This window comes from Sulfuricurvum sp. IAE1 (assembly GCF_004347735.1).
Classification (GTDB): Bacteria; Campylobacterota; Campylobacteria; order Campylobacterales; family Sulfurimonadaceae; genus Sulfuricurvum.
Genome location: NZ_SLTI01000060.1, coordinates 336,451 through 391,284, shown reverse-complemented (window position 1 = coordinate 391,284; position 54,834 = coordinate 336,451). Strand labels below are relative to the sequence as shown.

Here is a 54,834-nt window from a genome sequence, read left to right as displayed (position 1 = left end):
TCCGATGCTTCTCGTATTCGTCATGATGGGATCGCTCCTCTCCGCCGCGACATGGCTGCTGTTCGCATCGATGAAAGGGTATCCCGTATCAACCACCCATTCAATCGTCGGCGGGGTGCTTGGCGGTTCGATAGCGCTGGGATACGCGACGATGAGCCAGGGAGAGAGCGTCTTCGACCTGGTCCACTGGGACCAGATCACCAAGATTGCCATCAGCTGGGTCGTTTCTCCGATTCTGGGGGGGATGGCGTCATACGCCATTTACTGGTACCTGAAAAAATATATTCTCGATTATAACGATACGGTCCAGGCCCATATCGACTCTATCAAAGATCAGCTCAGTTCTCTTAAAGCCGCCCATAACGAAGCGACCGCTTCGACCGAAGAAAAAGCGCGCTACGAAGAACAGGTTCACGAGCTTAACCGTCTCAAAAAGAAATCGAACGCCTTTTACGCCCTGCGTACCCACGCACCGCTCGTTGCGGCTTTCGGGGTAGCCATGATTGCAAGCATGCTGCTGTTCAAAGGGCTCAAACACGCTAATCTCGGCTTTAACGACGCCCAGATTTTCCTGTTAATCGCGACATTCTCAACGCTGACCTACGGTATCGTCTTTGCGATTATCAAAGTGATGCACAAAGACACGCCGCACAAAGCGACGATGCGCCTTTTCAGCATGCTGCAGGTTCTGACCGCTTCGGCATTCGCGTTCAGCCACGGTGCAAACGATATCGCCAACGCCATCGGACCGTTTGCCGCGATCATCGACATTCTTGCCACAGGGCAGATCAATGCCGAATCCGCGGTTCCGGTTGCGGCGATGGCAACGTTCGGCATCGCCCTTGTCGCGGGGCTCTGGTTTATCGGTAAAGAGGTCATCGACACGGTGGGAAGCCGGATTACCGAGATTTTCCCCGTCACCGGCTTCGCAGCTGAACTCGGGGCGACGTTTATCATCATGCTCGCCACCGTTTTGGGGATCCCCGTTTCCTCGACCCACATCCTCGTGGGGGCCATCATCGGGATCGGCATGCTCAACCGCAACGCCAACTGGGCCTTGATGAAACCGATAGCACTCGCGTGGGTCATCACCCTTCCCGCTGCGGCTTCCATGGCTGCACTGTTCTTTTTCCTCCTCAAACTCGTGTTCGGCTACTAAGCCGGACGAACCCTTTTTTCTTTTTCAATCCTACCTAGTCTTATCCTTGTATGACTCGAATCGTATCTGGCATTGCGGCCGCGAAAACAACTCATTGTGAATAACGGTAGAGAGCATCAAGCAAGACAACGGCTGAATACACGGAGGAAAAAGAACGGAAGCAATTGCCTCCGTTCTCCGAAGGGAACGGAATTATTTCTGGAGTTTGCCCAAGGCGTCGAGAATACTTTGCTGCTTGGCCGTATCGACCGGAGTTTCGTTCGAAATGAACATGTAAAGTTCCACCCGGCGGTTTTTCGCCCGGTTGGCTTCGCTGGTGTTGGGAGCGATGGGATGGGCAGAGCCGAATCCGGCAGCCGAAAGACGTTCGGCGGCGACGCCGTTTTCGATCAGAACACGAACGACCGACTCGGCCCGCCGGCTGGAAAGTTCGAGATTATCCCGATGATTCGTCCCTCTGGGAACCGGAAGATCATCGGTATAGCCCCGCACCGAAATATGAACGGTTGGAGGGAACATGTTCAGCAAATCCGCGATCCGTTTGATAAAGAGTCTCATCTCTTCATTGTCGATCGTTGTGCTCGATCCCCGGAAGGGAACGGTAGCGGGAAGCTTCAGAAGGACGCCGTCCATTGCCTGATCCAGGGCTCCTTCCCCCATCGACGCCTTTTGCAGTTCCTGTTGCAGGTTGGCGATCGCTTCCATCGTCTCCTGATCGATCGGCGGGGTCCCCTCCAGTACCGCTCCACCGTCGGATACGGGCATATCGCCGCTCGACTGCCCCGAAGACTCGGTTTTGGTATCGGCCTCGCTTACCATGTTGACGACCGGGTTGATCGCCTCGGGAACCGGTGCGTAGTCGTAAATTTTGACAAACTCTTCTTTAACGGCCTGTACTTTTTCCTTATTGACGGACGAAAGGGCATAAAGTGCGATAAAGAGCGCCAGCAGAAGGCTGAAAAAGTCGGCCGTCGGAACGGCCCATTTTTCCCCTGCGGGACACTCGGGACATTTTTTACATTTCTTTTTGCCCATGCTCCCGTCCGTTAGTTAAATTGGCTGTGTTTTTCTTCTGCGGGCGAGAGGAAATTGAGCAGCTTGGCTTCAAGGGTACGGGGATTGTCGCCGTGGACGATACCGATGATCCCTTCGAGCATCATCTTCTGTTCTTTGACGATATGGTGCGATTTGGCCTTCATTTTTTGGCCGAACGGCCCCAAAAGGACGTATGCCGAGAAAATACCCGTAACGGTCGCGGTAAACGCCCCCGCGATACCCGCAGCCATTGCGGCGGGATCGTCGAGTTTCTGCAGCGCGAGAATAAGCCCCATAACGGCCCCGACAAGCCCCATAACCGGAGAGGTTTCCCCCGCGAGAATCCAGTAATGGGCACACCCGTGGTAATATTCCTCGGTCTCCTCGATCACCAGTTCAAGTGCTTCGGCGATCGTGTCGACTTCGTTGCCGTCAACCGCCATTCCCAGCCCCTGCTTTAAAAACTCGTTGTCGAGGTTGGCGACTTTCTGCTCCAGCGACAGCAGCCCGTCACGCCGTGCCATGACTGCCAGACCGATGATCTCTTTGATCCGTTCTTCGAGATTGACGGTCGATTTTTTAAAAACAATAGGACCGAGATTTTTGAACGCCCCCTTGACGTAAGGGCCATCAGTCGCAACCATCGCGGCAAACATCGCCGTCGGGAAGATAATCAGCAACGACGAAATGTGAATGAGATGGGCGGGATTTCCCCCCTCCAGTATGTCTCCTACCGAAAGAGACGTAATCGCCAGCAATATTCCCAAGACAACCGTTAAATCCATTCAACACCCTCGCTTTTATCTAATCGCACGCATCAAGATCATTATTCTTCCGATAATTGTACCCATAAAAACTTTTAAATAGTTATGGTCTATATCGGCGAAAAAATGAATAAATGATTTTAATAGCGATCATTAAGAAAATTCCGCTCCCCATACTCGCCACGATAAACGCATAATATTCATCGTGGGTGATGGCCCCCGCGCCGTATCCCAGGGTTGCGATCGCCACCGTAAACGTCAGCGGCATCGAGTCGCTGAGGGAAAAAAGGACCGTATTGCGAAACCCGAGATAGCCGCCGTAGGCGACAAACGAACTGAGTAGCCGCACCCCGATGATCGCCCCGGCGATCGCAAGGGCTAACTGCAGGATTTTCGGATCGGTAAACGCATCCAGCGCGAGCGTCGAACCGACGTGAATGAAAAAGATCGGCACCAAGAACCCGAATCCGAAAGAAGAGAGTTTTTCAGGCAGTTCGGTTTTGTGCTTGAAATAGGTGGCAATGAAAACGCCCGCCAAAAATGCGCCCAGTACGACGTCGATTTTAAGGTAGAGCATCACCGCGACCATGATGAACATCAGCGCCATCGAAAAGCGGACGTCCTGGTCTTTACCGTCTTCGTGGGGCATGATAAGGGTCTTGAGCCCCGGATACCACCAGAACAGGATACGGATCCCCTTGAACAGCAGCACGAACGCAATGAGGAAAAGGAAAAGCCCTCCCAGTGTAAAGGCGAATTCACGGTTGTATCCGTATTCCAACCCTCCGCTAAGAATCGTCAGCGCCATGATGCTGACGAGTTCGCCGATGATCCCGATGTTAAGCGCCAGTGCCAGCCACGGTTCGTTTTTGCCGTATTCTTTCACCAGTGCCATCAGCATCCCCAGGGAAAAGATGGGGAACGCGACCAGATAAACAGAGCTGAGATCGAAATACAAAAAAAGCGCCAGAGAACAGGCGTAAAGCATCACGAAATAAACAACCGTGCGGCGAAGAAGCGATTTTTTCTCGAAGCCGAACGCTTTGAGGTTAACCTCCATCCCCGCCAGAAACATCAGGTACAAAAACCCGACTTTGGCGATGATTTTGAAGAGTTCATTTTCGACGAGAAAGCCGAAATAAGCGGCCATACTCCCCAACAGTATCTCGACGACGACGACGGGGATACGGGTGACGCGCGACAGAAACGGCGAGAGAAGCACCAGTAGCGAAAGGGTGATGATGACCGCACTGTTACTCATGATCTATCCTCTCAACGCTTCCCAGACTGCAATCGCCTGAACGTGTTCCTTCACATCATGGACCCGAAGAACCGTAGCTCCCTCTTCGATAGCCTTGAGATGGACGGCGAGCGTCCCCGGAAGACGCTCGGACACTCCCGAAGGGGCAATGGCGTTGATCAGCGATTTGCGGCTGGCCCCGACAAGCAACGGTTTTCCCAGCCGCAAAAAATGTTTTTGATGGGTAATGAGGGCAAGATTGTCTTCAAGCCGTTTGCCAAATCCGATCCCCGTATCGAGAATAACGTCGGCGATGCCGAAACGTTCGGCTTTTTCGATCCGTTCGCGGAAAAAAAGTTCGACCTCGTGAACGACCGATTCGTACGTCGGGTTCTCCTGCATCGTTTTGGGGTCTCCTTGCATGTGCATAACGACCGCGGTGGCACCGTATATGCCGCACAGCCGTGCTACTTCGTCATTGGAGAGCCCCGTGATGTCATTGACGATCGAAAAACCGCGCTCGAGTGCGTAGGCGATCACCGAGGGCTCGTAACTGTCCAGGCTCAGCCGCACTTTGTCGTAGATTTTTTCACGGTACAACAGATCGATCACGGGCGAAAGGCGGGAAAGTTCCTCCTCGGGGCTGACACTTTCGCTGCCCGGACGGCTCGAAACGCCTCCCAGATCGATAATGGCGGCGCCCTCTTCGATCATCGTCTCGATCCTCTGCAGTGCGGCTTCACCCTGAAACCGGCTCTCCCGGTGGAAGCTGTCGTCGTTCGCGTTGACAATTCCCATGACCTGAACTTCGGGGCGAAACGGGAGTTTCAAAAAGCCCGAAAGTTCCGTCGAAAGCTGTTTGAGCCCGAATGGTTGGGCTTTTTCTTTTTGGATCAATGCGGCGAGCTGCCGTTCGGTCGCTATCAGCAGGGCGTCGACACGGGGGACGGACGCGGTGACCGTTCCCCTGGGGACGGCCAGATCGGCACCGACGCTAAGGGCGTCTTGTTTGAGGATATTGGCGGCACCGACGTGCAGGCCCGAAATTTTGATCACATGAGAGGTACCTTTATCGGCAAGGATGCCGATCCCTCCACCATCAACCCCCAAACGGACCAGTTCCCGGCGAAGGTCGACCGTGTCCGAAAGTCTCTCAACGTACACGTTTCACCTCTTTGAGAAAATTCATCAGTACCATCACCAGTACGCTCTGGAAACGGGCATTGAGCTCGATGAGGCGAATCGCTTTTTCGAATCCCTCGAGCTGCGATGCCGAAAGGTTCAGTTTTTCGACGTGTACCGCCTGATGCGCCAACCGCTCGATCAACCCTTTGGCTTCGTGTTTTTTAAGCCGGTCGTTCTCTTTGACAAACGCGAACATCGCCGCAAGGTCGAGATTCGCGAGTTCGACGTCCAACGGCTCGTATACGCGCCCTTCCCGCTCGACGCTCAGACTCAACCGTGAACGAACCGTAGGTAAAAAGGTACTTTTATTGGGTGCGAGAAGGATGAAAACGATGTTTCTCGGGGGTTCTTCGAGAATTTTGAGCAGGGCGTTCTGCGCCGGAACCGTAAAACTTTTGGCTCCGAGAATCAGGGTTTTGGTTTGCGATTCGCTTTTATAGGCTTCGGCGATCGCTTCCTTGGCGTCTTCGATTTTAAAATCGTCGCGCAAAAACGTGACGCACCGCAAGGGGCGCAGCGACTCTTCGATCTGCGTGCACCTCTCCTCGAGGCGTTCGGTGATGATAATACCTCCCCGATCACTCGCGAACATCAATCTCCCCGAACAGCATCGCGCCGAGCGTTTTATCGAACAGACGATAGAGCTGCAGCAGTTTGATGTCGATCAGCGGATCGAACGACCTCAGCCGCACCGCGTTTTGAAAACTCTCGTCCATGATCCACAGCAGACTGCTGGCATTACGCTTGGCGATATCGGCCCGTCGCTCGTCTCCCCTTCCGACGTACCAGAAGAAATATTCCCCTTTGAAGGTAATGTCGAGCATATCGGTGAGCGTATCGATCGCTTCGCCGCCGCTGATGTGATCGTAATGGGGGAATAGCGCGTCGATGCAGACGATCGGGATCATCGGACGGTCCTGAAGACGTTTGTTGAGCGACGACGTGATGTAGTGGGCGAACCATTTTCGATCGTGATCGGTGATGAGGACGATGCTTTTCCCCTCCATCACCTGCTCCAGGGCATTGGCAACCGCCGGGGTCCACTCAAACCGCTGTTCTTCGAACCAGCTCATCGCCGCCCCTTCGGAGCGGATCGAATCCAATGTCCATTGATCGAAACGGCGCACTTACTGATCCAGTGAATAAGCGCTGTGCAGCGAGCGCACGGCAAGCTCCGCGTATTTCTCGTCGATCACCATCGAAACCTTGATTTCAGAAGTCGAGATCATCATGATGTTGATGTTCTCCGAAGCCATCGTCTGGAACGCTTTGGCCGCGACACCGGTGTGCGATTTCATACCGACGCCGACGATCGAGACCTTGCAGATCCGCTCATCGTAGCTCGCTTCCGTAATTTCACCCTCCGCGATAAACGTTTCGACCACTTTTTTCGCATCCAGCAGTTCCGTTTTGGGAACGGTGAAATCGAGGTTGGTTTTACCATCATGGCCGAGGGTTTGGATAATCATGTCGATGTTGACGCTGTTGTCGGCGAGGCGGGTGAAGATATCCGATGCGATGCCGGGACGGTCGATGACACCGCCGAGTGAAACGCGCGCCTGGTTTTTATCGAGTGCGATACCGCTGACAAGTGGTTTTTCCATAATGTTCTCTTCCTTTGTGATTAATGTCCCTTCCGCATTGCTGAAGCTGGAACGGGTAACAAGATTGACGTTGAGTTTTTTGGCCAGCTCTACGGAGCGGTTCTGGAGCACCTTGGCCCCAAGGGATGCCAGTTCGAGCATCTCGTCGTAGCTGATTTTATCCATTTTGCGCGCTTTGGGCTCGATCCGCGGGTCGGTGGTGTAGATGCCGTCGACATCAGTATAGATTTCGCACAGATCCGCTTCGAGCGCACCGGCAATCGCGACGGCCGAGAGATCCGATCCCCCGCGTCCGAGCGTTGTGACGTTGCCCTCTTCGGTAACCCCCTGGAAACCGGCAACGACGACGACTTTGCCGTCTGCGAGCTCCGCATGCATGGAGGAAGGATCGATCATTTCGATCCGCGCTTTCGTATGGACGGCATCGGTCACAATCCCCGCTTTACGGCCGCTCATCGATACCGCTTTATGCCCCATCGCATTCAGGGCAATCGAAAGGAGCGCTGCGGTGACCCGCTCGCCGGAGCTAAGGAGCATGTCGACTTCGCGGCGTTCGGGAGAGTCGGTATAGTGTTCGGCATACGCGATCAGTTTATTGGTTTCGCCGCTCATCGCCGAAACGACGACAACGACTTTGTGCCCTTCCTTGAGGGTTTCAGAAACCCGGTTCGCGACGTTTTGGATCCGTTCCAGATCCCCGACGCTGGTTCCGCCGAATTTTTGTACGATTAGCATTACAGGTACCCCTTGGCTCTAAAATGGGAAATCACTTGTTCATAGACCGCTTTTTTGAAATGGGCGATGTGGTCGAACAGTTCATCCACCCCGACGAAACGGTAGCGTTTGAACTCGGGATGCTTGGTATCCAGATCGATCTTGGCACCCGGTTTCAGCCTCACCAGGTAATAGCGCTGTTTCTGCCCCGCGTACGGCGCCATTTTGGCGGCGATGTGCGGCGGGAAGTCATACGCGATCCAATCGGGGTACTCGGCTATAATCTCAACTTTTTTCGTCCCGATTTCCTCTTTGAGCTCGCGGAAAAGGGCTTCTTCGCTCGATTCACCCTCGTCGATCCCCCCTTGCGGAAACTGCCATACCCCTTCCAAATCGGTGCGCTCGGCGATAAAAATCTGTTTCGTTTCGGGATACTCACTCGAAACGATAATCGCCGCCACGTTCGGCCGGTAGAACAAATTGTGTGTCATTCACCATCTTTACATTTTTTTGAGGGGATATTGTAAACTATTCGCCATTAAATAAGTATAATTCCCCATGCTTTTGTATATACATATCCCTTTTTGCGACAGCAAATGTTCCTATTGCGCCTTTAATTCCTACGTCGACAAATTTTCTCTCCGCAAAAAGTATATGGATGCCCTCCTCGTGCAACTCGAACATGAACTCGAACGGTTCGGCACTACGCCGCAAAACCCGATTGAAACCGTCTTTATCGGAGGGGGAACCCCTTCCACGGTCGATGCCGCGCTGTATGTCCCTTTGTTCGAAAAAATCGCACCGTTTCTGGGCGAGGGATGCGAAATCACCTCCGAAGCCAACCCCAACAGCGCCACCCCCGAATGGCTGGAGGGGATGAAAAGAGTGGGGGTCAACCGCGTAAGCTTCGGCGTCCAAAGCTTCGACGACGCCAAACTCACAGCCCTCGGCCGCGCCCACAACAGTGCCCAGGCGCTTAACGCGGTCCGCAATGCCGCGCAAATCGGGTTCGAGCGTCTCTCGCTCGACCTGATCTACGGCGTTGCGGGAGATACGCGCCCCCTTTTGGAGCGGGACGTCTCGACCGCTTTTTCGCTTCCGATCGACCACATCAGCCTCTATGCCTTGACTATCGAAGAAGCGACCGCTTTCGAAAAAACCCCCGAAAAAGCGCACGAAGAGCTCGACCTTACCCGGTGGCTTTTCAAAGAGATCGCCGATCGTGGATTCGAACAGTACGAAATCTCCAATTTCGGACGCACGCCTTCGCGCCACAATCTGGGATACTGGGAGCACAAGCCCTATATCGGCCTGGGCAGCGGGGCGGTCGGTTTTCTCCGAAACCGTCGTTTTTACCCCCCCAACGACATCCAAACCTATATCGCCGACCCTCTCGCCGCACATGTCGAGGAACTCACCCCCGGCGACCTTTTGAGCGAAAAGCTCTTTTTGGGGCTGCGCAGCAAAATCGGCGTCGATGCGGGAATACTCAACGCCGCGCAGAGAAAAGAGGCCGATATTCTGCTCCGCGCAGGGCTTCTCGAAGAACGCGGCGGGCGTCTGTACAATACCGATTTCCTGCTCGCCGACGAAATCGCACTGCGGATCGAGGGATTTTAAATACTGCGTTCAGGGGTTTTAAACTTTGTTTCGATAAAATCTCCCGATTATTACCTTAGTTATTAGGATTGAGCGCATGTTTGGAATGGGGCTTGGTGAGATTTTCCTTATCATTATTATCGCGATCCTTTTTTTGGGACCGGACAAACTTCCGACGACGATGGTCGAAATCGCAAAATTTTTCCGCCAGGTGAAAGGGACCGTTTCCTCCGCGCGCGCTACGCTTGAAGAAGAGATGAAGCTCTCCGAGATCAAAGAAAAAGCCCTCGATTATAAACGCGAACTCACCGACGCCAGCGCCGAACTCGAACGCCTCACCAACGTGACCGAAATCGGCAGCGAGCTCGCGTCGGTCAAAAACGACCTGAATCTTGACACTCCCGCCCCCGCGCCCTCGGCTCCTAAAGAACCCGAAGTGATCACCTTTGCCCCGAAATCAAAAGATACGAAACCTTCCGAAACCAAAACCGAAGAGAATGCCTGATGTTTGATGATTTGAAACCCCACCTCGCCGAGCTGCGCAAGCGGCTTGGCATCAGCGTCGCGACCGTTATCGTGATGTTTTTCGTGATGTTCAATTTCCACGAGCCGATTCTCTCATGGCTCACCGCACCGCTCAACGAAGCACTCGCATCGGTCGGTAAAATTTCCAAGAACGCCGCCGAGGGGATGGTAACGACGACGCAGGTCGGAGGAACCTTCTTCGTCGCGATGAAAGTCGCTTTTTTCGGCGGCCTCCTGGCTTCATTGCCGGTGATTCTGGCGCAAATGTGGCTTTTTATTTCGCCCGGCCTCTACGAGAACGAGAAAAGGATGCTCTACCCTTTTATTTTCGGTGGGACCATCATGTTCGTGGCAGGGGCGTTGTTTGCCTACTACGTCGTCACTCCGCTGGGATTTGAATTCCTCATCGCCTTCGGGGCGTTCGAATTCGTCCCGCTCATCAATATCGAAGACTACATCGATTTCTTCACCAAAATCATGTTCGGATTCGGACTCGCCTTCGAACTCCCCGTAATCTGCTATTTCCTGGCACTGCTGGGACTCATCGACGACCGGATGATGACGGCTTTTTTCCGCTACGCGATCGTCCTGATCTTTATCATTTCGGCTATTCTGACCCCTCCGGACGTTATGACGCAGATCCTGATGGCCATCCCGCTCACCTTTTTGTACGGAATTTCGATTCTGATCGTCCGTGCGGTCAACCCGGCCCCCAAAGAAGAACCCTACATCGCCGAAGATGAAGAAGAGACGATTGACTGAACGCGATCCGCTTCTGACCTCAAGCTACGACTATGAGCTCCCCGAAGAGCTCATCGCAACGTATCCCATCTCCCCGAGAGATCATGCCAGACTGCTCGTATACGACCGCCGCAACCGTTCCATCACCCACTCACGGTTTGATCAAATCGACAGCTTCCTCCCCCCCGAGTGCGCCATCGTCTTCAACGATACCAAGGTAATCAAAGCGCGCCTGTACGGTTCCAAAGAGAGCGGCGGGGCGATCGAACTGTTGATCAACCGTCCGCTGGATGCCTACCGGATCAACGTTTACGTACGGGGACGGGTCAAAGAGGGGACAAAACTTTTGTTTGACCGCCGTCTTGTCGCAACCGTCATAAAACTGCACGACGACGGTTCCCGCGACGTCGAATTCTCCCTCGCGGGTGAGCGCCTGCGATTCGAAGAGCTTCTCCCCTTGCTTGATGAGATCGGACACATCCCCCTTCCCCCATATCTTGGCCGCGAAGACGACAGCAGCGACGAGCGGGAATACCAAAGCGTATTCGCCCGCCGCGAAGGGGCAGTCGCCGCACCGACAGCGTCGCTTCATTTCACCGACGAGCTTTTCGCTGCCGTCTCGGCACGCCATCCGCATGCATTCGTCACGCTGCACGTCGGTTCGGGAACTTTTAAACCGGTCGAGGCCGAAGTGATTACCGAGCATCCGATGCACTCGGAGTATTTCGCGATCGCTGACGAGGCCTACGCTCTCATCCACGGCGATGTGCCCCTTCTGTGCGTCGGCACCACCTCGACCCGAACGGTCGAGTACCATGTCCGAAGCGGCGAACGTGAGGGGGAAGCGAACCTCTTTTTACACCCGAATAATCCCCCGCAAAGGGTCAATTATCTGCTGACGAATTTCCACCTTCCGCAATCGACGCTGCTTATGCTCGTCGCCTCGTTCGTCGGACTCGAAGAGACCCACCGTATCTACGCCGAAGCGATTGCTCAAAAATACCGCTTTTTTTCATACGGGGATGCGATGCTTATACTCTAAATTAGTACGGATTATGATAAAATAGTGATATTCCTTTACCAAGGCTTATCATGTTTAACCGCAGACATTTTCTCGGCGCCGGCCTTATCCTGAGCGCATCGTCACTGTTCGGGAAAGAACCCGCCAAAAAGATCATTACCGATACCAAGGAGTTCATTCCTCCCCATATCGCATTTCCCCAAAAGAAACCGCTGAAGACGATTTCGGACCGTCCGCCGCTGCTCGAATCGCCCCGCGATATTTTCACGCAGGCGATCACTCCGAACGACCAGTTCTTCGTCCGCTGGCACATGCCCGACATTCCAACCTACATCGATCTGACCGAGTTCCGCCTCGAAGTCAAAGGTTCGGTGGAGACCCCCCTCTCCCTGAGTGTTGACGATCTCAAAAGCAAATTCGAACCCGTACAGATCACTTCGGTCCTCCAATGCGGCGGTAACAGCCGTAAATACTACGCCGCTAGCGGCCAGGCAACGCACGGCGTCCAATGGGGCCACGGAGCCATGGGCTGTGCCGTCTGGAAAGGGGTCCGCCTCAAAGATATCCTCCACCGCGCTGGGGTCAAGGGTAGCGCGAAATGGGTCGGTGTCAACGGTCTGGAAAAACCGGCGATGGACGCCACTCCCAAATTTTTCCGTGAAATGGCCATCGACGAAGCGCTCAGCGGCGAGCTGATCGTTGCGTACGAAATGAACGGCGAAGACCTCCCCTACCTCAACGGTTTTCCTCTTCGCCTTGTCATTCCCGGCCACTTCTCGGACAGCTGGGTCAAAATGCTGAGTGAAATCACGGTATTCGACGAATATCAAAACAGCTTTTTCATGGACGTCGCCTACACGGTCCCCGACAACGACTGCGAATGCGTCATTTCGGGCAGCGACTTCGAATACAAACGCAAACCGATCGCGGAGATGAAAGTCAAATCGGTCATCGGATATCCGACGCCCGGCACCGTCATCAAAAAAGGTTCCCGTGTGAAAGTAACCGGAGTCGCTTTCGACCAGGGAAAAGGGATCAAAGAGGTCATGATCTCGGTCGACGGCGGAAAGAGCTGGAGTGCGACGGCATTGCAAAAAGACTACGGGAAATACGCCTACCGCCAGTGGGTATACGAGTGGGAGCCCAAAACCAAAGGGGCCCACACCCTGATGGTCCGTGCCATCAACCGTATCGGAAACATTCAGCCCCAGGCGCATGAAATCGGCTGGAATGCCGGCGGATACCAATATAACGCTGTCGATGCCGTCAGCGTACAAATCGTCTAAGGACCGGTCATGAAAAAACTCTTATTAATCACCCTGTTTGCAGCTTCGCTAGCGGCACAGGTCGCCAAGCCGATCGAAATGCCTTACGTCGATTATCCGATGGTAAAAGGGGATCATGACGAAGTGGCGCAACAATACTGCCTCATCTGCCATTCCTGGGGATACATTCTCAACCAGGGGAAAAAAAGCCGCCCCTACTGGACCGGAACGGTGCAGAAAATGGTCAACGAGTTCAAAGCCCCCATCGGCAAAGAAGACCAGCAGATCATCGTCAACTACCTCGTCAAACACTACGGGTACGAAAGCACGGCTCAGCACTGAGCCGTCTTCCTCTTAAATCGGGTATACTCTCCCGTTTCTAACCTCGATCACTCCCCCCAGTTCCGCCTCGAAAATTTCCGATGGAAACGCCGCTACCGCTTCTTCGTACGTCGGTCCGCTCCGGCAATAGGCAATGAACGGAGTGTCTTCCCTGCTCTGGCGCGATACCCGGCTGAGTGATTCGACGAAACGGTCGATATCCTCGATCATCGTCGCTTTGTTCTCCGATAAAAGCCGCCGCGTACCGCCGCTTTCTCCCAGACGATGCGGCAGGACGTAAATCGGCTTGCCCATCGCCAGAGCGTATTGGGCGCTGCGCATGCTGCCGCTTCCGGGTTCGGCTTCGGCAATCACCAGTGCCGATCCCAGCGCCACGACAATTTCGTTGCGCTCAACGAAACTCCACTCCCTTGCTTCGAATCCCGGCTCAAAGTGGCTCAGCAAAAGCCCCTGATCGCCGATTGACTCGATAAGATCTCGGTTTGATGCGGGGTAATGGCGGTCGATTCCGCAAGGCAGAACGGCGACGGTGCGCTGTACCCCCGCCCCTTCATGCGCGATCCGATCAATCCCCGTCGCGGCCCCGCTAACGACGGTTATTCCCGACAGTGCGAGTTTTTTGGCAAGTTCGTACACGGCGTTCCGGGCATACTGACCGGCACGGCGACTTCCGACGATTGAAATTTTTGGGGTGTCGAGCAGTCCGAGCGAACCGCGGTAGTAAAGTGTCCGGGGATAGCGTTTCATCGATTCGAGTTCGGCAACGACGCCGGGGACGATATTCACGGTCCGCTCCTGGATGATTTGGCAATACTATAGCCAAAATGCTCCGCAAAAGGAAAATAATGTCAGGATGTCAGATTTGGTCGATCCCCACCAGCCGCACTTCACTTAATACCTCTTTGGACTCCCGCAGAGCCCGGATCGTGTCGGGACGCGGATGCCCGATGGCGACGGCGGTACCGTGGCGTTTGGCTTTCTCGACCGCCTCGCGGATCTGGCGTTTGACGTTCGAAACCCCGCTTTGGTGATCCAAAAAGACATCACGCCCGATATAGCGCATACCGTGTTTGGCCGTCGCCTGCGGCACTTTGCTCTTGGGGGTCGTTCGGCTGTCGACGAAGACGATCCCCTCTTTCTTGAGCACCCCGACGAGCTTTTCCATCGCTTCGGCATCGGCGGTAAACTTCGACCCCGTATGGTTGTTCATGTACCGGACGTTGGGGTATTGCTGCTTGAGCTGTGAAATCCTCTCCGCCATCTGAGCTTCCGAATCCCCCTGACGCAATGTGGAGGGTTCCTCGTCGTCGAAATGTTCCGCTTCAAGCGGAAGATGCACCATGTAGCCGCTCTCACCCCGTGCCAGCTCAGCCGATTTGGGATGACGGGCGCTGGGAGGAAGAAACGACATCACCAGCGGCAATCCGGTCGAACGGATCGCCCTGACATCCCGTTCGTACGAGACGTCGTCGATGATAATCACCAGCTTTGCCTCGGTGCCCGAAGGGGCTTGCGGGCGTTTATACGCCGGGGGAGGAGGGGCTTTGGGCTCTTTGGGGGCGTATTCGTGCTGTGGCTGGAGGGGACGGAGAGGACGTTCCTCTTCAAGCACCGTCTGCAACTCACGCTTCAGACGACGAATCTCCTCTTCTTGTTTTCCCGCTTCAATCCCGGTCGCTTCATCGATGGAGGTGATCATTCGGATCTCTTCGATAAGCTGACGGGTCTGTTCCCTCTCGCGGGTAAGTTCCCCTTCCATCTGTCCGTATCCGACGTAATACCCCACAAACAACGAAAGTATGCACAGTAATACGACAGCGAGAGCCAGGGCGATACGTTTGAGCCAGATGCGGGGAAAAGGAGAAGGAGTTTTGTGCATTGAAGGGAAAACCCCTGTGATGGTGTACGGGGCAGATGCCCCGGAGAATCAGTTTTTAGACTGGTCGACGATTTTGTTCGCTTTGATCCACGGCATCATTGCGCGGAGGCGTTCACCCGTTACTTCGACCGGATGGGCCGCAAGGTTTTTACGCTCGGCGTTCATGCGGGGATAACCTGCTTGACCTTCAAGGACGAAGTCTTTGGCAAACTGGCCGTTCTGGATCTCTTTGAGAACCTGGCGCATCGCTTTTTTGGATTCTTCGTTGATAACGCGCGGTCCGGAAACCATGTCGCCGTATTCAGCGGTGTTGGAGATCGAATAACGCATATCTTTGATACCGCCTTCGAAAATCAGGTCAACGATCAGTTTCATCTCGTGCAGACATTCGAAATAGGCCATTTCTTCAGGGTATCCCGCTTCCACGAGGGTTTCGAATCCCGCCTGGATCAGTGCGGAAACGCCGCCGCAAAGAACCGCCTGCTCACCGAACAGGTCGGTTTCGGTTTCGTCTTTGAACGTTGTCTCGATGATACCGGTGCGGCCGCCGCCGATAGCAGAGGCATACGAAAGGGCAAGCTCTTTGGTGTTTCCGCTCGGATCGGCGTAAACCGCGATCAGATCGGGGATACCGCCGCCTTTTACGAACTCGGAACGAACCGTATGGCCCGGAGCTTTGGGAGCAACCATCATAACGTTAATATCTTTTGCCGGGATAATGCGTCCGTAGTGGATACTGAACCCGTGACCGAATGCGATTGTCGCACCGCTTTTGAGGTTCGGAGCGATTTCGTTTTTATAAATTTCCGCCTGGTTTTCATCCGGCAGAAGGATCATAACGACATCGGCATACGCAGACGCTTCGGCGACCGTCATAACTTTGAACCCTTTTGCTTCCGCTTTGGTCCATGAACTTCCGTCCTTGCGAAGACCGATAACGACTTCGACGCCGCTGTCACGGAGGTTTTCCGCATGTGCGTGGCCCTGTGATCCGAAACCGATCATCGCCACTTTTTTGCTTTTGATGAGTGCCGTATTGCAATCTTTGTCGTAGTAAACGTTCAATGCCATAAAGGTATCCTTGAGTAAGCATACAAAGCTTAAAATTTCGCGGATTATACCCCACTTTTGCATAAATAAAAATTAGTGGAGCCTTATACCCTGATGCTAAATCGGCATGTAAGTGTGTATGAACACAGGCATGCTACAATTCACCCCAAAAACGGGATATCACGCCATGAAAAAGTTCAACCTCTTCAAAGAGATCATCATCGTCGAGCGCGCCGAACTGCTCCGTGCCGCCTCGTCCCAGAAAAAATTCGCGATCTCCCACACGGGTGAAATCGTCTACGAACCGTTCCCTCCGACCCTGATTTCCGTTTTTGAAGGTTCAATTCCCCCTCTTCCCGCACTGAGCAGCACGACAAGCCGCCCGATCGCATCGATGCTGGGCGATCTCTACCGCATCGTCGAAGACGACGACCGCATCCTGATAAAAGCCGCCGGAGCATGGCAACAGATCATCGGATGGAACCGCCCGCGTTCGCTGTATGACGACACCAGCGGAGACGGGATCGACCGCTTTGCCGATAAGGAACTCGAAACGATCGGATGGCATGCAACCGAATTTTCGATCACGTACCGCGACATCGTCGAACATCTCGAGGCCGCTACCGAGGGGATCGTGCTGTGCATCGAGCAAGAAGATCCCTACCGTTTCAGCGGCCTCGGATTCCCCGCCGACATCGCCCAGACCCGACAGGCGGGGTTTGCGTATTGTGCGGGAACAATCGAGAAGAAACTGCTCGAAGACCCCGATTACGCGTCCCTCAGCGACGATGAAGAAGAGGCGCTTGCCTATTTCAAAGAGCGCGCAGGTAACGCTCCAGAATGATTTTCGCCGAAAGAGAGTCGATCCGTCCGTCGCGCTTGTAGCGTATTTCCCCGCGCATCAGCGCTTCGGCCTCCTGCGAACTGCCCGCTTCGTCCTGATACGCGATTTCCCCTTTGAAATCGACGAGATTCATAAAATGCGCGACCCTTCGGCGCATCTCCTCTTCGGTCGTGCTTCCCATCGGAATCCCGACCACGACCGTCTGCGCATCGTATTCGTCGAGCACTTTTTTGACGTCATTCGCCGCCTGGTTACGGTTTTTCCGCTCAATCGCTCCAAGCGGAGTAACGATGCCGTTCCCGGAACTGAGCGCCAGCCCTATCCGCTTCAGCCCCAGATCGATCGCGATAACGGAGCCCATCATTTCCCCAGACAAAACTGTCCGAACATCTTGTCGAACATTTCGTCAAGTTCGTAGGGACGGCTGAGCGAAGCGACGGAGCGGATGGAACGGTTGATGTGAAACGAGAAAAACTCCAGTTCGCCGTCTCTGAGCGGTTCGTGCGCGTCATCGATGGCCTCGAGCGCCTCGGTGACGGCACCGATCTGCCGCTGTGAAATCAGCATCATCTCTTCGCTGTCGTTGTCTCGGTCCATGTGCGCCGCAAGTGCTTCTACAAGCGGTTGCGTCTGCTCTTTGCAGCTGAGCGAGAGGGGAGAATACGGAGCGAGGAGTTCGGCATCGAAACGGGGGCTCAAATCGGCTTTGTTCAGGACGCAGACAAACGGTTTTTCGCTCCGGTAACGCTCGATCAGATCGATTATGGCACGGTCTTCGTCGTCGATAGGACGGCTCGAATCGAACAGCGCGACGACGATGTCGGCGTTTTCGACGGCGGCGATGGAGCGCTCGATACCGATCTTTTCAATCTCGTCGCCGGTTGCCCGAATCCCCGCCGTATCGACCAGACGGATCAGATGGGTACCGATCCGCACCTGTTCTTCGATCGTATCGCGGGTCGTCCCCGCAATATCGCTCACGATCGCCCGCTCGTAATCGAGCAGCGCATTGAGGAGCGAACTTTTCCCGACGTTGGGTTTACCGATGATGGCGACGCGATACCCCTGCATCAATCCGCTGCGGCGGCGGCTTGCCTCGAGCGTACGGGAAAGTTCCGTTTTGATCCGTTCAAGCTTGAGCACGATCTGATCGACGACGTCGGGGGGGAGGTCCTCTTCGGCATAATCGATCACGACTTCGGAGTAGGCAAGGATTTCGAGGAGCGAATCGCGGATATTTTCGACGTATCCCCGCAATTCCCCCTTCATCTGTCGTGCGAGGACCCGCGCGGCATCGTCGCTTTTGGCTTCGATAAGCGATGCGATCGCTTCGGCCTGCGTAAGGTCCATCCGGCCGTTTAGAAACGCCCGTTTGCTGAATTCCCCCGGATCGGCGGGACGCGCGCCCGACGCAAGCGCCGCACGGAGAATTTTGTCGGCGACGACGAGACCGCCGTGACACTGAAATTCAACTACGTCTTCGCCGGTAAAGCTCTTAGGTCCCTGAAAATAAAGGATGATCGCTTCATCGATGAGGCTTCCGTCCGCCTCATAAAGAGACGCCAAGGTAGCATAGCGGGGAGCGAGAGTTTGTCTGCGGGAGAGCGACAGGGCGATGCGAAGCGCCTCTTTGCCGCTAAGACGGATAATGGCGATCGAGCCGACCCCGTGGGCGGTGGCGATCGCGGCTATCGTAGTGTCCATCAATACTCGTGGTAACTGTTGATGACGATGAATTTTCCGCCGTCGCGCGTCGAACGGATCGCCACGTACCGATCCGGATACCGCTCGCGGAGCTGTTTGAGCGCGATTTGCACGAGAACGCCGTCAAGTACCTTGGTCTGCGCGCGACCGTCGCGTTCAATCGTTTCGCATACCCCCACGAGATAGCGGGAAATAGACTCTTCCTGATTTTTCAGAAATTCGGCGATTTCAAGACGCAGCTGCATACCGTACACCGCGTTGATCCAGTTAAACAGCATGTACGAAAGGGCTTTGTAACGATACCCTTCCTTGCCGATCATAAGTGCCGCGTCGGGGCCCGTGAATTCGATAAGCAGCGTATTCTCGTCGTATACGCTCACCTGCACTTCGTCGATATCGAAACAGACCCCGGCAAACAGTTCGTTAATCTGGGCTTTGACTTCGTCCGCACACTCCTGCGCGCTCATGTCGGGATAATATTCATCCCCTTCGTCGTCGTACTCATCTTCGGCTACATCGTACTCGCAGAGGTGCGATTCGTCGGTTTCGGGTGATACGGGTTCATCTGGGAAAAGGGAAACGGGGGAAGCGGAAGAAGAGGATGACTGGGGAAGATTGGCGACGATAAGGGCCGATTTTTTGAACATCCCCAGTATCCCCTTCGAGGGGAAACGGATGATCTCGACCTGCAAGGCGGTCACGGAGCATCCGAACTCCGAAGCCGCCTTGGCGTAGGCTTCTTCAAGGGTCGGCGCTTCAATCTTTTTCATGGTGCTTTTCCGCAAGATGGGCTTCGTGACGAGCCGCGCGGGCCGCTTCGAACTGTTTGTTCACCATGTACTGCTGCGCTATCGAGAAGATATTGTTGACGAACCAGTACAGTACGAGCCCGGCTGGGAACGTGAAGAAAAAGAACGTAAAAATGACCGGCAGGAATTTGAAAATTTTCTCCTGGAGCGGATCGGTAAAGTTGCTCGGCGTAATTTTTTGCTGATAATACATCGTGGCACCCATCAGGATCGGAAGGATGAAGTAAGGGTCCATTCTTGAGAGATCGGTTACCCACAGCATCCACGGCGCACCCTGCAATTCGACGGCGTTAAGCAACACGCGGTAAATCGCGAAAAATACCGGGATCTGGAGCAGCAGCGGCAGACATCCGCCCAACGGGTTGGCCCCGTGCTTTTTGTACATCTCCATTACCGCCGCGTTCATACGGGCCGGATCGCCTTTGTATTTTTCCTGAACCTCTTTGATCTTCGGAGCGATCTCCTTGATCTTTTGCATCGAGACCATCCCTTTGTGGGTCAACGGATAGAGGAAAATGCGGATGATGATGGTGAGCGCGATGATCGCCCATCCCCAGTTGCCGAAAATACCGTGCAGCCACATCAGCACTTTGAAAATCGGGGTGGCAACGAACGTGAACCATCCGAATTCGATCGCATTGACGAGCACCGGATCGATCGACTGGAGCGTTTTGTACTCTTTGGGACCGATGTAACCGTTAAACGTAAAACTCGGCGTCCCCTCAAGGTAAGTGACGGGGTTGTTGCTCGCGTCGCGCTCTACCGTGACCTGGGTCGATTTGTCGAATCCGTACATGATCGACGCGTAATACTGGTCAAATGACGATGCGAGGTGGACGTCGCTGAAAATCGAACGTCCTTCAACATCGCCGTCTTCGAAAATCGTCGTCAGACTGTCACCCGAGTAGACCATGCTTCCCACGACGGTCATGATCTGTTCGATGATCTGCGGGTGCTGCCCCAGATAGACGAAGTAGCGTTTTTCGTTGGAGAGGGCGATTTTCGCATCGTAGTGGCCGTCGCTGTAGAAAGTCAGCGTTTTGGTGAGGGTAACCCCCGGAAGCGCCTGCGTGAGGACTACGGTGGATTTGCCGTTTTCGCCGAGGGTCATGCTGTTGACGCTGGCGGTATAGGGGGTTTTGGACGCGGCGGCGTTAAGCGCTTCATCGGCGAAACGGACATACAGGGGCTTGGCGCCGCTTGCAGAGACGAGCTCGGCAAGCTTGCCGTCTTTGCCGTTGTGCTTCGCGTTGCTCAGGACAACCGACGAAATACGCCCGAGCGTGTCGATTTTCAGGGTGAACTCTTTGGCCGAAACGGTGGTAAGGGTATCGGTCGTCGTCATTGAGACCGGTGCGGAGGACGAAGCGTTGACGTCTGTCGCCGTTACCGCACTGCCTTGATTTTTGGCTTCGGCGGCGCGAACGGCCGGTTTCTCGGTCGCATTATGTTCGCTGTTGGGAGTTTCGGGAGGGAATACGGTCGTGTATCCGATAAAAAACAAAAACGATAGTGCAACGGCAACGAGGAGCCGCTGGTTCGGGGTAAACTTTTCTAGCACTGGGACCCTTTAAACTTAAAATTTTTGATCAGAAAATAATTCTGTTGGTATGGAACAAACCAGTATTTTATCGTATTTACGGAAAGTTCTGCAGGCTTCAACGCCGGTTTGCCGATCATCGGGTAGTCGATACCGCCGCGGAAAAGCTGGTTGCATTTCAAAATGCGGACAAACGTGGAACCGAAAGCACGGGGGAGAGTGTTGCACTCGAATTGCCACAGGGCGTATTCCGAGCATGAAGGATAATGGCGACACGAACCTCGCGTCACCAGGGAGAAAGAGTGCCGGTAGAGCCAAAGAAGTTTAAGAAAGAACCTTCTTATTATCATCTGTCCCACACAAAGCACCTGTCCGTTTCAAAACATATTTGCAGTCGCGCCGCACGTTTTCAAAAGGGCTTTCAAACAAAGGCCCTTTGGCGACGAAGACGTACCATCCGTCCTGTACATCGGCTGAGAACTCCGCGAAAAGAGCGCGAAGGCGTCTTTTGCACCGGTTTCTCACCACGGCGTTTCCGACTTTTTTACTTGCGGTATATCCGACTTTTTTCTCTCCCGATAGAGGGAGATAAAACAGCGCGATAGAAGTGCTATGGGCACTTTTCCCGCGCTGATAGACTCGCTGAAACTCGCTGTGGAGTTTAAGCATCGAAAAGCCGTTTACACAGCCAATCGTTTTCTACCTTTGGCACGACGAGCGTTCAGTACGCGGCGGCCGTTTTTTGTCGCCATACGGGCACGGAAACCGTGTGTGCGTTTACGTGGCGTATTATGCGGTTGGTATGTTCTTTTCATAACCATTCCCTTTAGAAATTTTTAGCACGCAATAATAGGGCAATCTTACTTAAAGATCGATTAAGTTTCATAAAAGCTTCTTTAAACCGGGATTCTCACGGTTTCAAAAATTCCCGCAAGGTGGGCATTACCGTATGCCCCTGAGGCGCCGTATCGAGCTGAATCGCCGTTTTGAGCTTCCTCTTGTTCCTACTCTCCTGAGTGGGGACAAAATGATTTACGCTTAATTAAAATACCGCATCGCTTGATGAAGTACCCGAACAATAGAGACTTTGGTATCCGTTACTCGATAAATCACTATGTAAGGGAAGCGGCGCATGACATATTCACGTGTCCCTGATTTTTTGCCTTCTCGATAGTTAAGGGGATTTTTGAGGATTCTGATTGCGGCGTTTCTGATGGAGAGAAGTGCTTGTTCAGCGATAAAAGGGGATGCTTCGGCAGCGTAAAATTCAGCAATCTTTTGTCGGTCGGCTTGAGAACGCCGTGACCATTCAAGCTGCCGTTGTTCCATGCTTTTTGTGCAGTTGTTCCATAAACGTTTTCATCTGAGTTTCGGCTTCTTCGTCACTGAGAACATTCCCGTTCTCGACATCGGCCAAACCTTTTTCTATTTCGGCAATGTACCACGCATCGTAAGCTACTTGTTGATCCATCGGTTCATTTTTTTCACGCATGGTGCTCTCCTTTTCGAAGATTAATGATGATATTTTAACACGGATTCAATAAAACGCCTAAGGCTTTAAAAAATCCCGCAAGGTAGGCATGACCGTCTGCCCCTGAGGTGCCGTGTCGAGTTGAATCGTCGTTTTGAGCTTCATGTGGCAGTCGCGGCATTCTCGGATCACGGCGTGTTCGGCGACCCGCACCCCTTCGATTTTGGCGATCGGATGGCACGCGAAGCAGTCGCTGCCGCATTCGGCCATTTTGGAGGGGTTGGCGCTGTGGCATTTGATACAGGTCGTCATCGGTTTGTGGCGATGGTCGCTGTCGATGTTTTTTAGAAGGGCGGGATGGCAGGTCATGCAATCCCCCGTACATCCCCACAACGGCAACAATAATACAATGAACAGTGCGATCGTCTTCATGAATGACATGGTAGCTCTTTTTTACCGCCCCCGCAAGGGGTGGCAAATCACGCTACGCTCACCTTTATCTCATCGCCTTGGGCATCGAACGTTACCGACGATCCCTCGTCAACCTCCCCGCCGAGGATCAGGTCGGCCAGTCGGTCTTCGACGATCTCGTACAACGCCCGTTTCAGCGGACGCGCCCCGTAAACCGGGTCGAATCCCGCTTCGGCGATGTGGCGCTTGGCCTCGTCGGTGAGGCTCAGGTTGATCTGGCGCTCCTCAACCTTCGCCGCGATCTCGCCGAAGAAGAGGTCGACGATCGAGAGGATCTGCGCTTCGCCCAGCGGGTTGAAGACGACGACGTCATCAAGACGGTTCAGAAATTCAGGCTTGAAATGGCGCTTGAGCTCATCGAGCACCATCCCTTCGAGTTTTTCGTCCCCCTGATGCGCCATGATCTTATCGCTGGCGATGTTGGAGGTGAGGATAATGATCGTGTTGGTGAAATCGACGACGACCCCTTTGTTATCCGTCAAACGCCCGTCGTCGAGCACCTGCAGCAGGACGTTAAAGACGTCAGGATGCGCTTTTTCGACCTCATCGAACAGGATAACGCTGTAGGGTTTGCGCCGTACCGCTTCGGTCAGCTGTCCCCCCTCCTCGTACCCGACGTACCCCGGAGGCGCACCGACGAGACGCGACACCGCGTGCTTTTCCATGTATTCGGACATGTCGATCCGGATCATCGACTCGGAACTGTCGAACAAAAACTTCGCCAGCGTTTTGGCCGTCTGTGTTTTACCGACTCCCGTAGGCCCGAGGAACAAAAACGATCCGATCGGGCGGCTTTTGTCGGAGAGCCCCGCTTTGTTACGCTTGATAGCGCGGGCGACGGCGTGGGTGGCACGCTCCTGCCCGACCACCTCGCGGTTGAGCTCGTCTTCGATATGAAGGATCTTCTCTTTTTCGCTCTGAAGCATTTTGGTGACCGGGATCTTCGTCCAGCGGCTCACGACTCCCGCGATCGAGGCTTCGTCGACGCTGTTTTTAAGGAGCGTTCCGGCACGCTGCATCTCATTCCAACGCTCCTGGAGCGCTTTTTCCTCTTCGAAGAGTTTGGGAATCTGGCCGTATTCGATCTCGGCGGCCTTGTTGAAATCGGCCGATTGCTTGGCGTTCTCCGCTTCGCGGCGTTTGGCTTCGATCTGAGCTTTGATCCCCGAAATCTTTTCGAACACCTCTTTTTCATGGGCGAACTGCGCTTCGAGGGCACGGCGCTCCTCGCTTACGTCCGCGAGTTCCTTTTCGATCTCTTCAAGCCGCTTGGTATTCGCGACCGATTCTTCCATTTTGAGCGCCTCTTTTTCGACCTGCAACCGGGTCTGCTGACGCTTGACCGATGCGAGGGCGTTGGGCTCCGATTCGATCTGCATCTTCAGCTCGGCTGAGGCTTCATCGATCAGGTCGATCGCCTTGTCCGGGAGAAAGCGGTCGTTGATGTAACGATCCGAGAGTTTGGCTGCCGCCACGAGGGCCGAATCGGTGATCGTCACGCTGTGGTGGGCTTCAAGCCGCTCTTTAAGCCCCCGCAGGATCTGAAGCGACTGGTTGACGCTGGGTTCCTCGACGTGAACCGGCTGGAAGCGTCGCTGCAACGCGGCGTCTTTTTCAAAATACTTGCGGTACTCCTTGAGCGTCGTCGCCCCGATGGTGTGCAATTCCCCCCGTGCAAGCGCCGGTTTAAGAATATTCGCCGCATCCATCGATCCCTCGCTGGCCCCCGCGCCTACGATCGTGTGGATTTCATCGATGAAAAGGATGACGTTGGCGCTCTTTTTCACCTCGTCGACGACCGCTTTGAGCCGGTCTTCAAACTCGCCGCGGTATTTCGCCCCTGCGATGAGGGCGCTCATATCAAGAGCGATGACTTTTTTGTTCTGGAGACTGAGAGGAACCTCTTTGTTGACGATCCGTTGCGCCAGCCCTTCAACGAGCGCCGTTTTACCTACCCCCGGTTCACCCAGCAAAATAGGATTGTTCTTCGTTTTACGGATAAGGATCTGCATCATCCGTGAAATCTCCTCGTCGCGCCCGATGACGGGAGAGAGTTTCCCTTCTACCGCTTCTTTGGTGAGGTCGATCCCGTATTTGGAGAGCGATTCGAGGGTTTCATCCGCCGTTTGGGATTCGATTTTCTGTCCGGCGCGGGACGCTTCAAACGTTTTGGCGAGTTCGCGCAAATCGACGTATTTGCCCAGGATCTCTTTGAACGGGTCGTTTTGAAGGTTCGCGACGACGTAGGTATCGATGGCGAGGAAGCTGTCTCCGTTTTTGGCCATCTCTCCCGCGCTCACTTCGAGCGAATGGGCGAAATTGCGCGAAAGGCGGATGTTCTCCTTGCTGACATGCGACGCGGCGGGAAGTTTGGCCGCCGCGCTTTTGACGTCGAGTTCGATCGCCGTCTTGTCGATACTCATTTTGTTCAGCATCTGGTTGAGGGGAGAGTTGCTGTTGGCCAGCAGCGCCCAGAGAAAATGGATCGGTTCAACTTCGCTGTTTTTATTGTGTAACGCCAGGGAGATCGACGATTCGATCATCTCGGTCATTTGGTGGGTCAGTTTCTCAAAAATATTCTGCATGGTAAAATCCTTTAGTTGAGTTATAGGAATTATAATACTTTGAGTCTGTTTGTGTCAAGTATCTTTCGTGAAAGATTTTAGACGATCAACGCGGAGAGTACTCCGATCACCCCTCCGAAAACACCGCCCCAGACGACGAGCCATCCCAGATGCTCTTTCATCAGGGTGTGGAGCATCTCTTTGACCATCGCGGGGGTCAGCTCGGCCAGGCGCGCTTCGACGATCTGTTCGATCGATTTCGCCAAATCGGGACTCCCCTGGTGCAAATGGGTATTAAGTGCCCTCAAAAACGATTCGCTTTGCGAAATCTCGATCGTCGAAGCCTTGATCCGTTTGACGAAAGGTTCTTTGAGCTTTTCGATAACTACGTCTCCGCCGAACATTCCCAGCATCGCCCCTAGCGGGGAATCCATGACGCTGCGCACCAGTGCATGGTACGCCGGGGTAAAATCGGTCGCTTCGATGATCGGGGTCAGATCCACGCTGCGTTCGTTCGAACGAACGAACGATTCGATCTTTTCGGGGGTAAAAAACTGTTCCATGACCAGATTTTTGATCGCTCCGCGGATCGACTCGAAACGATCCAGTATGATTCCCGATCCGTAGAGATAGGGAACTTTTTCGAACAGCATGTGAATCGCCAGCTGGTTTGTCAGCGCACCCGAAAGGGCGAACAGGCCCGCCATCCGCATCGCTTCGGCCGCCGTCCCCTCCAGAGCGTAGGAAGCCCCGGTCACACCCAGGGCTACGACGTTTGTCAACCATCCTTTATCCATGAACGCAACTCCTCGTATTAATCCGATAATTATACAAAAATAGCTAAAGTTCGCTAAAAAGAGAGTATTACGAATGTATCAGACGATCCGCTCCCTGCTCCAATCGCATGATCTCGAAGCCATTTCGGGCGCAGTTGCCAGCGCGCTCGAACGCAGCGACGAGGCCCCTTTGTGGAAACAAAAGACCCTTCCTTACGTCCGCGCGATCCTCAGTGTCCTGCTGCCGCTTCGGGAACAGGGGCTTTTGTTCGATCCAGAGGGGAAACCTCACGGCGACCTCACCCCCGAGCTCTTTTTGAGGTGGTGCGATCTGCTCAGCCTCAAAACACTCGCGTTCACCCTCGCCAAAAGCAACGCCGAGGGGATGTTGGTACGAACCCGACATTCTTCGGACCAAACGGCAGGATACCGTCCGGTTGATCTCGAAGAACTCGGAAAATACCTCGCCTCTTACAGCGTCAACCTCGAAGACGAATGGCTCGACTTTCCGATCACCAACTACAATCTCCACATCGGGATCACCTCTCTGATCGCCAAAATTCTCGAAGGAAAACACTGATGCGCGAAATCAAACCTCTCCAAATAAACGGCTATCTCGGGCGCGAAGAGATCACTTCGCACCTTCAAAACGTCGAATACATCGTCATGGCCGCCCCTTCGATGCTCGATGCCCCGCGCCTGCCGATCCATTTTACGATTTTCCTGAACACAAGCGATCCGATCCCCGAACCGATCAAGGCGGCCGTCTTTGAAAAATTCTGCACCGAACACGCCATCACCGCCACCAGCGATCTGCTATTCGAACCCGGGCGCGTGGCATTTGCACGGACGTCGCAGGAGACTCCGATGCCCCGGCACCTTCTCGATCCGGCCGAAGCGAACATGATCCCCTGGGTAGCATTGCAGGTGATCGATTTCCTGGGCGATTCTTCCGAATTCAAAGAGGTGAAAGAGGGATTCAGCGGATGGAGTTACAGCTACTGCTGATTGCACGCCGCTTCGATATCCGCGACCGTTTTGGCGATCATCCCCGATAAATTCTCGTGCCCGCTTTGGGTGACGAGAATATCGTCTTCGATCCGGATACCGATCCCCCGGTAACGTTCGGGGACGCTCTCATCGTCGGCTCTGAAATAAAGCCCGGGCTCTATCGTCATCACCATCCCCGCTTCAAACGCCAGACTCTCTCCCGCAACGTCAACGTACGGGCACGGATCGTGTACATCCAGCCCCATCCAGTGTCCTATTCCGTGAGGCGCGTATTTTTTGTGCGCTTTGGCTTCGATCAGCGCGTCCCGATTTCCGTTCACAATACCCAGATCGATCAGCGCATCACAAAGCAGCTCTTCGCTGAATTTTTGGAGCCAGTCGCGTTTGACCCCCGGCCTGATCGCCTCGATGACCCGCATCTGCACGTCGAGGACTTTTTCGTACACTTCCCGCTGGGGAGCGGTGAATTTTCCGTTGATCGGAAACGTCCGGGTTATGTCGCTGGCGTAAAGTTCCCATTCGCACGCGGCGTCGATCAGCACGAGTTCACCCTCGCGCAATTCGTCACGGTTGTCGACGTAGTGGAGGGTGTTGGCGTTGTTTCCTCCCGCAACGATGGCACCGTAGGCTTCGCTGGCGGCGCCCGAATTTAAAAAGACGTAGTGCATCGCCGCCTGAAGCTGATATTCCCTCATTCCGGCACGGCATTGTCGCATCGCCTCATGATGGGCCCGGGCGGTTATCGCCACCGCCTTGCGGATCGTCTCGATCTCTTCGGGCTGTTTTATCAAACGGAGGGTGCGGATCAGGTGGGTGACGTCGCGGATGGAGCGGATATGGCGTTTGACTCCACGGGTTTCGCGAAGTTCTTTCGCGGCCGATTTGGCCTGCGCCAGAAACGGCGATTCGTCAAACAGATCGATAAAAAGATTGACGTGTTCGCGCAACAGTTCTTTGATCTCTTCGGGGTAGTCGGCAATGTCGCGCACCTCGTCGACGCGGAAGCGTTTCCGTGCTTCGTCCAATCCCGTTTTCGCTCCGTTCCAAAGGGCATGTTCGGCATCGTATGCCTCGACGTAGAGGAGCGTTTTCGTCTCCATACCGGTTTTGATCAGAACAAGGGCGGCGTTGCTCTCGTTCAATCCGCAGAGGTAATAAAAATCGCTGTTTTGACGGTAGGGGTATTCGGTATCGTTGGAGCGGAGCGCATGGGGAGCGGCGGCGATGATCGCCACCCCTTCCTCCATCCGTTCCAGAAGGTTTTGTCGTCGGGTATAAAAGTGTGTCTCATTCATGGCGCTATTGTGCCATAAATGTCAGAAATTTCTCTCCAGAAGCTTGTCGACTTTGAGGATCGTGATGATCCGGTCGGCCTGTTTGCCGACACCGTCGATGAGGCTCTCCTCTTCCGAAATCGTTTCGGGTGCGGGACCTACGTCTTTTTTCGGGAGACGGATCGCTTCGGTGAGGCGATCGATGACGAATCCGGCGACGTCGTCACCGTTTTTCATCACGATGAAACGGGTCTCTTCGGTATGTTTGATCATCTCAAGACCGAAGCGCGAGCGCAGGTCAATGAGGGGGATGACCGAGCCGCGCAGGTTGAATACCCCAAGAATATACGGAGGCGTCTGCGGAACGCGGGTCCAGCTGATCGGTTTAATGATCTCCTGGATGCTCAAAATGGGTACCGAGAACTCTTCATCCCCCACGATGAAGCCGACCAGTTGGATCACTTCATCGATTTTGACGTCGTCTCCGGCGAGGGTTTTGTGCTGTTTATTGATAATCTGTTGGAGTTTTTCGCTCATGGTTATAGCCCCTCGTTAAACTTGATATTGCGTTTGACGACATTCATCAGGTATTCCGGAGAATACGGTTTGGTGATGTACTCGACCATTCCCGACTCAACCCCGCGCATCCGGTCGGCTTTGCCCGAACGTGACGTTACGGCGATCAGCGGAAGATTCTTGTATTTGTTGTATTTTTTGATCTCGCTGGCGAGCGTATACCCGTCCATCCGCGGCATCTCGATGTCGATCAGCATGCCGTCGAAGGTGTGGTCACCCTGTTTAAGGACATTCAGCGCTTCGACGCCATCAACCGCTTCGACCAGGGTGATCCCCATCGGTTCGAGCGCTTTGCGCATGATCGTACGGTCGGTTTTCGAATCGTCGACGATCATCACGCAGTAGTCGCTGGCGGAGGTTTTAGCCCCTGCGCGTCCTTTACCTTCCGCACTCTCCTGTCCTACGGTCGATTTAACCGATTTGGCCATCTGCATCAGGGCCGCCACGTCGACGATAAGCGTCACGCCGCCGTCACCTCGGATCGTCGCACCTGCGATCCCTTCGATCCCTTTGAGGTATTCGCCCAGCGATTTGATAACGATCTCTTCCTGACCGACAAGCGAATCAACGATAAGGCCGATTTTACTCTCCGCCAGTCCCAGGACGACAACGTAAGCGTGTTCGCTGTTGTCAAATACCCGCTCGACTTCAAAGATATCGCCGATGTGTACCAGCGAAAGGACTTCGTCACGCAGACGCATGACCGAACGGCTCTCAACCGTATAGATTTCGTCTTTGCTGATCCGCACCGTTTCGAGGACGGATGCGAGCGGAATCGCGTAATACTCTTCCTGCACCCCGACCAACAGCGCCTGGATGATCGCGAGGGTAAGAGGAATTTTCAGCTTCATCGACGTACCCTGACCCACTTCGGAGTCGATGTCGATCATTCCGTTGAGTTTTTCGATGTTCGTCTTGACGACGTCCATGCCCACGCCGCGTCCCGATACGCTCGTTACCTGGGCCGCCGTCGAGAAGCCCGGTCGGAAGATGAGGCCGTACGCCTCTTTGTCGCTCATCGTATCGGCTTCTTTTTCGGTAATGATCCCTTTTTCGACCGATTTTTGTTTCAGCATCTCCGGATCGAGCCCTTTACCGTCATCGATAATCTGGATGACGATATGGTTCCCTTCATGATACGCTTTAAGCTGGATCGTACCCGTTTCGTTTTTCCCTCTTTCAAGACGAAGTTCGGGGGTCTCGATACCGTGGTCGCACGAGTTGCGGATGATGTGAACGAGCGGGTCGCCGATCTCTTCGACGATCGATTTGTCCAGTTCGGTCTCTTCACCCGTAATTTCGAGCTCGATCTTTTTGTTGAGCTCGCGGGAAAGGTCGCGGATCATCCGTGGGAATTTGTTGAACACTTTTCCGATCGGAAGCATCCGCGTTTTCATAACCGCGATCTGCAGATCAGTCGTCACGAGTGAAACGATCGAGACGACCTGGTTGAGTTCTTCGAGGAACGCTTCCCCTTCGTAACGCTCTTCGACGTCGTCGTTGATTTTGATCAGGCGGTTTTTACCCAGAACCAGCTCCCCGATCAGGTTCATCAGGTGGTCAAGCCGTTTGACGTCGACACGGATCGTCTGTTCGACCGCACCGGCTCCGCGGTTTTCCCCTTCGTCTTTGTTTTCGCTACGGCGCGGTGCCGGAGCCGAAGGAGCGGCTTTGGGAGCGGCGGGAGCCGCAGATGCGGCAGGTTGCGGCGTCGGGACGGGAGCGGCGGCCGGAGCAGGTGCTTCGGGTTCGTTTTCGGGTTCGGCGGAAGAACCTTTTTGCGCCCGTTTGGCGGCGTCTTCGGCCTGACGTTTCGCCAGGAGCCGCTCGATCTCGGCTTCGACCTCTGCGTCACTCATACCGCTGTAATCGGGTTCCTCTTCCGCGTCGCCCCCTTCGGATTGTTTGGCGGCGCGTTTCGCGGCGTCTTCGGCCTGGCGCTGTGCGAGGAGCCGTTCGATCTCGGCTTCGACCTCTGCATCGCTCATACCGCTGTAATCGGGTTCTTCGGCGCTACTCGCCGCAGGGGCGGGTTCCGGTTCACTCTGCACGGGAGCGGCCGGCGCTTCGGAAGCGGCGATCGGGTTCCCGCTGGCCGCGGCGTCAAGACGGACGACGCACGCGCTGACGTCGAGCCCGCCGTCTACGCCCGTATCGCGGATCTGCACCAACAGGGCTTTCATCAAATCGATCGATTCGAGAATAACGTCCATAACGTCGGGATCGATAACGAGATCCCCGTGACGCGCCAGGTTGAGAATATTCTCCATGTGATGGGTCAAATGGGTCAAAACGTCAAAATTCAGAAATGAACTCGCCCCCTTGATCGTATGGGCGACCCGGAAAATACGGTTGAGCAGATCGAGGTCGTCGGGCCGTGACTCCAGTTCCACAAGGTCCTGGTCAAGCTGTTCGATCAGTTCGAACGATTCGACCAAAAAGTCCTGCAATATCTCTTGAAATTCATCCATACCATACACCCCTATTGAATATGTGCACGCACGACGCGGGCTACTTCATCGTAAAATAAATTGGAATCGAATTTGACCAGGTAGGCTTCCCCCCCGGCCTCTTTTCCGCGAATCTCGCTGAAATGGTCGCTGATCGAGGAGTTGAACACGATCGGGATCATTTTGAAACGGTTATCCGATTTTACCTTGGCGGCGAAATGGAATCCGTCCATCAGCGGCATCTCGATGTCCGAAGCGATCAGGCGGAGTTTCGAAGGGAGAGATTCCCCGTGCTTGTCGTACAGGTCCTCGAGGATCTTAAGCCCCTGCTCCCCGTCGGTCGCTTCGATGACGTCGAATCCCATCTGTTCCAGCGCGTCCTTGATGATCCGCCGTGCCGTACCGCTGTCGTCAAGAAGCAGCACGTAACCCGAAAAGTTGTATTTCCCCTCTTCGAGCGTCCCGCTGGAGGGCTGATACAGCCCCAGTTCCTGAACGACTCCTTCGAGGTCGAGGATGAGGAGTACCGCATCGTCTTCGATGCGGGTGACCCCCGTTACTTTTGAGCCGTCTAGGCCTCCCTGGTTGGAAACGAACGAAGCGGGCTCGATGTCTTTCCAGTTGATGCGGCGGATCCGTTTGGCCTCGTGAACGACGAACCCGATCAGGATGTTGTTGAATTCGGCAATAATGACGCGGGCGTTCTTGTCCATCTCTTCGGACGATTCGACCCCCATCCACTTGGCGAGATTCACGACCGGGATCACGACGCCGCGAAGGTCGAAAATCCCTTCTACGAACGGCGGAACGCCCGGAAGCTCGGTCAGTTTCGGGAAACGGATGATCTCGCGCACTTTGGCGACGTTCACCCCGTAAATCCCTTCGTAGATCTCATCGCCTTCACGCTTGAATATACGGAAGTCGACCAGTTCCATCTCGTTCGAGCCGACTTTTAAGATATCTCCATGTCCCATCATAGGGGCTCCTTGCGAAAAACTGCTTCATGCAATAGCGGCTGATTTTGCGAGGATTGTACACTAAAGTATCTTTCGTTACAAGCAAATGCCGCGAGGTTGACATAGCTCATTCCTTCCAGCAAAAAAACCCTGTTCTGATGGAAATGCCCCTCGATCACGATGTCGATTCCACGGTATTGCCCTTTATCCACACGCCGTCGGACGAGGGTTTCGAACCCTTCGATCTTTTTGCAGTGGTTTTTCCGCTTCATCGCCTTTTCCAGCATTCGGACAATGAAACCTTTCCCCAGGCGGTCGATCCGCGCAAGCGTTTTGAGGATCAGGGGGGAGCGGATCAGGGCCGTGTAAAGCTCGTACAGGGTCCCCATCCGTGTATCGCCGTGGGAGAGCGCCACGGTTTTTTCGCCGAACCGGGCGACCCAGGGCTGCTGCGCACGGGAAAACACCCGTACTTTCGGAAACACCCCCGCTAAAACGAAATCGTGGTTCCCTTCGAGGTAGACGACGTCGATTTTTTCGGAAACACGGTTCAGGAGAGCCACCGCGTCGGCATTGAGACGGCAGGTCGCTTCGACGGGGCCGAAAAGGAGGTCGAACACATCCCCCATCAAAATCAGCTGGGGGGCCTTTATCTCCCCCGAATCGAGGGCCTGCAGGAAGTCGTAAAAGGGGGTACGCCACGGGGCGCAGTGGGCATCCGCGATCAGGATCGCGCCCTCACGGAGGGTATCAGGGGACATACGCAATTTTGGGAATGCCCAGCGTTTCGTCGAGCCCCATCATGATGTTGGCGTTCACGAGGGCCTGGGAGCTTGCGCCGCGCATCAGGTTGTCGATGGCGCACATGGCGACGAGGGCATTACCGTGACGCGTCGCGTAGACGTCGGCGAAATTGGTTCCCGCCGTCATCTTCGTATGCGGCGGGGCATTTCGGACCCGCACAAACGCTCTGGCGGCGTAATACTCGTGCATTACCGCGAGCGGATCGCACTCTTGCGTGAGGGTCGCATAGACGCAGGCGAGCATCCCCCGCGTCATGGGCACCAGCGAAGGGACGAAGGTCACTTTAACCTCATCGCCGCACAAGGCGGAGGCGTGCTGTTCGATTTCGGCCGAATGGCGGTGCTTAATGATGTTGTAGCAGTTGATGTTGTCGTTGACGCTCACGTAATGGACCGTCGCGCTGGGCGATTTTCCCGCACCCGAGACGCCGGTTTTGGAATCGACGAAAACGGGGGCGGAGAGATCGACGTAGCGCAAAAAGGGGGCAAGCGCCAGGAGCGTCGCCGTGACATGACAGCCGGGGTTGGCCACAAGGCGCGATCCCTCGGCCGCCCTGCCGTGCAGTTCGGGAATCGAATAGACGGCGTGCGAAAGGTTGTCGCGGTCTTCGTGTTCGCAGTAAAACGCTTCGTAATTTTCGGCACTGAGGCGATAGTCGGCGGAGAGATCGACCACCTTGACCCCGCGTTCGAGTAGCCCTTTGGCAGTCTGCATCGCGGTTTTGTGCGGCAGCGCGAGGAATACCAGCTCGCATGCGGTCGCGGCGCGATCGAGATCGACTTTTTCGACGGGAAGATTGCATACTCCCGCCAGTGCGGGATGGAGTTCGTCCAAAGCCGTCGCGCCTTCGGTATTGGCACAGTAGACGAGCTGGAACACCGGATGGGCGATCACCATTTTAACGAGTTCGACCCCCGTGTATCCGCTGACGCCGATAATCCCTACGTTAACGGCACTCAAATACGATCTCCTGATATTTCACTTCGACCACTTCGAACGTTTTTTCGCCGCCGGGGAGGCGGGCACTGAATTCATCCCCCTCTTCGCGCCCAAGGAGCGCCTTGGCCAGGGGCGAATTGAACGAGATCAGCCCCATATCGGGGTTGCTTTCGCACCCCCCGACGATCGTGTAGGTCACCTCTTCGTCGCTCGCCAGGTCACACAGCACGACGGTCGAGCCGAAGCTGACGCGGGCGTGTTCAAGCTCGCTCGGGTCGACGATCTGCGCGCGGGAAATGACGTCTCCGAGTTCGGCGATGCGGTTGCCGATGAAAGCCTGTTTTTCACGGGCGGCGTGGTACTCGGAATTTTCTTTCAGATCGCCGTATTCTTTGGCCCGCTCGATTTCGGCGTTTACGGCCGGCAGATCGATCGTTTTGAGGGTGTTCAGCTCATCGGAAAGGCGCTGAAACCCGTATTTGGTCATGGGTTCTTTTTGCTCCACGGTATTCTCCGGTAAAAGTTAATCCCCTATTATACCAGCAGCCGGGTCAGTTATTGATGATGCGCAGGTTATTCGGCGCTTTTTTGGCGGTTTTTTTCTCGACCGCAAAACTTTTTTGCAACTGGTCGGCAGAAACAATGGACGAGCCTTCCCCCAGATAGACAACGACCGCGCTCACCCCCAGCAGCTTGAATTCGCACCGGTTGCCGTCACGGTCTTCGGCGACGATGCATCCGCGCTCGCGGTCGGGCGCGTCGTAAAAATTGCGCACCTCTTCGGTAAACCGTGCGATCAACGCTTCGACTTCGGTGCAGACGCTCTCGAACGTGCGGGCATCACCGAGCGTCACCCCGGCGAAAAAATCGTCCCCCCCGATGTGCCCCTTGAAATATTCCGGGGAGAATACCTTGTGCATCAGCTCGGCAAACAGCAAAATCACCCTGTCCCCGTTACGAAACCCGTAATGGTCGTTGTAGGGCTTGAAATGGTTAAAATCGAAATAACACACCGCACACGCTTCGCCCGTCTCGAAAATACGCGAAATATAGCCGTCGATCATGAAATTGCCCGGCAGTCTGGTCAGCGGGTTCTCGTCACGGGCGCGCATCAGGTTGCGCTCGTGGATGACGTCGATCATGTCCCGGGCGCTCAGATAACCGATGTAACGCGATCCTTCGGTGATGAGCACTCCCGGGGCGTTCTGGGACTGGGAAAAGAGTTCCACGATCATCTCCAGAGGCGTCGCGGCGTCAATGACCGGAACGGGTTCGATATAGGTTTCAAGAACCGAAAGATTCGATGAACGGTTCTGGATCAGCGACCTCCCGTAAGGGGAATAGATGACCGATTTGAGACGGTGTTCGTGGATGATCCCCATCGGCACATGCGCCACGTCGACGACGGGGACAAGGAACATCTCCTCCTGGGCCTTGAGTAAATCAAGGAGCGATTCCATACTCTCGCCGATCACGATCGGTTTGAGGTATTCAAGCCGTTTGAGAAGAATCGAACGGTCGCGGCGGCTCCGTTTGTCAGGCAGAACATCACCGCCGACATGCGGATAGGTACCCGATAGTGCGGAGCATTCCAGCGTCGGCCGCTGGATAAAATACCCCTGCACCCTGTGACATCCGATCTCCTTGCACACGAGCAGCTCCCGCTCGTTTTCGATCCCCTCGGCGATCACGCTGCATCCGGTCAAAGTGGCCAGTTTTACCATGTGGCGGGCCAGCAGTTTTTTTTTGGGGTCTTTGTCGATGGAACCGAGAAAAAAACGGTCGATTTTGATGATGTTGGGGCTGGAGTGGTACAAAAGCTTGTAACCGGAGTAGCCGGTGCCGAAATCGTCGATCGCGATGCAGAATCCCTCGTCGGCGTAGTGGTCCATCAGGGTGGTAAAGTGGTCGAAATCGACAATCTCGTTGTGCTCGGAGAGCTCGATCACCATCGCCTTTTGATCAAGCCCGTAGCGGCGCAGGATCTGCGACGTGTTCCCTTTGGAAAAATCGGTCATCTCGAGCACCCGGTTGTCGATGTTGTAAAAAAGCTTGAGGTTTTCGAATCCCTCGATCGTACAGAATTTGGCGATCACTTTTTCCCGCAACCCCAGGTCGAACGTATAGAGGACGTTCTCTTCGTAAAGACGGTCGAAAAACGCCTCGATGCTCTCGAAGCCGAGGGTGTCCGTCCCCCGCAGCAGCGCCTCTACGCCGAAGGTCACGCCTGTATGGATATCGACGATCGGCTGAAACGCGACGTCCAGGACACGGAGATAATGCTGGTAAAGGGGGTGTAGAGGTTCCATGAGCGGGAGTATAAACCGCCCGCGTCACAAAGAGGTTACAAACCGATCCGCCGCAGTGCGAGCGAACACATCGCCAGTCCGAATGCCCCCGTCACGCCGACAAAGCTCCCTTTTTCCTTGATCCGGGGGAGTTCTGCGGAACAGATGCAGCTAAAATCGCCCCGAAATTTCCGCTTGCGCAGTTCGGCACGGATCTTGGCGGCGAATGGGTCCCCTTCGGTTTTCCAAATCGAGCGTACCTCGATTTTTGTCGGATCGAGCCGTTTGGCCGACCCGACGGAGCTGATAAGTTTCGGGTGGCATTTTTCGATCACGGCGAGTTTGGCTTTCATGTCGTCGATCGCGTCAAGAACCAGGTCAAAGGGCTCGAAGTCGAATGCCTCGACCCATTCGGGGGTGATTTTCTCCGCAATCGCCCTCACTTCGGGATAGTGGGTTTTGAGCGCTTCGACTTTGAGTTCCCCCTCGTGCGTCTCAGAGTGCATCTGGCGGTTCTGGTTGGAGAGGTCGTAGCGGTCGAAATCGACGATCGTGATGTCGCGCACTCCGCTGCGGTAGAGGCAATCGAGGCAGAAGCTGCCGACCCCGCCGACGCCGAGAAGGAGAATACGCGCGTTTTGGAGCCTGCCGAACGCCTCTTCGCCGAAAACGAGTTTTGTGCGGACGTGTCTCACAACCACTCCCGCAGTTTATGGAGGGTATCGTAGGAGGTCATATCCAGCTTGATGGGGCTGACCGAAACCATCCCCTTCTCGATCGCCTCGAAATCACACAGTCCGTGTTCCAGACGTTCGGGTCGCGCTTTGAACTCAAGCGGATGAAGTCCCAGCCAGTAATACTCAAGCCCGCGCGGGTTACGGTGAAGGTGGGCGTCGTTGGCGTAATAGCGGTATCCCGCATAGGTAACGGCAAAAGTGAGCTCTTCGGTGTCGTAGGGGATGTTGACGTTCAAAAATTCGCGCTCGCCGAGGGGGAATTCCCCTTCGAGCACTTTTTGGGCGAGATGGCGCACCGCCCGTTTGGCCAGTGCGAAATCCCCCATTGGCTGGGTAAAATCCATCACTTGCGATACGGCAATCGATGGGACTCCGTGAAGCACCGCTTCCATCGCCCCGGCACACGTCCCCGAATAGGTGATGTCTTCCCCCATGTTGGAACCCTTGTTAATCCCGCTGATCACGAGATCGGGCTTGCGGTCCTCGAACATCGAGTGAAACGCCAGGTAGACGCAGTCGCTGGGAGTCCCGTCGTCAAGTTTGTAAAAATCGTCGCCGACGCTGATGAAACTCAGCGGCCGCGTCAGGGTGAGCGAATGTCCGCAGGCGCTTTTTTCGGTCGTCGGTGCGACGACGGTGACGCGTCCCAACCCCTCCAGCGCTTCAACGAGGGCCAGCAGCCCCGGCGATTCGTATCCGTCATCGTTGGTAATCAGTATCTCTTTCATGCGGTCGGTTATTTCCTTTTGGTCGGTTTGAGCGGGACGATGATGAAGCAGTTGAGATCTCCCCGCCGTTCATACGCCAGAACGCAATCGTGTTCTTTGAGGATCGCGTCGACGATGTAGAGCCCAAGGCCGAAGCTGTCTTTGGTCGGATGGTCTTTGGTAAACGGCTCGATGTAATAGGAGAGGGGATTTTTCAATGCTTCCCCACGGTTGGAAAAGACGATCTCCTCCCCCTCCATCGTGATCCGGACCGTTTTGTCGGGGGAATATTTGATCGCGTTGTCGATCAGGTTTTTAACCGCCGTGACGAAAAGCTGGTAATCCGCATCGATTTTCACCGACGCGTCAAGGGTTGTCTGAACGGTATCGGGATCGGCCATGGCCGCATCTACCGCACCGTCGATGACGTCGATGAGACGGTATTCTTTTTTCTCAAGATGCTGATTCCCCGAGGTGATCTCTTCGATCAGGGCGAATTCCCCGATCAGCGACTCAAGCCGCTCGAAAATCCCCTGAAAGCGCTGTCGCGGTTTTTCGTCCGAGAGCATCGTCGCGGCGATCCGCCCCTTGGCGATGGGAGTTTTGAGCTCGTGCATGATGTTGCGCAGAAACAGCGTCCGCGAATCAATGAGGGAGCGGATTTTGTTCTGGGTGTTTTCGAGCTCATTGGCGATCAGGGCGATTTCGTCGCTGCCCTGCATCCGGAAGCTGACCCCCATATCCCCCTCCCCAAAGCGGGCGATCTGTTTTCGAAGACGGCGCAGGGGGCGGAGCCGGTAAATAATGAGGCCGAACGAGACGGCCAGGATCGCCATGATCGTCCCGTACGCCGAAACAAGGGTTACAGGCTGGTAGGCCTGAACGCTTTGATCTTCGAGCAGCAGGGTATGGCGGGCCGACTCGACCCAGAAATAGATGTGCCCGCGGTATTCGATCATCGAAATGACGATCGGCTGCGCCGCTTCGGTCTCAAAACTCAGTTCCAGCGGCGCGACGTCCTGCAGCGTCGGGTCGGGGGTACCGTCGGTTTTGAGGATCGTGCCGTGACGGATGATGATCTCGTACTGGCGCGGATCAGTAACCTCTTCGAGCGAATAGAGCGCGAGGTTGGCTTCGAACATCGGCTGGGATATCTGTTTGATGAGATAGGTATGGTAAATCTGGCTGATGAGGGAGTGTTTGGTAAAAATATTGTCGATGTGCTTGGCGCGGTTGGAAAGATAGAGCTGGTAAAACGTCGAACTCACGCTCGCGACGGTCACGGTGAGCGCAAAGACGACGGTTACGAGAACGGCGTTGTTTTTGAGCATTATTTGAGCAGCTTGTAGCCGATCCCCCGGATCGATTCGATCAGGCTTTTGTCCCCGAGTTTGTTGCGGATCCGCCCCACCATGACGTCGATGCTTTTATTCGACGAGTCCTCATTGATGGCGCTCACGTTGTGGATCAGGTCTTCGCGCGAGACGACCATCCCCTGTTTTTTGATCATGTACGAAAGGATGCCGTACTCGGCGTTGGTCAGATCGAGCGGGCGGTTTTTATAGCTGATCTGCATCGCTTCTTCATTGAGCTTGAAATCGCAGGCATTCTCGGTAGCCAGAGCCGCATTCGCGTCGTAGCGGCGGAGTACCGAATGGATGCGCGCTTCGAGTTCTCTGGGGTCGTAAGGTTTGGGGAGGTAGTCGTCCGCCCCCAGTTCGAGGGCGTTGATTTTGTCGGTGACATCAGAACGGGCCGAGGAGATAATGATGGGGATGTTCTGGCGTTCGCGGATCGCTTCGCACACTTCCAGACCGTCCATCCCCGGCAGCGTCAGGTCCAAAATCACGACGTCGAATTTTTCGAGCTTCAAAATGCTCAGCGCCTTGAACGGATCGTCCTCCGTAACCACCTGGAAATCGAACTGTTCGAGAAATTCGGTGAGGATCTCGGCAAGTTCGAGATCGTCTTCAATCATTAATATTTTTACGTTACTCATGGCGCTATTGTAGCGCAGCGAGGGTTAATCAAAAACTAACCCGCCATCAGCGCGACATGGTAGGCGATAAAGGCCAGCGCATAGGCCACGATCGTCGTAAAGAGGAAAAGATAGCCGAAATATTTGATCCCTCCCGCTTCGCGGGTGAAAACGACCGATGCCGCAAGGCAGGGGAGATAGGTCATGATGACGACGACAAACGCCACCGCCGAAGCAAACGGGATATGCTGGCTGATGGCACTCATCAGCGAGTTGTCCGATTCGCTCGTATCGGCACCGAGCGAATACAACACGCCCAGGGTCGAAACAACCACCTCTTTGGCCGCCAGACCCGTCTGAAGCGCTACCGCCATTTTCCAGTCAAATCCCAGCGGCGCGAATGCGGGTTCGATCGCGTGGCCGATCATCCCCAGGAAACTCTGCTCAAGCTGCTCTTCGGAGAGCCTGTTTTCGAGCATCGCAGCCTCCTGGGCCGATGCGGCGGTCGCGATTTTCGCGGCATAAAGCGATTCGAGCGAAGCGTCTTTGGGATAGGTGCTCAAAAACCATACCAGCATCGACGCCGCGGCGATGAACGTCCCCGCCTTTTTAAGATACATCATCGTCTTGGTCAGAACCGTATGCCAGATCAGCTTCGCCGAGGGGAGCCGGTATTTGGGCATCTCCATGACAAAGGGCTCATCCGATCCTTTGAATGCCGTCATTTTAAGCACTTTCGCCGCGATGAGGCCGATGATGGCACCGAGGATATAGATGCCGAACAAAACGTTCCCGGCCATCTCGGGGCCGAAAAAAGCCCCCGTAAAGAGGACGTAAACGGGAAGGCGCGCCCCGCAGCTCATGAAACCGATGACGAACAGCGTCAACAGGCGGTCCCGGTCGTTTTTGAGAATCCGCGCCGACATGTAGGCGGGGATGGAGCATCCGAATCCCGTCACAAGCGGAATGAACGACTGGCCGTGAAGACCGAATTTGTGGAAAAAACCGTCCAGCAAAAAAGCGACGCGCGACATGTACCCCGTCGATTCGAGCAGCGCGATCCCGATAAAGAGGATCACGATGTTGGGGATAAACAAGACGACGGCCCCGACCCCCGCGATCACCCCGTCGACGACCAGCGAACGGATCTCCTCGTTGGCGATCGTACCGCCGACCGCTTCGCCGAACCAGACGAAAAACGCATCGATCCAGTCCATCGGAATGCTTCCGAGCTCAAACGTCAGCTGAAACAGCCCCCACATGAAGAACAGAAAAATGGGTATCCCGAAAACGGGATGGATCAGGACGCTGTCGATCTTTTCGGTCGTCGTTTTTTTCTCCGGCGCTTTGGGTTTGACTTTGACCGCTTCGGCGATCACGCCGCGATTGAACGAGAGATATTCCTCGGCCAAAGCCTCTTTCATGTCGTCGGTATCGTGGTGCAGCAGAATATGGCGGTCGGCTTCGATCAGCATCGGCTGCAATTCGGTCCAGATCGGATTGTCGTGCAGGGTGCGATAGGTCTTTTTCTCTTTTTGCAGCAGGTTGATCGCGATGTTGCGATTACTGATCGATGCCTTGAAACGGTGGCGGTCGAGATAATCGGCGATCACCTTGATCTCCTCTTCGACCGCTTCGCTGAAAATCAGTTTGGCTTCCTGCGTCGGGGCGTTATACACCTCGATGACGCGGGCCATGAGCTCTTCGAGCCCCGTTTTGGCCGCAGCGGAAACACGGACGCAGGGGATCCCCAGCAGCTGCGAAAGATACGCGGCATTGATCTCGATCCCTTCACGGTCGGCTTCGTCGCTCATGTTGAGCGCGATCACCATCTTTTTGTTCATGGTCATCAGTTCCGCAGTCAACTGGAGATTTTTCTCCATGTTGGTCGAATCGAGGACGTTGATGATCATGTCGTAACGTTCGTTGCATAAATAGTCGTGCGTTACCCTCTCTTCGATCGAGTAATCGGTAAACGCGTACGTTCCGGGAAGATCGACGACGTTGAAATTGTACCCCGCGTATTCAAACTCGACTTCGGTTTTCTCGACCGTCACCCCGGTGAAATTCCCGACGTGCAGCCGGGCGTTCCCGATCGAGTTGATGAGCATGCTTTTGCCGACATTGGGCTGACCGACGAGGGCGATGGTAATTTTATCAGCGGACATCACTCACCTCGATCAGTTCGGCTTCCTCGCGGCGCAGGGCGAGGGAGACATTCCCTATTTTTATTTCGAACGTACTTTTCGCGGGAGCGCATTCAAGCATCTTCACTTCCGCCCCCTTCATCAGCCCAAACGACAGCAGGCGCTGTTTCAGAGCCCCTGTCGCGTTGACTTTGACGACCGTTGCGGTCCCCCCCTTGGTGCATGCACTCAGCAGTGTCATCGTTTCCCCATTCACATGTTATCCTTTAGAAATTGTAGCTCATACGAACCAAAAAACGGCTGTAACCGCCATCCGTTCCGCCCTCGCCCGCATTGTCGTTGCCATCCTGAATCCGCGCATAACTTGCGTCGACTCCCAGCCGTTCATTCACCGCATAGGCAACGATGACGTCGGTTTCGCGGACTTTTACGGCGGCCGGATCGCTTTTGAACACTCCGTACAGAACGCTCAGGCTGAGCCCTTCGACACCCGCCGCGCCCATATCGACTTCGGCACTGAACTGATAGGCTTTAACGTCTTCCATCCCCTCAATCGTCCACTCTTCCATCGACGTCACGTACGGCCCGCCGCCGAATCCGATGGGCGGAGTTTTCCCCTCGCCGTTACTGCCGCGGTTATACGCCGCGCCGACGGTCACCGGGCCCGCAATGAACGCCGCGCCGATTCCGTAAACGTTTCCGTCCACGCCGCTTTTGGTCCCATCAGCTTGCGTGTCTTCTTTAAACGCGGCATACTGGGCATTCAGCTCAAGCCCCATCTCTTCGCCGAACCCTACGGTATAAGCAGCATCGGCATAATAGAGGTCGGCAAATTTGTCCGCGCCGTAATACCATCCCTGAACTGCCAGGTTGTCGACGCTTTCATTCATAAATCCGACAATCGCGACGCCGTTGCTTCCATCCGCCGGTTTTTTGAATTTGGAAATATCACTGCCCGAATCGTATCCGGCCCAGCGGGTCATGTATCCTCCCACGAGCGTTGTACCTTCGATACCGCGATAACTTGCCACAGCCGCTTCAAACGTGTTGGGGTGCATACGGATATCGTCGGTATCGGCAAACGGCGTATCGAGCTGCTGACGTCCCACACGAAGGTTGAAATCGTTCGCGCTGTAATCGAGGTATGCCTCTCCTGCGTAAGCGTACGATTTCGTATTTTCGCCGAACAGATCGGCGTTGGCTTTCCCCTCATCGAACGAACCCGTCGCGAAATGAAGCTTTTGCGATACGTACGCCCCGATACCCAGCTTAATGTCGTTCCATGCGGCCGTTTCGTATTTCACAATACCGCCGATGGCCGTACCGTACGTATCCTGATCGGCTTCGTTGTCCTGGCTCACGTACGCGGCACGGATTTGCCCTTCGGCTTTTCCGGCGACAAACGCCTCATCCATGCTTGCCGCGTTCAAAACAGCTACGGCCGCCATACTCATTGCAACGATCTTTTTCATTATTATTCCCATTACTCTTCAAGGATACAATCAATCAAGATATTGATATGCGTTATTAATTTGTAAAAGAATGATAATGGCTATCAGCTTACATCATGCTTAATAATGATAACTCTTTTCAATTAGAGTGTTGCGCCCCGCTTTGGTTATAATGCCGACATCCATTTAACCCTGTTCTTTCGAGGTGAGTATGCATTTTTTATGGCGTTCGGAATCCCATTTCAACCTGGCCAACCTGTTTACGATGGCCAACATCACGTGTGGGTTGCTCGCTACCTATTTCGTGACCCAGCATCAATTCGTGTATGCGGTCATTCTGGCCTGGATGGGGGGAGCCTTTGATATTTTCGACGGAAAAATCGCCCGCAAATACGCCCTCTCCAACGAATTCGGCGTCCAGCTCGATTCGTTCGCCGATTTCCTGAGCTTCGTGCTGGTACCGACGTTCTTCATCTTCGAAGGGGTCTATGCGCAGCTTAGCGGTTTTCCCCTCGTTCTCGCCTCGATCGCTTCGATCTACTACGTCATCAGCGGCCTTCGCCGTCTGATCCAGTTCAACATCAACACCGATGCGGGAGAAGTCAGCAAATATTTCACGGGGGTTCCGACCCCGCTGGGGGCGATACTGCTGTGGCTCGTATGGCTGGGTTCGGGCTTCATCGGCTGGATGGGGGTGCTCGCGCTGATGCTTCTCATCGGCGCGCTGCTCAATTCAAAAGTGAAAATTCCCCACTTATAAAAGAGGTTCTTCTTCCTCGTTGCCCGCCAAAGAGGCGGGAAGTGCTTTTTTGGGTTTTAGCCCGAGTTTGCGCATCCCTTCGGCACGGCGGATCAGGTTCCCTTTGCCGGTGCTGAGTTTGTTCATCGCCGCATCGTAGCTTTTCTGCGTCCGGCCGATCTGTTCCCCGATTTTTTCCATATCTTCCACAAACGCCACCAGCTTTTCGTAGAGCGCCTCGGCAGACGCGGCGATCTCGCGTGCGTTGCGTTCTTGATATTCGCTCCGCCAGATGTACTCGATCGTTCTAAGCGTTACGAGCAGGGTGGAGGGGGAGACGACGACGATGTTCTGCTCATAGGCGGTTTTGAAAAACGTGTTGTCGTTTTCGAGCGCCAGGAGAAACGCCCCCTCGATCGGCATGAAGAGCAACACGAAATCAAGAGTCCGCACCCCTTCTAGCTGCTCGTAGCGTTTGGAACTCAGCCCTTTGATATGGCTGTGGATCGACAGCAGATGCTGCTTGAGGGCATGCGCACGTTCCTCGTCGTTTTCGGCCCGGACAAAGGCGTCATACGCGACCAGCGAGACTTTCGAGTCGATGATGATGTCCTTGTTCTGCGGCAGGTGGACGATGACGTCGGGGCGGTATTTTTTCCCCTCTTCGTCGCTGAGGGTGCTTTGGAGCTCGTATTCGTGCCCCTCGCGCAACCCCGATTCTTCCAAAATCCGCTCGAGTACGATCTCTCCCCAGTTCCCCTGGGTTTTGTTCTCCCCTTTAAGGGCCTGGGTGAGGTTGATCGCATCCTCGCTGAGCCGCTCGCTCATCGATTTTAGGCGGACGATCTCGTCTTTGAGGCTCTGGCGTTCCTTGGCGTCGTGAATAAACTGCTCTTTGCTCTGGGCTGCAAACTGGGCGATCTGTTCACGGAACGGTTTGAGGAGCAGGTCCAGCCCTTTGGCGTGCGCTTCGTCGAACGTCTTGGCCTTCTGCTCGAAAATCTGCGCCGCCAGTTGCTCGAACTGCACTTTCATCTGCGCCTTGGCTTCATCGAGGAGGCGGATTTTCTCTTCGAAACTGCGGGTGTTCTCTTCGCTGCGGGTATGCAGCACCGCGTAGTCGCGTTCCAAAATCCGGTATTCGTTCAGGAGCTGTTCGCTTTTCGTCTGGAATTCGATACGCTGCGCACGCTCCTGGGCGGCGATGGACTGGAGCTGTTCGGCCTGCGCATGCAGAATGTTCAAATCGGCTTTGGTTCTAAGGTATTGCCATCCGAGAGCGGCGGCGGCACTGAGGCTGATAAATATGGCTGTTTCGTAGATCATGACGCCATTATAGCCCACACTCCCTAAGAGGCGAAAAAGATGGCAGGGTGTAAGATGCCGTTATGAAAATTTCACCCAACGCCCCCTGCCCCTGCCACAGCGGCAAAAAATACAAACAATGCTGCCAACCCTATCATAAAGGGGTCCTCCCCGCAAGCGCGCTTTTGTTGATGCGCTCGCGCTATTGCGCCTACGCACTCGGACTCGCGGGTTATATTATGAAAACAACCCATCCGGACAATCCCGATTACACGGCCGATAGCGGGGAGTGGAAACAAGGCATTTTAGAGTTTTGCCGCAGCACCGTGTTCACGGGGCTGAAAATCATAGAATTTATCGACGGCGAAAATGAAGCGTTCGTGACGTTCGAAGCACGGCTGGGCGAGTATACGATGAAAGAAAAAAGCCGTTTTCTCAAAGAAAACGGCCGATGGCTCTACGAAAGCGGGGATTTTAGCTGAACGGATCGGCGTTGATGACGAGACGGAACCCGATGTCGTTGGAGACGAAATCAGGACGCGAATAGCCCCGGAACGAGCTGCGCAGGCACAGGTAACCCGTCTTGAAGCTCCCGCCGCGGCGTACCTTGAACGATTCCCCCTCGATTCCCTCGGCCCCGACGAGCCGCGCTCGTCCGTCGGAGGGGGCATTGTTGTAGTTGGCGAAAAAATCGTCCTCGCACCATTCCCAGACGTTTCCGATCAAATCGTAAATTCCCAGGCGATTGGGCTGTTTGGAACCGATCACCGCGGTGCGGAGGTTCGCCGTGTATTCGTACACCGCGTATTCGTCGAGCATCGCTTCGGAATCGCCGAACGTAAAACGGGTATTCCCCCCCGCTTTGGCGACGTATTCCCACTGCGCTTCGGTGGGGAGTGCGTAAAAATGGGCTTTCCCTTCGTAGCGGTTGAGCAGCTCGACGTAGGCTTTGGCGTCGAACCAGCTCACCTGCTCGACCGGATGGCGACGGGAACTCTCCTCTTCGACCTTGTCGTTTTTGAAATACGAAGGGTTGATACGGGTGAGCTTGAAATACTGCTCCTGCGTCACGGGGTATTTCGAGACCCAAAATCCTCCTACCCGGACCGAGTGGGGCGGCGACTCGACGTCTCCCCCCTCTTCGTACTGGGGGTTTCGTCCCATCGTAAATTCCCCGCCGTCGACATAGAGAAACTCCATTCCCAGCGAATTCGTAAACTCTTTGAGGGTCTCGGCCACGGGGGTCTGTACGGGGGAAGGTTCCGGTTTTTTCTTGAAAATATCGAACAAATTAGCCCTTTTGCGACTTCATTACCGTCGAGCGGTTTTCAAACTGCTAGCAAAAACCGTTCACATCCCGCCGATTCAGATACAATTTTGTCATGAAAACATTTATTCTATCGATTCTGTTCGCGACGCTCCTCCCCGCCGCCCCCATAGAAGGGTACGCGACGGTGGGGATGGTCTCGCACCATTTCGGCACCGACGAATCGGGCGATGCCTACAACGGCCACCACGACGCCTACGGCGCCGAACTTGTCTATGACCGCCGTTACACGCTGGCGTATCTGCATTTCGTCAATTCGCGGGACAAAAACACCGACATCGTAGCCGCGGGATACCGCTATGAGATGTATAAGGGATTCGGCATTTACGGGGTGGTGGGGTACCAGAAAGGGTACTGTTTCGACGGTCTTAAATCGGTCGAATGTAAAGAGGGGCGTGACAACGACGGGATCGCCTTCATGCCGATGCTCTATTACCGGCACGACTACTTCACCCTCGATTTCATCACCCAGGGGACGATGATCGCCCTCAAACTCAACCTAAAACTCTTCTAACACCCCATCATGGTGATGCAGTCTTCCCCCTGGGGAACAAGGCACAAAAACCGGTACGCTTCGTCGCCGATCGTCTCGTAGCTGTGGGCGACGTTGGTGGGAATGTAGAGGATGTCTCCGGCTTTGGCCTCAAAGCTCTCGTCGCCGACGCGCACTTTCGCACGGCCTGAGAGGACGAACTGTTCGTGTTCGACCGTATTGGTGTGGTGCGGCATGTGTCCTCCCGCTTCAATCGTAAAGCAACGCATCGCGAAATTGGGAACGTCCTGCAGCGAGAGGAGCATCTGCATGCTGACCCCCTGTCCCGCCTTCTGCGCGGCCGAGGGAACCGAAGCGAGTTCTCGGTGAATCATGGTGTTTCTCCTTTTTTAGGGTGCATTATCCCATAATTCCCGCTTTCTTGACAACCCTTCGGGCGATAGATTATAATGTCACAGCACAATTGCACAAGCAAAAACTCCGTATCTTACACATACCACATCTTCTTCCAAGGCATTCACCGCATGAGCGATACCACTGCGAAAACCCCCAAAAACAACTCGAAAAACCGTACGCACATTCCCGTCGAAGGGTTCACGATCGAAGCGCTTCGAACGAAAAAACTCGAAGACCTCCTCGAAATCGCCAACACGCTGGGGATCGAAGACCCCAACGAACTCAAACGTCAGGATCTGATCTTCGAGATCCTCAAAACACAGGTTCAGCAGGGGGGGTTCATCCTCTTTACGGGAATCCTTGAAATCATGCAAGACGGGTACGGATTTTTGCGTGCGGTGGACCAGAGCTTCAGCGACTCGCTCCACGACGCCTACGTCTCGAGCACGCAGATCCGCCGTTTCGCGCTGCGTAACGGGGACATCGTCACGGGCCAGGTACGCGCTCCCAAAGACCAGGAGCGCTACTACGCCCTGCTCAAAGTCGAAGCGATCAACTACCTCCCCCCCGAAGAATCCAAAAAACGTCCCCTGTTCGAAAACCTCACCCCGCTCTACGCCCTCGAGCAGATCAAGCTCGAATACCAGCCGACCAAACTGACCGGCCGTATGATGGATTTGTTCGCCCCGATCGGTAAAGGGCAGCGCGGGCTCATCGTCGCTCCTCCCCGTTCGGGTAAAACGGAGCTGATGAAAGAGATCGCCCACGGGATCACCAACAACCACCCCGAAATCGAACTCATGGTTCTGCTCGTCGACGAACGCCCCGAAGAGGTAACCGACATGGAGCGCTCCGTCAAAGGGGAAGTCTACAGTTCAACCTTCGACGAACCGGCTAAAAACCACGTCAAAGTCGCCGAGATGGTAATCGAGCGGGCCAAACGCCGCGTCGAGCTGGGCAAAGACGTCGTCATCCTGCTCGACTCCATCACCCGTCTCGCACGCGCCTACAACACCGTCACCCCAAGCTCGGGTAAAGTCCTCTCGGGCGGGGTCGACGCCAACGCCCTGCACAAGCCAAAGCGTTTCTTCGGTGCGGCGCGTAACATCGAGAACGGCGGAAGCCTCACGATCATCGCCACCGCCCTCGTCGAAACGGGAAGCCGGATGGACGAGGTTATTTTCGAGGAGTTCAAAGGGACCGGAAACTCCGAAATCGTCCTCAGTCGCAAAATTTCCGACCGCCGTATCTTCCCGGCGATCGACATCCTCAAATCGGGAACCCGCAAAGAAGAGCTCCTCATCGGCCCCGAAATCCTCCAGAAGGTTTTCGTCCTTCGCTCGATGCTGCATAAACAAGAAGACGAAGTCGAAGCGCTCCGTTTCCTCTACAATACGATGCTCAAATCCAAGTCGAATGTCGAATTCCTCGAGAGCATGAACGCCGATAGCAAATAACCGACGATGACGATCGGTGTCTTTGATTCGGGACTGGGGGGACTGACGATTGTCGCCGCGATGCTCCGCCGCATCCACGGTGTTCGGATCGTCTACGTCGCCGATACGGCCAATGCCCCCTACGGGGAAAAAACCCCCGATCAAATCCGTGATTTCTCCATCCGCGTCACCGAATACCTGATTTCCCACCACCGTATCGACGCCCTTGTCGTCGCCTGCAACACCGCGACCTCCGCCGCCATCGAAGAGCTGCGCAAACGCTACGGAAATCTCATCATCGTCGGAACCGAGCCGGGGCTCAAACCCGCCATTTCGCATTCGCTCACCAAAAACGTCGGCGTCCTGGCTACCCCGGCAACGCTGGGAGGGGAGAAATACAAATCCCTCGTCGGGATGCTGAGCCAGCATTACCGCGTACGGGTGTTCGAGCAACCCTGCCCTGGACTCGTGCAGCAGATCGAATCAGGTGAAACCGATACCCCGAAAACCCATGCGATGCTCGAGGGATGGCTCGCCCCGATGCGGGCGGCGGACGTCGACACGATCGTTCTGGGGTGCACCCACTACCCCCTTGTCAAAGAGGCGATCGAACGGGTCATGGGACGCCCGATCGTTTTTATCGACAGCGCCGAGGGGGTGACAAACCGCCTGCTGCACCTGATGGAGCTGCGAGGACACGCGAACGGGGGGGAAACTTCTCTGGCACTTTATGCGACCGGAGCCATCGAGCCTGCGATGGTCGAAACGATCCTGGGCAAAAGTTTTAGCGTAACCGTGCTAAACTCACTCGATTAAACAAAAAGAGGTTGCATGAGCACATCCGAAGTACTGGCACTCAAATACCGTCCCAGACGTTTCGAGGAACTGATCGGTCAGGAGAGCATCTCCCAGACCCTCTCTCTCGCCCTCGATTCGGGGCGACTCTCCCATGCCTACCTCTTTTCGGGTCTGCGCGGATCGGGTAAAACCTCGACGGCGCGGATTTTCGCCAAATCGCTGATCTGCGAGAACGGTCCCACCTCCGCCCCCTGCGACGTCTGCAGCCACTGCGTCATGGCCAACGAGGGGCGCCACATCGACATCATCGAGATGGATGCCGCTTCCAGCCGTAAAATCGACGATATCCGCGACCTGATCGAACATACTAAATACCGTCCTGCCAGCGCCAACGTCAAGATTTTCATCATCGACGAGGTCCACATGCTGACCAAGGAGGCGCACAACGCACTGCTCAAGACCCTCGAAGAGCCCCCATCCTACGTCAAATTCATCCTCGCCACCACCGATCCGCTCAAACTCCCCCCGACGATTCTGAGCCGTACGCAGCATTTCCGCTTCAAACGGATCAGCCATCCCAACATTGTCCACCACCTGACCCATATCCTGAACAAAGAGGGGATCGAGTTCCAGGCCGAAGCGCTCGACATCCTCGCCCGCAGCGGGTCTGGGAGTCTGCGCGACACCCTCACCCTGCTCGATCAGGCGATCATCTACTCCAAGGGGTTCGTCGACGTCAAGACCGTTGCCGACATGCTGGGGCTGCTCGATCCCGAATACATCGGATCGCTCTTTGAGGCCGTGTTTGCCAAAGACCGAGCGCGCCTCACCGAAATGCTCAAAGAGCTCGAAGCCTACGAGGCCGAAATGGTGGTCGACGAGCTCATCGCCTATCTCAAAGAGCGCCTCTACGAAGGCGACCACCGCTTCAGCCCTCTCGTGATCGAGCGCTTTTTCCGTATCCTCAGCGATGCCAAAACCCTCTTCGCGATCAACGCCGACGGCGGATTCGTGGTGAGCCTGGTACTCTTCAAGATGATCGAAGCGCTCAAGATCAAAGAGATCGACGAGATGATCGAATCGCTCGAATCGCGCACGCCTCACCATCACGTCGCCGTATCCGCCGCGCCCCGGCAAGCCGATCCCGAAGAAGCTGCGCCGAGCGTCAGCGTCGAGACCGTCGTCCCCGCCAAAAGCCCCTTCGAACTGCTGTGCGAAAAAATCCGCGACCGCAGCCTCGAGCTGGGTGAGTGCTTCGAGAAAAACGTCGCGTACGTCGCGTACGGCGACGGGGTCCTCACGTGGGAAAGCTGCGCGGAGGGAGCCGACAAAGAGCTTCTCAAAAACAGTTTCGGCATTATCCGCCAGTTCGTCCGCGAGATCTACGGCATCGAAACGCAGATCCGTTCCGAAGCGTGCAGTAAAGCTCCGTCCGCCGAACAGCCCGAAACGGCACCCGAAAATGCATCCCCGGCGAACGGGAATCCGGGTATAGATGAAAACGCCTCGATGATCGAAGAGGCCGAAGTGGGAGTGGGAAGCTGCGTCGCGTCGTGCGACGAGACAAGTACGAAGGAATTCGACGGCGGCGACCTGCTCAAAGAGCCGATGATCCAGAAAGCGGCCGAGCTCTTCGAAGCGGTAAAAATCACCGTCCAGTCAAAAGTCTAATCTTAGTTGTTCGTACCGCGGATAACGCGTTTGACGTCACTCACGCCGTCGCTGACGCCGTCGTTGAACTCTTTGACCGTACAGCCGCCGAATACCGCCGCCGCAATCAGTCCCGTAATAAACCAGCGAATCATACATTCTCCTAAAATCGTTGAAAATCAAAGCGCCATTATAACGTTTTTGCGGTTCACCCTCCGTTGACATCCTTCTCCCTTTCAGCCCGCTCACGCTACAATTCCGCCATGAAAACGCAGATCCTTTTTGATAACGACGGCGTCCTCGTCGATACCGAACACTGGTACTACACCGCCAGCGCCGAGGTGCTCGCCTCACACGGGTTTATCCTCACCCCCCAGCGTTACCGTGACATCATGATTGCGGGCGAAAGCGCCTTTCTGATCGCCGAAGAAGAGGGAGTCCCCCTGAGCGTCACCGACCTCTGGCGCGCCGAACGCAACGAACTTTACCAGCACTACCTTCGCACCGAAGAGATCGCGATTCCGGGGGTGCGCGAGGTACTCGCAGAGCTCTCGCAGAAGTACCGGATGGGGATCGTCACCTCCGCCCTGCGATGCGATTTCGAGCTGATCCACGCACGCAGAGGCCTCGTCGATTACATGGAATTCGTCCTGTGCAGCGGCGAATACCCCCGTGCCAAACCCTACCCCGATCCCTATCTGCTGGGGCTGGAACGTCTGGGCGGTGAAAAAAGCGAAACGGTCGTCGTGGAAGATTCCGAACGGGGGCTGCGCGCCGCCGTAGCGGCGGGGATCGAGTGCGTCGTCGTCCACAACCGCTTTACCGAAAACCACGATTTCAGCGCCGCAACCCACCGCATCGGAAAGCTCGACGAACTGATCGCACTGCTGTAATGGGTAAAAAAGAAAAATTCCGCTATACTGTCTGTATTGAAAGATGATTTAGAGTCTCATCTTTGGCTGCTTTTTATTGACTTCTATCAGTACGACCCGCCTGTAGACCGCTCCATTTTATTATTTCGACCACCCGGCATCCGCCGGGTGTATTTACACAACAAAGGCTGCAACATGGCAGAACTGCTCAACGGAACCGTCAAATGGTTCAACGGCGAAAAAGGTTTTGGATTCATCCAACAAGACAACGGCGATAAAGACATCTTCGTCCACTTCCGTCAGGTAAACCGCACAGGCTACGGCCGTGTTTCTCTCGACGAAGGTCAAAAAGTGACCTACACCGTCGGTCAGGGTGACAAAGGTCCCCAAGCCGAAAACGTCACGGCGCTCTAAGCCTCTCAGGCGGCCTGCGCCGCCTGCGTTTTATTAAGGTTCCAAGGGGAGCTTTAACAAACCGACACAAGGGGACAACATGGAAAGCAGAGACGCCGTACTCGACGCACTCAAAAAAGGCAAACGCCTCACCAGCGTCATCACGGGAATGCAGTACACCCTCATCGCCGGAAAGCTCCACTCGCGCCACGGCGACAAAACCGACTGGCGCGAAAGCGGGCTGCAATTCGACAATCCCCCCTCATGGCTCAACCTGCGGGAATAACCTCATGGACGGCAAAGAGCGCAAAAACATCCAAAGCGGCAAACGGGTCGCCATCGTCCTCAAACAAGATCAGCCAACCGGGAAACTCACCGAGGGGATCGTCCGCGACATCCTCACCAACTCCCCCACCCATCCCCACGGTATCAAAGTGCGGCTAATGAGCGGAGAAGTGGGACGGGTCAAAGAGGTGTTTTGATGCTTTGTCGTTTTCTTTATTTAGATAAAAAAGGAATAATTTCGTGTATGTTACAACTCAGGAGAGTTGTAACAAAAATAATTTATTTAGCTGCCTGTACCATCTCACCTGAATCAAGCCACGGTGTACCTTGAACTTTTGGATAACCCTCAACTAATGTCACTTCAGCATTAGTTTGTTTTCGTATCTCTCTTACAATATCCAAAAACGTTTTTTCCGTCCACTCTTCTGGCGTTCCTACCATTGCATTGACACCAGAACGAACTGCCTGCATCAAACCGCCTTCTTGCTTTGCAAACGTTGCATAAACATCGAGATGATATCCTTCTTTATACGGAAACAAGCAGGCTGTTATGCGTAAATTACTACTTCCTGGAATATCTCTTACTGCCTGAGCATTCCATGATGATCCTTGACATGTAGCCATTTTGCCCCCTAAAGCACCACTTGCATTCATTAAAGCCCCCAATTGTGATCCTTCAAATGGATTGCTCAATTTAAATCGGCCAGGATGATCCGGCAATGTAGCAGAATCTGGGATAGGACGGGCTTCGCTTGCATCGTTTACATTTTTTCCCAAACCAACACTTGCTGCCTCCGCTACGACATCACGGTCGGCTTTTGTTTTAATATCAAAAATACGGTAATACTCAACATTTTTTTGTTTTTCTACTAACGCATTATTTACATAACCAATGCCACCACATCCACTCATCATAAGTCCAGCCAAAGCTGTCCCCACAACAAAAACTGTTTTTTTCATTTTCCACCTTTTTTGTAGTCGATATTATTGATGATACAGTTCTTTACTTTTTTCATTAAAAGCTAAAAACTGTATTTATACGTCAACTTATTTTAATTTTTCACTCCTTTTTAGTTACTTAATAAAGCGTGTTTTCCCTTCCCATACTCTTCAACCGTTTCATGAACACATACAAAAACCTAGAAAAACTCAAAGCAAAGTAAAATCATCTTGACAAATCATGATATTATCATTATAGTATCTATATGGAATCGTTAAAATTTGAGTGGGACTCTGCAAAAGCGTCGTCAAATCTAACCAAACACGGTGTATCGTTTGAAGAAGCCAAAACAGTATTTGATGATGATTTTGCCCGTTTGATTCCCGATCCCGATCATTCGGAGCATGAAGAACGATTTATCCTGTTGGGTATGAGTTACACGCTCAAAATACTAACGGTAGTGCATTGTTACAGAGACACTGATGGAACGATTCGGATCATATCGGCCCGTCGATCCACCAAAAACGAAGAACGCCAATACAAGGAGCTGTTACCATGAGAAAAGAATACGATTTTTCAC

Annotated in this window: 65 protein-coding genes (2 of these 65 cut by a window edge); 22 read left to right on the top strand and 43 right to left on the bottom strand. The window is 54.6% G+C overall.

Translation table 11 applies throughout. From position 1 onward, the window contains the following. Positions 1 to 1,159, top strand: partial view of an inorganic phosphate transporter gene (locus E0765_RS10725; protein ID WP_132813214.1) — the 3' portion only. The gene continues 323 nt to the left of window position 1, outside the view; only the last 1,159 of its 1,482 coding nucleotides appear in the window; the start codon falls outside the window, past its left edge; its stop codon occupies positions 1,157 to 1,159. Positions 1,160 to 1,351: 192 nt separating this feature from the next. Here the strand turns inward: E0765_RS10725 and motB are convergent, their stop codons facing one another. From motB to E0765_RS10685, 8 genes are all read right to left on the bottom strand, one after another. Further along, the gene (gene motB, locus E0765_RS10720) at positions 1,352 to 2,194 is read right to left on the bottom strand and encodes a flagellar motor protein MotB (protein ID WP_132813213.1); all 843 of its coding nucleotides are present in this window, start codon (positions 2,192 to 2,194) and stop codon (positions 1,352 to 1,354) included. A gap of 11 nt (positions 2,195 to 2,205) precedes the next feature. Continuing rightward, positions 2,206 to 2,979 (bottom strand): flagellar motor stator protein MotA, encoded by a 774-nt coding sequence (gene motA, locus E0765_RS10715; RefSeq protein WP_132813212.1) that lies wholly within the window; start codon positions 2,977 to 2,979, stop codon positions 2,206 to 2,208. An 82-nt stretch (positions 2,980 to 3,061) separates the two neighbouring features. After that, positions 3,062 to 4,219, bottom strand: a complete 1,158-nt coding sequence (locus E0765_RS10710; RefSeq protein WP_132813211.1) for a cation:proton antiporter — start codon at positions 4,217 to 4,219, stop codon at positions 3,062 to 3,064. Positions 4,220 to 4,222: 3 nt separating this feature from the next. After that, positions 4,223 to 5,362, bottom strand: a complete 1,140-nt coding sequence (gene folP / locus E0765_RS10705) for a dihydropteroate synthase (protein WP_132813210.1) — start codon at positions 5,360 to 5,362, stop codon at positions 4,223 to 4,225. Further along, positions 5,352 to 5,975 (bottom strand): DNA polymerase III subunit delta', encoded by a 624-nt coding sequence (locus tag E0765_RS10700; RefSeq protein ID WP_132813209.1) that lies wholly within the window; start codon positions 5,973 to 5,975, stop codon positions 5,352 to 5,354. The genes folP and E0765_RS10700 overlap by 11 nt, the downstream gene beginning before the upstream one ends. After that, positions 5,962 to 6,510 (bottom strand): HobA family DNA replication regulator, encoded by a 549-nt coding sequence (locus tag E0765_RS10695; RefSeq protein ID WP_132813208.1) that lies wholly within the window; start codon positions 6,508 to 6,510, stop codon positions 5,962 to 5,964. The genes E0765_RS10700 and E0765_RS10695 overlap by 14 nt, the downstream gene beginning before the upstream one ends. Beyond that, positions 6,511 to 7,722: an aspartate kinase gene (locus E0765_RS10690; protein ID WP_132813207.1), complete on the bottom strand. Its 1,212-nt coding sequence runs from the start codon at positions 7,720 to 7,722 to the stop codon at positions 6,511 to 6,513. It abuts the gene before it with no gap. Next, positions 7,722 to 8,192 (bottom strand): RNA pyrophosphohydrolase, encoded by a 471-nt coding sequence (locus tag E0765_RS10685; RefSeq protein ID WP_132813206.1) that lies wholly within the window; start codon positions 8,190 to 8,192, stop codon positions 7,722 to 7,724. Before E0765_RS10685 ends, E0765_RS10690 begins: the two co-directional genes overlap by 1 nt. 67 nt (positions 8,193 to 8,259) lie before the next feature. Here E0765_RS10685 and hemW point away from each other — a divergent pair, with 67 nt between their 5' ends. The 6 genes from hemW (at position 8,260) to E0765_RS10655 (ending at position 13,194) form a co-directional block, all read left to right on the top strand. Beyond that, on the top strand, positions 8,260 to 9,321 hold the full coding sequence (gene hemW, locus E0765_RS10680) for a radical SAM family heme chaperone HemW (RefSeq protein WP_132813205.1): 1,062 nt from the start codon (positions 8,260 to 8,262) through the stop codon (positions 9,319 to 9,321). Positions 9,322 to 9,397: 76 nt separating this feature from the next. Then, the gene (gene tatB, locus E0765_RS10675; protein ID WP_132813204.1) at positions 9,398 to 9,805 is read left to right on the top strand and encodes a Sec-independent protein translocase protein TatB; all 408 of its coding nucleotides are present in this window, start codon (positions 9,398 to 9,400) and stop codon (positions 9,803 to 9,805) included. After that, the gene (gene tatC, locus E0765_RS10670) at positions 9,805 to 10,587 is read left to right on the top strand and encodes a twin-arginine translocase subunit TatC (protein ID WP_132813203.1); all 783 of its coding nucleotides are present in this window, start codon (positions 9,805 to 9,807) and stop codon (positions 10,585 to 10,587) included. The genes tatB and tatC overlap by 1 nt, the downstream gene beginning before the upstream one ends. Further along, positions 10,580 to 11,608, top strand: a complete 1,029-nt coding sequence (gene queA / locus E0765_RS10665) for a tRNA preQ1(34) S-adenosylmethionine ribosyltransferase-isomerase QueA (protein WP_255417904.1) — start codon at positions 10,580 to 10,582, stop codon at positions 11,606 to 11,608. The genes tatC and queA overlap by 8 nt, the downstream gene beginning before the upstream one ends. 50 nt (positions 11,609 to 11,658) lie before the next feature. After that, a complete protein-coding gene (locus E0765_RS10660) occupies positions 11,659 to 12,873 on the top strand; it encodes a molybdopterin-dependent oxidoreductase (RefSeq protein ID WP_132813201.1) in 1,215 nt (404 codons plus the stop codon). A 9-nt stretch (positions 12,874 to 12,882) separates the two neighbouring features. After that, positions 12,883 to 13,194, top strand: a complete 312-nt coding sequence (locus E0765_RS10655; RefSeq protein WP_132813200.1) for a sulfite:cytochrome C oxidoreductase subunit B — start codon at positions 12,883 to 12,885, stop codon at positions 13,192 to 13,194. Positions 13,195 to 13,206: 12 nt separating this feature from the next. Here the strand turns inward: E0765_RS10655 and E0765_RS10650 are convergent, their stop codons facing one another. From E0765_RS10650 to ilvC, 3 genes are all read right to left on the bottom strand, one after another. Next, positions 13,207 to 13,980, bottom strand: coding sequence for a DNA-processing protein DprA (locus E0765_RS10650; protein ID WP_255417903.1), 774 nt, complete (start codon positions 13,978 to 13,980; stop codon positions 13,207 to 13,209). A gap of 70 nt (positions 13,981 to 14,050) precedes the next feature. Continuing rightward, a complete protein-coding gene (locus tag E0765_RS10645; RefSeq protein ID WP_132813199.1) occupies positions 14,051 to 15,073 on the bottom strand; it encodes a divergent polysaccharide deacetylase family protein in 1,023 nt (340 codons plus the stop codon). Positions 15,074 to 15,121: 48 nt separating this feature from the next. After that, positions 15,122 to 16,144: a ketol-acid reductoisomerase gene (gene ilvC, locus E0765_RS10640; protein WP_132813198.1), complete on the bottom strand. Its 1,023-nt coding sequence runs from the start codon at positions 16,142 to 16,144 to the stop codon at positions 15,122 to 15,124. Between the two features lie 130 nt (positions 16,145 to 16,274). Between ilvC and E0765_RS10635 the strand changes: the two genes are divergently transcribed. Beyond that, positions 16,275 to 16,967, top strand: coding sequence for a hypothetical protein (locus E0765_RS10635; protein ID WP_255417902.1), 693 nt, complete (start codon positions 16,275 to 16,277; stop codon positions 16,965 to 16,967). Here E0765_RS10635 and ruvX read toward each other — a convergent pair. The 12 genes from ruvX to E0765_RS10575 form a co-directional block, all read right to left on the bottom strand. Further along, complete coding sequence (gene ruvX / locus E0765_RS10630; RefSeq protein WP_132813197.1) at positions 16,936 to 17,328, bottom strand: Holliday junction resolvase RuvX; 393 nt, start codon at positions 17,326 to 17,328, stop codon at positions 16,936 to 16,938. The genes E0765_RS10635 and ruvX overlap by 32 nt on opposite strands. Continuing rightward, entirely contained in the window at positions 17,328 to 18,671 is a 1,344-nt protein-coding gene (gene mnmE, locus E0765_RS10625) for a tRNA uridine-5-carboxymethylaminomethyl(34) synthesis GTPase MnmE (RefSeq protein ID WP_132813196.1), read from the bottom strand. Before mnmE ends, ruvX begins: the two co-directional genes overlap by 1 nt. Continuing rightward, positions 18,671 to 19,441: a Jag N-terminal domain-containing protein gene (locus E0765_RS10620; RefSeq protein WP_132813195.1), complete on the bottom strand. Its 771-nt coding sequence runs from the start codon at positions 19,439 to 19,441 to the stop codon at positions 18,671 to 18,673. The genes mnmE and E0765_RS10620 overlap by 1 nt, the downstream gene beginning before the upstream one ends. Further along, positions 19,428 to 21,041, bottom strand: coding sequence for a membrane protein insertase YidC (yidC, locus tag E0765_RS10615; RefSeq protein ID WP_132813194.1), 1,614 nt, complete (start codon positions 21,039 to 21,041; stop codon positions 19,428 to 19,430). Before yidC ends, E0765_RS10620 begins: the two co-directional genes overlap by 14 nt. Continuing rightward, complete coding sequence (yidD, locus tag E0765_RS10610; RefSeq protein ID WP_255417907.1) at positions 21,035 to 21,370, bottom strand: membrane protein insertion efficiency factor YidD; 336 nt, start codon at positions 21,368 to 21,370, stop codon at positions 21,035 to 21,037. The genes yidC and yidD overlap by 7 nt, the downstream gene beginning before the upstream one ends. After that, entirely contained in the window at positions 21,345 to 21,689 is a 345-nt protein-coding gene (gene rnpA, locus E0765_RS10605; protein ID WP_132813193.1) for a ribonuclease P protein component, read from the bottom strand. Before rnpA ends, yidD begins: the two co-directional genes overlap by 26 nt. Before the next feature lie 11 nt (positions 21,690 to 21,700). After that, positions 21,701 to 21,835, bottom strand: a complete 135-nt coding sequence (rpmH, locus tag E0765_RS10600) for a 50S ribosomal protein L34 (RefSeq protein WP_013459438.1) — start codon at positions 21,833 to 21,835, stop codon at positions 21,701 to 21,703. Between the two features lie 223 nt (positions 21,836 to 22,058). Then, positions 22,059 to 22,349, bottom strand: coding sequence for a type II toxin-antitoxin system RelE/ParE family toxin (locus E0765_RS10595; protein WP_132813192.1), 291 nt, complete (start codon positions 22,347 to 22,349; stop codon positions 22,059 to 22,061). Further along, positions 22,330 to 22,512 carry a hypothetical protein gene (locus E0765_RS10590; RefSeq protein WP_132813191.1) on the bottom strand — a complete coding sequence of 61 codons (183 nt, stop codon included), beginning with the start codon at positions 22,510 to 22,512 and terminating at the stop codon, positions 22,330 to 22,332. Before E0765_RS10590 ends, E0765_RS10595 begins: the two co-directional genes overlap by 20 nt. Positions 22,513 to 22,569: 57 nt before the next feature. Further along, positions 22,570 to 22,932, bottom strand: a complete 363-nt coding sequence (locus tag E0765_RS10585) for a hypothetical protein (RefSeq protein ID WP_255417900.1) — start codon at positions 22,930 to 22,932, stop codon at positions 22,570 to 22,572. Between the two features lie 38 nt (positions 22,933 to 22,970). Beyond that, positions 22,971 to 25,547: an ATP-dependent Clp protease ATP-binding subunit gene (locus E0765_RS10580; RefSeq protein ID WP_132813190.1), complete on the bottom strand. Its 2,577-nt coding sequence runs from the start codon at positions 25,545 to 25,547 to the stop codon at positions 22,971 to 22,973. Between the two features lie 77 nt (positions 25,548 to 25,624). Next, a complete protein-coding gene (locus E0765_RS10575; RefSeq protein WP_132813189.1) occupies positions 25,625 to 26,323 on the bottom strand; it encodes a DUF445 domain-containing protein in 699 nt (232 codons plus the stop codon). A 73-nt stretch (positions 26,324 to 26,396) separates the two neighbouring features. Here E0765_RS10575 and E0765_RS10570 point away from each other — a divergent pair, with 73 nt between their 5' ends. Both E0765_RS10570 and E0765_RS10565 read left to right on the top strand, forming a co-directional pair. After that, positions 26,397 to 26,882 carry a hypothetical protein gene (locus E0765_RS10570; protein ID WP_132813188.1) on the top strand — a complete coding sequence of 162 codons (486 nt, stop codon included), beginning with the start codon at positions 26,397 to 26,399 and terminating at the stop codon, positions 26,880 to 26,882. Then, positions 26,882 to 27,310 (top strand): hypothetical protein, encoded by a 429-nt coding sequence (locus E0765_RS10565; RefSeq protein WP_132813187.1) that lies wholly within the window; start codon positions 26,882 to 26,884, stop codon positions 27,308 to 27,310. Before E0765_RS10570 ends, E0765_RS10565 begins: the two co-directional genes overlap by 1 nt. Here E0765_RS10565 and E0765_RS10560 read toward each other — a convergent pair. From E0765_RS10560 to E0765_RS10490, 15 genes are read right to left on the bottom strand one after another with little or no spacing between them, the layout of a single operon-like run. Further along, positions 27,301 to 28,608, bottom strand: a complete 1,308-nt coding sequence (locus E0765_RS10560) for an aminopeptidase P N-terminal domain-containing protein (RefSeq protein WP_132813186.1) — start codon at positions 28,606 to 28,608, stop codon at positions 27,301 to 27,303. The two genes, E0765_RS10565 and E0765_RS10560, sit on opposite strands and share 10 nt — an antisense overlap. A 21-nt stretch (positions 28,609 to 28,629) precedes the next feature. Next, on the bottom strand, positions 28,630 to 29,124 hold the full coding sequence (locus E0765_RS10555) for a chemotaxis protein CheW (RefSeq protein WP_132813185.1): 495 nt from the start codon (positions 29,122 to 29,124) through the stop codon (positions 28,630 to 28,632). A gap of 2 nt (positions 29,125 to 29,126) precedes the next feature. Continuing rightward, positions 29,127 to 31,634 carry a chemotaxis protein CheW gene (locus E0765_RS10550; protein ID WP_132813184.1) on the bottom strand — a complete coding sequence of 836 codons (2,508 nt, stop codon included), beginning with the start codon at positions 31,632 to 31,634 and terminating at the stop codon, positions 29,127 to 29,129. An 11-nt stretch (positions 31,635 to 31,645) separates the two neighbouring features. Beyond that, a complete protein-coding gene (locus tag E0765_RS10545) occupies positions 31,646 to 32,587 on the bottom strand; it encodes a chemotaxis protein (RefSeq protein ID WP_132813263.1) in 942 nt (313 codons plus the stop codon). After that, entirely contained in the window at positions 32,587 to 33,330 is a 744-nt protein-coding gene (locus E0765_RS10540) for a metallophosphoesterase (protein WP_132813183.1), read from the bottom strand. Before E0765_RS10540 ends, E0765_RS10545 begins: the two co-directional genes overlap by 1 nt. Then, positions 33,320 to 34,333: an N-acetyl-gamma-glutamyl-phosphate reductase gene (gene argC, locus E0765_RS10535; RefSeq protein ID WP_132813182.1), complete on the bottom strand. Its 1,014-nt coding sequence runs from the start codon at positions 34,331 to 34,333 to the stop codon at positions 33,320 to 33,322. Before argC ends, E0765_RS10540 begins: the two co-directional genes overlap by 11 nt. After that, positions 34,320 to 34,817, bottom strand: coding sequence for a transcription elongation factor GreA (gene greA, locus E0765_RS10530; RefSeq protein ID WP_132813181.1), 498 nt, complete (start codon positions 34,815 to 34,817; stop codon positions 34,320 to 34,322). The genes argC and greA overlap by 14 nt, the downstream gene beginning before the upstream one ends. Before the next feature lie 46 nt (positions 34,818 to 34,863). Continuing rightward, entirely contained in the window at positions 34,864 to 36,621 is a 1,758-nt protein-coding gene (locus E0765_RS10525) for a GGDEF domain-containing protein (RefSeq protein ID WP_132813180.1), read from the bottom strand. 35 nt (positions 36,622 to 36,656) lie between these two features. Continuing rightward, positions 36,657 to 37,295: a ThiF family adenylyltransferase gene (locus E0765_RS10520; RefSeq protein ID WP_132813179.1), complete on the bottom strand. Its 639-nt coding sequence runs from the start codon at positions 37,293 to 37,295 to the stop codon at positions 36,657 to 36,659. Then, positions 37,292 to 38,065 carry a 5'/3'-nucleotidase SurE gene (gene surE, locus E0765_RS10515; protein WP_132813178.1) on the bottom strand — a complete coding sequence of 258 codons (774 nt, stop codon included), beginning with the start codon at positions 38,063 to 38,065 and terminating at the stop codon, positions 37,292 to 37,294. Before surE ends, E0765_RS10520 begins: the two co-directional genes overlap by 4 nt. An 8-nt stretch (positions 38,066 to 38,073) precedes the next feature. Continuing rightward, on the bottom strand, positions 38,074 to 39,375 hold the full coding sequence (locus E0765_RS10510) for an ArsS family sensor histidine kinase (protein WP_132813177.1): 1,302 nt from the start codon (positions 39,373 to 39,375) through the stop codon (positions 38,074 to 38,076). Then, entirely contained in the window at positions 39,375 to 40,043 is a 669-nt protein-coding gene (locus E0765_RS10505) for a response regulator transcription factor (RefSeq protein ID WP_132813176.1), read from the bottom strand. Before E0765_RS10505 ends, E0765_RS10510 begins: the two co-directional genes overlap by 1 nt. A gap of 35 nt (positions 40,044 to 40,078) precedes the next feature. Beyond that, positions 40,079 to 42,190 carry a ferrous iron transport protein B gene (gene feoB / locus E0765_RS10500; RefSeq protein ID WP_132813175.1) on the bottom strand — a complete coding sequence of 704 codons (2,112 nt, stop codon included), beginning with the start codon at positions 42,188 to 42,190 and terminating at the stop codon, positions 40,079 to 40,081. After that, complete coding sequence (locus tag E0765_RS10495) at positions 42,180 to 42,425, bottom strand: ferrous iron transport protein A (protein WP_368666184.1); 246 nt, start codon at positions 42,423 to 42,425, stop codon at positions 42,180 to 42,182. The genes feoB and E0765_RS10495 overlap by 11 nt, the downstream gene beginning before the upstream one ends. 10 nt (positions 42,426 to 42,435) lie before the next feature. Beyond that, positions 42,436 to 43,641: an OprD family outer membrane porin gene (locus tag E0765_RS10490; protein ID WP_165921743.1), complete on the bottom strand. Its 1,206-nt coding sequence runs from the start codon at positions 43,639 to 43,641 to the stop codon at positions 42,436 to 42,438. Positions 43,642 to 43,831: 190 nt separating this feature from the next. Here E0765_RS10490 and E0765_RS10485 point away from each other — a divergent pair, with 190 nt between their 5' ends. After that, positions 43,832 to 44,380, top strand: coding sequence for a phosphatidylcholine/phosphatidylserine synthase (locus E0765_RS10485; RefSeq protein ID WP_132813173.1), 549 nt, complete (start codon positions 43,832 to 43,834; stop codon positions 44,378 to 44,380). Here the strand turns inward: E0765_RS10485 and rmuC are convergent. Then, positions 44,375 to 45,685, bottom strand: a complete 1,311-nt coding sequence (gene rmuC, locus E0765_RS10480; RefSeq protein ID WP_132813172.1) for a DNA recombination protein RmuC — start codon at positions 45,683 to 45,685, stop codon at positions 44,375 to 44,377. The two genes, E0765_RS10485 and rmuC, sit on opposite strands and share 6 nt — an antisense overlap. 62 nt (positions 45,686 to 45,747) lie before the next feature. Here rmuC and E0765_RS10475 point away from each other — a divergent pair, with 62 nt between their 5' ends. Continuing rightward, positions 45,748 to 46,146 (top strand): YchJ family protein, encoded by a 399-nt coding sequence (locus E0765_RS10475; RefSeq protein WP_132813171.1) that lies wholly within the window; start codon positions 45,748 to 45,750, stop codon positions 46,144 to 46,146. Here the strand turns inward: E0765_RS10475 and E0765_RS10470 are convergent. Then, positions 46,139 to 46,954: a formylglycine-generating enzyme family protein gene (locus E0765_RS10470; protein WP_132813170.1), complete on the bottom strand. Its 816-nt coding sequence runs from the start codon at positions 46,952 to 46,954 to the stop codon at positions 46,139 to 46,141. The genes E0765_RS10475 and E0765_RS10470 overlap by 8 nt on opposite strands. Before the next feature lie 92 nt (positions 46,955 to 47,046). On the opposite strand from E0765_RS10470, the gene E0765_RS10465 reads away from it, so the two are divergent. Beyond that, positions 47,047 to 47,505, top strand: a complete 459-nt coding sequence (locus E0765_RS10465) for a hypothetical protein (protein ID WP_132813169.1) — start codon at positions 47,047 to 47,049, stop codon at positions 47,503 to 47,505. Here the strand turns inward: E0765_RS10465 and E0765_RS10460 are convergent. Continuing rightward, complete coding sequence (locus tag E0765_RS10460; protein ID WP_132813168.1) at positions 47,502 to 47,858, bottom strand: cupin domain-containing protein; 357 nt, start codon at positions 47,856 to 47,858, stop codon at positions 47,502 to 47,504. The two genes, E0765_RS10465 and E0765_RS10460, sit on opposite strands and share 4 nt — an antisense overlap. 150 nt (positions 47,859 to 48,008) lie before the next feature. Here E0765_RS10460 and rho point away from each other — a divergent pair, with 150 nt between their 5' ends. Genes rho through E0765_RS10445 form a run of 3 tightly spaced genes read left to right on the top strand, consistent with a single transcriptional unit; the run spans position 48,009 to position 51,785 of the window. After that, complete coding sequence (gene rho / locus E0765_RS10455; RefSeq protein ID WP_132813167.1) at positions 48,009 to 49,337, top strand: transcription termination factor Rho; 1,329 nt, start codon at positions 48,009 to 48,011, stop codon at positions 49,335 to 49,337. A 6-nt stretch (positions 49,338 to 49,343) separates the two neighbouring features. Beyond that, positions 49,344 to 50,132, top strand: coding sequence for a glutamate racemase (gene murI, locus E0765_RS10450; RefSeq protein WP_132813166.1), 789 nt, complete (start codon positions 49,344 to 49,346; stop codon positions 50,130 to 50,132). Positions 50,133 to 50,147: 15 nt separating this feature from the next. Beyond that, positions 50,148 to 51,785: a DNA polymerase III subunit gamma/tau gene (locus E0765_RS10445; protein ID WP_132813165.1), complete on the top strand. Its 1,638-nt coding sequence runs from the start codon at positions 50,148 to 50,150 to the stop codon at positions 51,783 to 51,785. Positions 51,786 to 51,787: 2 nt separating this feature from the next. On the opposite strand, the gene E0765_RS12760 is transcribed toward E0765_RS10445, so the two are convergent. Then, the gene (locus E0765_RS12760) at positions 51,788 to 51,919 is read right to left on the bottom strand and encodes a hypothetical protein (protein WP_255417899.1); all 132 of its coding nucleotides are present in this window, start codon (positions 51,917 to 51,919) and stop codon (positions 51,788 to 51,790) included. A 108-nt stretch (positions 51,920 to 52,027) separates the two neighbouring features. On the opposite strand from E0765_RS12760, the gene E0765_RS10440 reads away from it, so the two are divergent. From E0765_RS10440 to E0765_RS10425, 4 genes are all read left to right on the top strand, one after another. Continuing rightward, positions 52,028 to 52,657 carry an HAD family phosphatase gene (locus tag E0765_RS10440; protein WP_132813164.1) on the top strand — a complete coding sequence of 210 codons (630 nt, stop codon included), beginning with the start codon at positions 52,028 to 52,030 and terminating at the stop codon, positions 52,655 to 52,657. A 174-nt stretch (positions 52,658 to 52,831) separates the two neighbouring features. Then, entirely contained in the window at positions 52,832 to 53,050 is a 219-nt protein-coding gene (locus E0765_RS10435; protein ID WP_132813163.1) for a cold-shock protein, read from the top strand. A gap of 79 nt (positions 53,051 to 53,129) precedes the next feature. Further along, positions 53,130 to 53,315: a hypothetical protein gene (locus tag E0765_RS10430; RefSeq protein WP_132813162.1), complete on the top strand. Its 186-nt coding sequence runs from the start codon at positions 53,130 to 53,132 to the stop codon at positions 53,313 to 53,315. Between the two features lie 4 nt (positions 53,316 to 53,319). Next, positions 53,320 to 53,511: a YwbE family protein gene (locus E0765_RS10425; protein ID WP_132813161.1), complete on the top strand. Its 192-nt coding sequence runs from the start codon at positions 53,320 to 53,322 to the stop codon at positions 53,509 to 53,511. An 82-nt stretch (positions 53,512 to 53,593) separates the two neighbouring features. Here E0765_RS10425 and E0765_RS10420 read toward each other — a convergent pair whose 3' ends face one another. Then, positions 53,594 to 54,274 carry a hypothetical protein gene (locus E0765_RS10420; RefSeq protein WP_132813160.1) on the bottom strand — a complete coding sequence of 227 codons (681 nt, stop codon included), beginning with the start codon at positions 54,272 to 54,274 and terminating at the stop codon, positions 53,594 to 53,596. A 245-nt stretch (positions 54,275 to 54,519) separates the two neighbouring features. Between E0765_RS10420 and E0765_RS10415 the strand changes: the two genes are divergently transcribed. Continuing rightward, entirely contained in the window at positions 54,520 to 54,813 is a 294-nt protein-coding gene (locus E0765_RS10415) for a BrnT family toxin (protein ID WP_132813159.1), read from the top strand. Further along, on the top strand, positions 54,810 to 54,834 hold the 5' portion of the coding sequence (locus E0765_RS10410) for a BrnA antitoxin family protein (RefSeq protein ID WP_132813158.1). Its footprint extends 188 nt past the window's final position; only the first 25 of its 213 coding nucleotides appear in the window; it begins with the start codon at positions 54,810 to 54,812; the stop codon falls past the right edge of the window. The genes E0765_RS10415 and E0765_RS10410 overlap by 4 nt, the downstream gene beginning before the upstream one ends.

Excerpts from the sequence above, each read along its gene's own strand:
- E0765_RS10635 (WP_255417902.1), top strand. The coding sequence starts at position 16,275 with ATGCTACAATTCACCCCAAAAACGGGATATCACGCCATGAAAAAGTTC.
- E0765_RS10435 (WP_132813163.1), top strand. The coding sequence starts at position 52,832 with ATGGCAGAACTGCTCAACGGAACCGTCAAATGGTTCAACGGCGAAAAA.
- E0765_RS10540 (WP_132813183.1), bottom strand. The coding sequence starts at position 33,330 with ATGTCCCCTGATACCCTCCGTGAGGGCGCGATCCTGATCGCGGATGCC.
- tatB (WP_132813204.1), top strand. The coding sequence starts at position 9,398 with ATGTTTGGAATGGGGCTTGGTGAGATTTTCCTTATCATTATTATCGCG.
- E0765_RS10420 (WP_132813160.1), bottom strand. The coding sequence starts at position 54,274 with ATGAAAAAAACAGTTTTTGTTGTGGGGACAGCTTTGGCTGGACTTATG.
- E0765_RS10510 (WP_132813177.1), bottom strand. The coding sequence starts at position 39,375 with ATGCTCAAAAACAACGCCGTTCTCGTAACCGTCGTCTTTGCGCTCACC.
- E0765_RS10440 (WP_132813164.1), top strand. The coding sequence starts at position 52,028 with ATGAAAACGCAGATCCTTTTTGATAACGACGGCGTCCTCGTCGATACC.
- E0765_RS10560 (WP_132813186.1), bottom strand. The coding sequence starts at position 28,608 with ATGAATGAGACACACTTTTATACCCGACGACAAAACCTTCTGGAACGG.
- E0765_RS10525 (WP_132813180.1), bottom strand. The coding sequence starts at position 36,621 with ATGGAACCTCTACACCCCCTTTACCAGCATTATCTCCGTGTCCTGGAC.
- E0765_RS10460 (WP_132813168.1), bottom strand. The coding sequence starts at position 47,858 with ATGATTCACCGAGAACTCGCTTCGGTTCCCTCGGCCGCGCAGAAGGCG.
- E0765_RS10445 (WP_132813165.1), top strand. The coding sequence starts at position 50,148 with ATGAGCACATCCGAAGTACTGGCACTCAAATACCGTCCCAGACGTTTC.
- E0765_RS10555 (WP_132813185.1), bottom strand. The coding sequence starts at position 29,124 with ATGAGCGAAAAACTCCAACAGATTATCAATAAACAGCACAAAACCCTC.
- E0765_RS10585 (WP_255417900.1), bottom strand. The coding sequence starts at position 22,932 with ATGTCATTCATGAAGACGATCGCACTGTTCATTGTATTATTGTTGCCG.
- murI (WP_132813166.1), top strand. The coding sequence starts at position 49,344 with ATGACGATCGGTGTCTTTGATTCGGGACTGGGGGGACTGACGATTGTC.
- E0765_RS10430 (WP_132813162.1), top strand. The coding sequence starts at position 53,130 with ATGGAAAGCAGAGACGCCGTACTCGACGCACTCAAAAAAGGCAAACGC.
- hemW (WP_132813205.1), top strand. The coding sequence starts at position 8,260 with ATGCTTTTGTATATACATATCCCTTTTTGCGACAGCAAATGTTCCTAT.
- tatC (WP_132813203.1), top strand. The coding sequence starts at position 9,805 with ATGTTTGATGATTTGAAACCCCACCTCGCCGAGCTGCGCAAGCGGCTT.
- E0765_RS10415 (WP_132813159.1), top strand. The coding sequence starts at position 54,520 with ATGGAATCGTTAAAATTTGAGTGGGACTCTGCAAAAGCGTCGTCAAAT.
- E0765_RS10485 (WP_132813173.1), top strand. The coding sequence starts at position 43,832 with ATGCATTTTTTATGGCGTTCGGAATCCCATTTCAACCTGGCCAACCTG.
- E0765_RS10620 (WP_132813195.1), bottom strand. The coding sequence starts at position 19,441 with ATGAAAAAGATTGAAGCGCCGACCCTTGAAGAAGCCTACGCCAAGGCG.
- E0765_RS10655 (WP_132813200.1), top strand. The coding sequence starts at position 12,883 with ATGAAAAAACTCTTATTAATCACCCTGTTTGCAGCTTCGCTAGCGGCA.
- E0765_RS10595 (WP_132813192.1), bottom strand. The coding sequence starts at position 22,349 with ATGGAACAACGGCAGCTTGAATGGTCACGGCGTTCTCAAGCCGACCGA.
- rnpA (WP_132813193.1), bottom strand. The coding sequence starts at position 21,689 with ATGCTTAAACTCCACAGCGAGTTTCAGCGAGTCTATCAGCGCGGGAAA.
- E0765_RS10660 (WP_132813201.1), top strand. The coding sequence starts at position 11,659 with ATGTTTAACCGCAGACATTTTCTCGGCGCCGGCCTTATCCTGAGCGCA.
- E0765_RS10505 (WP_132813176.1), bottom strand. The coding sequence starts at position 40,043 with ATGAGTAACGTAAAAATATTAATGATTGAAGACGATCTCGAACTTGCC.
- E0765_RS10580 (WP_132813190.1), bottom strand. The coding sequence starts at position 25,547 with ATGCAGAATATTTTTGAGAAACTGACCCACCAAATGACCGAGATGATC.
- E0765_RS10465 (WP_132813169.1), top strand. The coding sequence starts at position 47,047 with ATGAAAACATTTATTCTATCGATTCTGTTCGCGACGCTCCTCCCCGCC.
- yidD (WP_255417907.1), bottom strand. The coding sequence starts at position 21,370 with ATGATAATAAGAAGGTTCTTTCTTAAACTTCTTTGGCTCTACCGGCAC.
- rmuC (WP_132813172.1), bottom strand. The coding sequence starts at position 45,685 with ATGATCTACGAAACAGCCATATTTATCAGCCTCAGTGCCGCCGCCGCT.
- E0765_RS10590 (WP_132813191.1), bottom strand. The coding sequence starts at position 22,512 with ATGCGTGAAAAAAATGAACCGATGGATCAACAAGTAGCTTACGATGCG.
- ilvC (WP_132813198.1), bottom strand. The coding sequence starts at position 16,144 with ATGGCATTGAACGTTTACTACGACAAAGATTGCAATACGGCACTCATC.
- E0765_RS10710 (WP_132813211.1), bottom strand. The coding sequence starts at position 4,219 with ATGAGTAACAGTGCGGTCATCATCACCCTTTCGCTACTGGTGCTTCTC.
- mnmE (WP_132813196.1), bottom strand. The coding sequence starts at position 18,671 with ATGGACACTACGATAGCCGCGATCGCCACCGCCCACGGGGTCGGCTCG.
- rpmH (WP_013459438.1), bottom strand. The coding sequence starts at position 21,835 with ATGAAAAGAACATACCAACCGCATAATACGCCACGTAAACGCACACAC.
- E0765_RS10565 (WP_132813187.1), top strand. The coding sequence starts at position 26,882 with ATGCGCGAAATCAAACCTCTCCAAATAAACGGCTATCTCGGGCGCGAA.
- E0765_RS10550 (WP_132813184.1), bottom strand. The coding sequence starts at position 31,634 with ATGGATGAATTTCAAGAGATATTGCAGGACTTTTTGGTCGAATCGTTC.
- E0765_RS10545 (WP_132813263.1), bottom strand. The coding sequence starts at position 32,587 with ATGGGACATGGAGATATCTTAAAAGTCGGCTCGAACGAGATGGAACTG.
- E0765_RS12760 (WP_255417899.1), bottom strand. The coding sequence starts at position 51,919 with ATGATTCGCTGGTTTATTACGGGACTGATTGCGGCGGCGGTATTCGGC.
- motA (WP_132813212.1), bottom strand. The coding sequence starts at position 2,979 with ATGGATTTAACGGTTGTCTTGGGAATATTGCTGGCGATTACGTCTCTT.
- E0765_RS10570 (WP_132813188.1), top strand. The coding sequence starts at position 26,397 with ATGTATCAGACGATCCGCTCCCTGCTCCAATCGCATGATCTCGAAGCC.
- E0765_RS10425 (WP_132813161.1), top strand. The coding sequence starts at position 53,320 with ATGGACGGCAAAGAGCGCAAAAACATCCAAAGCGGCAAACGGGTCGCC.
- E0765_RS10575 (WP_132813189.1), bottom strand. The coding sequence starts at position 26,323 with ATGGATAAAGGATGGTTGACAAACGTCGTAGCCCTGGGTGTGACCGGG.
- surE (WP_132813178.1), bottom strand. The coding sequence starts at position 38,065 with ATGAAAGAGATACTGATTACCAACGATGACGGATACGAATCGCCGGGG.
- rho (WP_132813167.1), top strand. The coding sequence starts at position 48,009 with ATGAGCGATACCACTGCGAAAACCCCCAAAAACAACTCGAAAAACCGT.
- E0765_RS10690 (WP_132813207.1), bottom strand. The coding sequence starts at position 7,722 with ATGCTAATCGTACAAAAATTCGGCGGAACCAGCGTCGGGGATCTGGAA.
- E0765_RS10645 (WP_132813199.1), bottom strand. The coding sequence starts at position 15,073 with ATGCACAAAACTCCTTCTCCTTTTCCCCGCATCTGGCTCAAACGTATC.
- E0765_RS10685 (WP_132813206.1), bottom strand. The coding sequence starts at position 8,192 with ATGACACACAATTTGTTCTACCGGCCGAACGTGGCGGCGATTATCGTT.
- E0765_RS10475 (WP_132813171.1), top strand. The coding sequence starts at position 45,748 with ATGAAAATTTCACCCAACGCCCCCTGCCCCTGCCACAGCGGCAAAAAA.
- motB (WP_132813213.1), bottom strand. The coding sequence starts at position 2,194 with ATGGGCAAAAAGAAATGTAAAAAATGTCCCGAGTGTCCCGCAGGGGAA.
- E0765_RS10490 (WP_165921743.1), bottom strand. The coding sequence starts at position 43,641 with ATGAAAAAGATCGTTGCAATGAGTATGGCGGCCGTAGCTGTTTTGAAC.
- ruvX (WP_132813197.1), bottom strand. The coding sequence starts at position 17,328 with ATGGGCTCCGTTATCGCGATCGATCTGGGGCTGAAGCGGATAGGGCTG.
- feoB (WP_132813175.1), bottom strand. The coding sequence starts at position 42,190 with ATGTCCGCTGATAAAATTACCATCGCCCTCGTCGGTCAGCCCAATGTC.
- E0765_RS10700 (WP_132813209.1), bottom strand. The coding sequence starts at position 5,975 with ATGTTCGCGAGTGATCGGGGAGGTATTATCATCACCGAACGCCTCGAG.